This is a genomic window from Curtobacterium sp. AG1037 (genome assembly GCF_003349855.1).
In the GTDB taxonomy this organism is placed as follows: domain Bacteria; phylum Actinomycetota; class Actinomycetes; order Actinomycetales; family Microbacteriaceae; genus Curtobacterium; species Curtobacterium citreum.
In genome coordinates, this window is sequence record NZ_QQAO01000012.1 from 57,265 (window position 1) to 112,306 (window position 55,042).

56 protein-coding genes, 3 tRNA genes and 1 pseudogene (1 of these 60 cut by a window edge) are annotated in these 55,042 nt (G+C 70.4%); 35 read left to right on the top strand and 25 right to left on the bottom strand.

Annotated features, from left to right (window positions below):
- Positions 1-2 precede the first annotated feature (2 nt).
- The gene (locus DEU32_RS15085) at positions 3-1,298 is read right to left on the bottom strand and encodes an MFS transporter (RefSeq protein WP_114851269.1); all 1,296 of its coding nucleotides are present in this window, start codon (positions 1,296-1,298) and stop codon (positions 3-5) included.
- A 234-nt stretch (positions 1,299-1,532) separates the two neighbouring features.
- Between DEU32_RS15085 and DEU32_RS15090 the strand changes: the two genes are divergently transcribed.
- The 3 genes from DEU32_RS15090 to DEU32_RS15100 all read left to right on the top strand — a co-directional run bounded on the left by DEU32_RS15090 (position 1,533) and on the right by DEU32_RS15100 (position 4,090).
- Entirely contained in the window at positions 1,533-2,348 is an 816-nt protein-coding gene (locus tag DEU32_RS15090) for a sugar phosphate isomerase/epimerase (protein WP_180225892.1), read from the top strand.
- A complete protein-coding gene (locus DEU32_RS15095) occupies positions 2,345-3,460 on the top strand; it encodes a Gfo/Idh/MocA family protein (RefSeq protein ID WP_058741071.1) in 1,116 nt (371 codons plus the stop codon). Before DEU32_RS15090 ends, DEU32_RS15095 begins: the two co-directional genes overlap by 4 nt.
- A gap of 69 nt (positions 3,461-3,529) precedes the next feature.
- The gene (locus tag DEU32_RS15100) at positions 3,530-4,090 is read left to right on the top strand and encodes an MOSC domain-containing protein (protein WP_114851270.1); all 561 of its coding nucleotides are present in this window, start codon (positions 3,530-3,532) and stop codon (positions 4,088-4,090) included.
- A gap of 45 nt (positions 4,091-4,135) precedes the next feature.
- Here the strand turns inward: DEU32_RS15100 and DEU32_RS15105 are convergent, their stop codons facing one another.
- From DEU32_RS15105 to DEU32_RS15120, 4 genes are all read right to left on the bottom strand, one after another.
- A complete protein-coding gene (locus DEU32_RS15105; protein ID WP_114851271.1) occupies positions 4,136-4,939 on the bottom strand; it encodes an SDR family oxidoreductase in 804 nt (267 codons plus the stop codon).
- 104 nt (positions 4,940-5,043) lie between these two features.
- Positions 5,044-5,667 (bottom strand): TetR/AcrR family transcriptional regulator, encoded by a 624-nt coding sequence (locus DEU32_RS15110; protein ID WP_114851272.1) that lies wholly within the window; start codon positions 5,665-5,667, stop codon positions 5,044-5,046.
- Between the two features lie 41 nt (positions 5,668-5,708).
- Positions 5,709-6,242: a MarR family winged helix-turn-helix transcriptional regulator gene (locus DEU32_RS15115; RefSeq protein WP_114851273.1), complete on the bottom strand. Its 534-nt coding sequence runs from the start codon at positions 6,240-6,242 to the stop codon at positions 5,709-5,711.
- A gap of 45 nt (positions 6,243-6,287) precedes the next feature.
- Entirely contained in the window at positions 6,288-6,470 is a 183-nt protein-coding gene (locus tag DEU32_RS15120) for a hypothetical protein (protein ID WP_058741066.1), read from the bottom strand.
- Positions 6,471-6,704: 234 nt separating this feature from the next.
- Between DEU32_RS15120 and DEU32_RS15125 the strand changes: the two genes are divergently transcribed.
- From DEU32_RS15125 to mgrA, 7 genes are all read left to right on the top strand, one after another.
- Positions 6,705-7,433, top strand: a complete 729-nt coding sequence (locus DEU32_RS15125; RefSeq protein ID WP_141859665.1) for an HAD family hydrolase — start codon at positions 6,705-6,707, stop codon at positions 7,431-7,433.
- A 47-nt stretch (positions 7,434-7,480) separates the two neighbouring features.
- Complete coding sequence (gene phnD, locus DEU32_RS15130) at positions 7,481-8,506, top strand: phosphate/phosphite/phosphonate ABC transporter substrate-binding protein (RefSeq protein ID WP_114851274.1); 1,026 nt, start codon at positions 7,481-7,483, stop codon at positions 8,504-8,506.
- Positions 8,506-9,327 (top strand): phosphonate ABC transporter ATP-binding protein, encoded by an 822-nt coding sequence (gene phnC / locus DEU32_RS15135; protein WP_114851275.1) that lies wholly within the window; start codon positions 8,506-8,508, stop codon positions 9,325-9,327. The genes phnD and phnC overlap by 1 nt, the downstream gene beginning before the upstream one ends.
- Positions 9,324-10,163, top strand: a complete 840-nt coding sequence (gene phnE, locus DEU32_RS15140) for a phosphonate ABC transporter, permease protein PhnE (RefSeq protein WP_114851276.1) — start codon at positions 9,324-9,326, stop codon at positions 10,161-10,163. Before phnC ends, phnE (DEU32_RS15140) begins: the two co-directional genes overlap by 4 nt.
- Positions 10,160-11,080 carry a phosphonate ABC transporter, permease protein PhnE gene (phnE, locus tag DEU32_RS15145; protein WP_114851277.1) on the top strand — a complete coding sequence of 307 codons (921 nt, stop codon included), beginning with the start codon at positions 10,160-10,162 and terminating at the stop codon, positions 11,078-11,080. Before phnE (DEU32_RS15140) ends, phnE (DEU32_RS15145) begins: the two co-directional genes overlap by 4 nt.
- The gene (locus DEU32_RS15150) at positions 11,077-11,931 is read left to right on the top strand and encodes a MurR/RpiR family transcriptional regulator (protein ID WP_114851278.1); all 855 of its coding nucleotides are present in this window, start codon (positions 11,077-11,079) and stop codon (positions 11,929-11,931) included. Before phnE (DEU32_RS15145) ends, DEU32_RS15150 begins: the two co-directional genes overlap by 4 nt.
- 70 nt (positions 11,932-12,001) lie before the next feature.
- Positions 12,002-13,045 (top strand): L-glyceraldehyde 3-phosphate reductase, encoded by a 1,044-nt coding sequence (mgrA, locus tag DEU32_RS15155; protein WP_114851279.1) that lies wholly within the window; start codon positions 12,002-12,004, stop codon positions 13,043-13,045.
- A gap of 442 nt (positions 13,046-13,487) precedes the next feature.
- Here mgrA and DEU32_RS15160 read toward each other — a convergent pair whose 3' ends face one another.
- Both DEU32_RS15160 and DEU32_RS15165 read right to left on the bottom strand, forming a co-directional pair.
- Positions 13,488-14,279 carry an alpha/beta hydrolase gene (locus tag DEU32_RS15160; RefSeq protein WP_114851280.1) on the bottom strand — a complete coding sequence of 264 codons (792 nt, stop codon included), beginning with the start codon at positions 14,277-14,279 and terminating at the stop codon, positions 13,488-13,490.
- On the bottom strand, positions 14,279-14,806 hold the full coding sequence (locus DEU32_RS15165; protein ID WP_114851281.1) for a phenolic acid decarboxylase: 528 nt from the start codon (positions 14,804-14,806) through the stop codon (positions 14,279-14,281). Before DEU32_RS15165 ends, DEU32_RS15160 begins: the two co-directional genes overlap by 1 nt.
- A gap of 63 nt (positions 14,807-14,869) precedes the next feature.
- Between DEU32_RS15165 and DEU32_RS15170 the strand changes: the two genes are divergently transcribed.
- The 3 genes from DEU32_RS15170 to DEU32_RS17295 all read left to right on the top strand — a co-directional run bounded on the left by DEU32_RS15170 (position 14,870) and on the right by DEU32_RS17295 (position 16,253).
- Positions 14,870-15,364: a MarR family winged helix-turn-helix transcriptional regulator gene (locus tag DEU32_RS15170; RefSeq protein ID WP_058741059.1), complete on the top strand. Its 495-nt coding sequence runs from the start codon at positions 14,870-14,872 to the stop codon at positions 15,362-15,364.
- A gap of 123 nt (positions 15,365-15,487) precedes the next feature.
- Positions 15,488-15,928 (top strand): Hsp20/alpha crystallin family protein, encoded by a 441-nt coding sequence (locus DEU32_RS15175; protein ID WP_058741058.1) that lies wholly within the window; start codon positions 15,488-15,490, stop codon positions 15,926-15,928.
- A 19-nt stretch (positions 15,929-15,947) separates the two neighbouring features.
- The gene (locus DEU32_RS17295; RefSeq protein WP_141859647.1) at positions 15,948-16,253 is read left to right on the top strand and encodes a hypothetical protein; all 306 of its coding nucleotides are present in this window, start codon (positions 15,948-15,950) and stop codon (positions 16,251-16,253) included.
- A 15-nt stretch (positions 16,254-16,268) separates the two neighbouring features.
- Here the strand turns inward: DEU32_RS17295 and DEU32_RS17590 are convergent.
- Positions 16,269-16,490, bottom strand: a pseudogene (locus DEU32_RS17590) (manganese catalase family protein); the annotation flags it as partial.
- A 73-nt stretch (positions 16,491-16,563) separates the two neighbouring features.
- On the opposite strand from DEU32_RS17590, the gene DEU32_RS15185 reads away from it, so the two are divergent.
- From DEU32_RS15185 to DEU32_RS15210, 4 genes are all read left to right on the top strand, one after another.
- Positions 16,564-17,247: an SDR family NAD(P)-dependent oxidoreductase gene (locus tag DEU32_RS15185; RefSeq protein WP_114851322.1), complete on the top strand. Its 684-nt coding sequence runs from the start codon at positions 16,564-16,566 to the stop codon at positions 17,245-17,247.
- Between the two features lie 663 nt (positions 17,248-17,910).
- A complete protein-coding gene (locus DEU32_RS15200; protein ID WP_258554895.1) occupies positions 17,911-19,170 on the top strand; it encodes a sensor histidine kinase in 1,260 nt (419 codons plus the stop codon).
- Positions 19,167-19,844 carry a response regulator transcription factor gene (locus tag DEU32_RS15205; protein ID WP_114851284.1) on the top strand — a complete coding sequence of 226 codons (678 nt, stop codon included), beginning with the start codon at positions 19,167-19,169 and terminating at the stop codon, positions 19,842-19,844. The genes DEU32_RS15200 and DEU32_RS15205 overlap by 4 nt, the downstream gene beginning before the upstream one ends.
- Before the next feature lie 3 nt (positions 19,845-19,847).
- Positions 19,848-20,540 carry a YdcF family protein gene (locus DEU32_RS15210; protein ID WP_114851285.1) on the top strand — a complete coding sequence of 231 codons (693 nt, stop codon included), beginning with the start codon at positions 19,848-19,850 and terminating at the stop codon, positions 20,538-20,540.
- Between the two features lie 114 nt (positions 20,541-20,654).
- Here the strand turns inward: DEU32_RS15210 and DEU32_RS15215 are convergent, their stop codons facing one another.
- Entirely contained in the window at positions 20,655-21,566 is a 912-nt protein-coding gene (locus DEU32_RS15215) for a GNAT family N-acetyltransferase (RefSeq protein ID WP_114851286.1), read from the bottom strand.
- 84 nt (positions 21,567-21,650) lie between these two features.
- Here DEU32_RS15215 and DEU32_RS15220 point away from each other — a divergent pair, with 84 nt between their 5' ends.
- Positions 21,651-22,514 carry an aminoglycoside phosphotransferase family protein gene (locus tag DEU32_RS15220; protein WP_114851287.1) on the top strand — a complete coding sequence of 288 codons (864 nt, stop codon included), beginning with the start codon at positions 21,651-21,653 and terminating at the stop codon, positions 22,512-22,514.
- A 226-nt stretch (positions 22,515-22,740) separates the two neighbouring features.
- Here DEU32_RS15220 and DEU32_RS15225 read toward each other — a convergent pair.
- Positions 22,741-22,827, bottom strand: a tRNA-Leu gene (locus DEU32_RS15225).
- A gap of 110 nt (positions 22,828-22,937) precedes the next feature.
- Between DEU32_RS15225 and DEU32_RS15230 the strand changes: the two genes are divergently transcribed.
- The 7 genes from DEU32_RS15230 to pknB all read left to right on the top strand — a co-directional run bounded on the left by DEU32_RS15230 (position 22,938) and on the right by pknB (position 32,076).
- The gene (locus DEU32_RS15230; protein ID WP_114851288.1) at positions 22,938-23,618 is read left to right on the top strand and encodes a DUF3662 and FHA domain-containing protein; all 681 of its coding nucleotides are present in this window, start codon (positions 22,938-22,940) and stop codon (positions 23,616-23,618) included.
- The gene (locus tag DEU32_RS15235; protein WP_058741049.1) at positions 23,615-24,172 is read left to right on the top strand and encodes an FHA domain-containing protein; all 558 of its coding nucleotides are present in this window, start codon (positions 23,615-23,617) and stop codon (positions 24,170-24,172) included. The genes DEU32_RS15230 and DEU32_RS15235 overlap by 4 nt, the downstream gene beginning before the upstream one ends.
- A 7-nt stretch (positions 24,173-24,179) precedes the next feature.
- The gene (locus tag DEU32_RS15240) at positions 24,180-25,532 is read left to right on the top strand and encodes a Stp1/IreP family PP2C-type Ser/Thr phosphatase (RefSeq protein WP_058741048.1); all 1,353 of its coding nucleotides are present in this window, start codon (positions 24,180-24,182) and stop codon (positions 25,530-25,532) included.
- Positions 25,529-26,965, top strand: coding sequence for an FtsW/RodA/SpoVE family cell cycle protein (locus DEU32_RS15245; RefSeq protein ID WP_058741047.1), 1,437 nt, complete (start codon positions 25,529-25,531; stop codon positions 26,963-26,965). Before DEU32_RS15240 ends, DEU32_RS15245 begins: the two co-directional genes overlap by 4 nt.
- Positions 26,962-28,416 (top strand): penicillin-binding protein 2, encoded by a 1,455-nt coding sequence (locus DEU32_RS15250; protein ID WP_058741046.1) that lies wholly within the window; start codon positions 26,962-26,964, stop codon positions 28,414-28,416. The genes DEU32_RS15245 and DEU32_RS15250 overlap by 4 nt, the downstream gene beginning before the upstream one ends.
- Positions 28,413-30,161 (top strand): protein kinase domain-containing protein, encoded by a 1,749-nt coding sequence (locus DEU32_RS15255; protein ID WP_114851289.1) that lies wholly within the window; start codon positions 28,413-28,415, stop codon positions 30,159-30,161. Before DEU32_RS15250 ends, DEU32_RS15255 begins: the two co-directional genes overlap by 4 nt.
- Before the next feature lie 121 nt (positions 30,162-30,282).
- A complete protein-coding gene (pknB, locus tag DEU32_RS15260; RefSeq protein WP_258554896.1) occupies positions 30,283-32,076 on the top strand; it encodes a Stk1 family PASTA domain-containing Ser/Thr kinase in 1,794 nt (597 codons plus the stop codon).
- Between the two features lie 335 nt (positions 32,077-32,411).
- Here pknB and DEU32_RS15265 read toward each other — a convergent pair whose 3' ends face one another.
- Positions 32,412-33,056 carry an aminodeoxychorismate/anthranilate synthase component II gene (locus tag DEU32_RS15265; RefSeq protein ID WP_114851291.1) on the bottom strand — a complete coding sequence of 215 codons (645 nt, stop codon included), beginning with the start codon at positions 33,054-33,056 and terminating at the stop codon, positions 32,412-32,414.
- 82 nt (positions 33,057-33,138) lie between these two features.
- On the opposite strand from DEU32_RS15265, the gene DEU32_RS15270 reads away from it, so the two are divergent.
- Complete coding sequence (locus tag DEU32_RS15270) at positions 33,139-33,393, top strand: cell division protein CrgA (protein ID WP_058741043.1); 255 nt, start codon at positions 33,139-33,141, stop codon at positions 33,391-33,393.
- A 371-nt stretch (positions 33,394-33,764) separates the two neighbouring features.
- Here DEU32_RS15270 and DEU32_RS15275 read toward each other — a convergent pair whose 3' ends face one another.
- Together DEU32_RS15275 and DEU32_RS15280 are read right to left on the bottom strand one after the other, a co-directional pair.
- The gene (locus DEU32_RS15275) at positions 33,765-34,634 is read right to left on the bottom strand and encodes a rhomboid family intramembrane serine protease (RefSeq protein WP_114851292.1); all 870 of its coding nucleotides are present in this window, start codon (positions 34,632-34,634) and stop codon (positions 33,765-33,767) included.
- A 5-nt stretch (positions 34,635-34,639) separates the two neighbouring features.
- Positions 34,640-35,179: a peptidylprolyl isomerase gene (locus DEU32_RS15280; RefSeq protein ID WP_058741041.1), complete on the bottom strand. Its 540-nt coding sequence runs from the start codon at positions 35,177-35,179 to the stop codon at positions 34,640-34,642.
- Positions 35,180-35,295: 116 nt separating this feature from the next.
- On the opposite strand from DEU32_RS15280, the gene DEU32_RS15285 reads away from it, so the two are divergent.
- Complete coding sequence (locus tag DEU32_RS15285; RefSeq protein ID WP_058741040.1) at positions 35,296-35,871, top strand: hypothetical protein; 576 nt, start codon at positions 35,296-35,298, stop codon at positions 35,869-35,871.
- 306 nt (positions 35,872-36,177) lie between these two features.
- Here the strand turns inward: DEU32_RS15285 and DEU32_RS15290 are convergent.
- The 10 genes from DEU32_RS15290 to dnaA all read right to left on the bottom strand — a co-directional run bounded on the left by DEU32_RS15290 (position 36,178) and on the right by dnaA (position 47,679).
- A tRNA-Ala gene (locus DEU32_RS15290) sits at positions 36,178-36,250 on the bottom strand.
- Between the two features lie 31 nt (positions 36,251-36,281).
- A tRNA-Ile gene (locus DEU32_RS15295) sits at positions 36,282-36,358 on the bottom strand.
- Positions 36,359-36,433: 75 nt separating this feature from the next.
- Entirely contained in the window at positions 36,434-36,841 is a 408-nt protein-coding gene (locus DEU32_RS15300; RefSeq protein WP_058741039.1) for a DUF3566 domain-containing protein, read from the bottom strand.
- The gene (gene gyrA, locus DEU32_RS15305) at positions 36,834-39,464 is read right to left on the bottom strand and encodes a DNA gyrase subunit A (RefSeq protein ID WP_058741038.1); all 2,631 of its coding nucleotides are present in this window, start codon (positions 39,462-39,464) and stop codon (positions 36,834-36,836) included. Before gyrA ends, DEU32_RS15300 begins: the two co-directional genes overlap by 8 nt.
- A 116-nt stretch (positions 39,465-39,580) precedes the next feature.
- The gene (gene gyrB, locus DEU32_RS15310; RefSeq protein ID WP_114851293.1) at positions 39,581-41,590 is read right to left on the bottom strand and encodes a DNA topoisomerase (ATP-hydrolyzing) subunit B; all 2,010 of its coding nucleotides are present in this window, start codon (positions 41,588-41,590) and stop codon (positions 39,581-39,583) included.
- 133 nt (positions 41,591-41,723) lie between these two features.
- Positions 41,724-42,224, bottom strand: a complete 501-nt coding sequence (locus tag DEU32_RS15315) for a DUF721 domain-containing protein (RefSeq protein ID WP_058741037.1) — start codon at positions 42,222-42,224, stop codon at positions 41,724-41,726.
- Entirely contained in the window at positions 42,224-43,450 is a 1,227-nt protein-coding gene (recF, locus tag DEU32_RS15320) for a DNA replication/repair protein RecF (RefSeq protein ID WP_114851294.1), read from the bottom strand. The genes DEU32_RS15315 and recF overlap by 1 nt, the downstream gene beginning before the upstream one ends.
- Before the next feature lie 33 nt (positions 43,451-43,483).
- Entirely contained in the window at positions 43,484-44,371 is an 888-nt protein-coding gene (gnd, locus tag DEU32_RS15325) for a phosphogluconate dehydrogenase (NAD(+)-dependent, decarboxylating) (RefSeq protein WP_114851295.1), read from the bottom strand.
- Between the two features lie 69 nt (positions 44,372-44,440).
- On the bottom strand, positions 44,441-45,586 hold the full coding sequence (dnaN, locus tag DEU32_RS15330) for a DNA polymerase III subunit beta (RefSeq protein ID WP_058741034.1): 1,146 nt from the start codon (positions 45,584-45,586) through the stop codon (positions 44,441-44,443).
- A gap of 626 nt (positions 45,587-46,212) precedes the next feature.
- Entirely contained in the window at positions 46,213-47,679 is a 1,467-nt protein-coding gene (gene dnaA, locus DEU32_RS15335; protein ID WP_058741033.1) for a chromosomal replication initiator protein DnaA, read from the bottom strand.
- 578 nt (positions 47,680-48,257) lie between these two features.
- Here dnaA and rpmH point away from each other — a divergent pair.
- From rpmH to DEU32_RS15375, 8 genes are all read left to right on the top strand, one after another.
- Positions 48,258-48,395, top strand: coding sequence for a 50S ribosomal protein L34 (gene rpmH / locus DEU32_RS15340; protein WP_019181680.1), 138 nt, complete (start codon positions 48,258-48,260; stop codon positions 48,393-48,395).
- 55 nt (positions 48,396-48,450) lie between these two features.
- Entirely contained in the window at positions 48,451-48,795 is a 345-nt protein-coding gene (rnpA, locus tag DEU32_RS15345) for a ribonuclease P protein component (protein WP_114851296.1), read from the top strand.
- Positions 48,792-49,172, top strand: a complete 381-nt coding sequence (yidD, locus tag DEU32_RS15350) for a membrane protein insertion efficiency factor YidD (protein ID WP_180225907.1) — start codon at positions 48,792-48,794, stop codon at positions 49,170-49,172. The genes rnpA and yidD overlap by 4 nt, the downstream gene beginning before the upstream one ends.
- Before the next feature lie 8 nt (positions 49,173-49,180).
- Positions 49,181-50,143: a membrane protein insertase YidC gene (yidC, locus tag DEU32_RS15355; RefSeq protein WP_114851326.1), complete on the top strand. Its 963-nt coding sequence runs from the start codon at positions 49,181-49,183 to the stop codon at positions 50,141-50,143.
- The gene (locus DEU32_RS15360; RefSeq protein ID WP_229666924.1) at positions 50,144-50,668 is read left to right on the top strand and encodes a R3H domain-containing nucleic acid-binding protein; all 525 of its coding nucleotides are present in this window, start codon (positions 50,144-50,146) and stop codon (positions 50,666-50,668) included.
- Positions 50,665-51,312: a 16S rRNA (guanine(527)-N(7))-methyltransferase RsmG gene (gene rsmG / locus DEU32_RS15365; protein ID WP_114851297.1), complete on the top strand. Its 648-nt coding sequence runs from the start codon at positions 50,665-50,667 to the stop codon at positions 51,310-51,312. Before DEU32_RS15360 ends, rsmG begins: the two co-directional genes overlap by 4 nt.
- An 81-nt stretch (positions 51,313-51,393) precedes the next feature.
- Positions 51,394-52,287, top strand: coding sequence for a ParA family protein (locus DEU32_RS15370; RefSeq protein ID WP_114851298.1), 894 nt, complete (start codon positions 51,394-51,396; stop codon positions 52,285-52,287).
- Positions 52,287-53,267, top strand: a complete 981-nt coding sequence (locus tag DEU32_RS15375; protein ID WP_114851299.1) for a ParB/RepB/Spo0J family partition protein — start codon at positions 52,287-52,289, stop codon at positions 53,265-53,267. The genes DEU32_RS15370 and DEU32_RS15375 overlap by 1 nt, the downstream gene beginning before the upstream one ends.
- 451 nt (positions 53,268-53,718) lie before the next feature.
- Here DEU32_RS15375 and DEU32_RS15380 read toward each other — a convergent pair whose 3' ends face one another.
- Together DEU32_RS15380 and DEU32_RS15385 are read right to left on the bottom strand one after the other, a co-directional pair.
- Positions 53,719-54,333 (bottom strand): YdcF family protein, encoded by a 615-nt coding sequence (locus DEU32_RS15380; protein ID WP_114851300.1) that lies wholly within the window; start codon positions 54,331-54,333, stop codon positions 53,719-53,721.
- A gap of 30 nt (positions 54,334-54,363) precedes the next feature.
- On the bottom strand, positions 54,364-55,042 hold the 3' portion of the coding sequence (locus DEU32_RS15385; RefSeq protein WP_114851301.1) for a D-alanine--D-alanine ligase. 284 nt of this gene lie beyond the right edge of the window; only the last 679 of its 963 coding nucleotides appear in the window; its start codon lies off the right edge, out of view; its stop codon occupies positions 54,364-54,366.

Consider the following 55,042-nt stretch of genomic DNA (forward strand, 5'->3'; position numbering starts at 1 on the left):
CGCTACCGGACCCGCTTGATCGGGATGACGACCAGCGCGCCCAGCAGGGCGACCGCTCCGGCGGCCCAGCACATGAGCGTGTAGTTGTCGGCGTGCGTGCTGCCGATCGACAGGAAGAACAGCGAGATCGCCGGGGCGAGCGACTGCGGCAGCGCGTTCGCGATGTTGATCACCCCGAGGTCCTTGCCGGGACGGTCCGCGTTCGGCAGGACGTCCACGACCAGGGCCGTGTCGATGGCCGAGTAGATGCCGTACGCGAAGCCCATGACGACCTCGGCGACGTAGAAGCCGGTGACGGTCTCGGCGTGCGCGAGCACGACCAGGCCGACCGCGAACAGCGCCGTCGACCCGCCGACGAACACCTTGCGGCGACCGAGCCGGTCCGAGGCCCAGCCGGAGAGCGCCGCGCTGACGAGCAGGGCGACCGTGTAGAGCAGCACGCCGAAGGCGACGGCCTCCGTCGCGGCCTTCGCGTCCGCGATGCCCAGGTGCTCCTGCATGTAGAGCAGCCGGTAGGTCGTGAACATGAACGTCGCGAGGATGATGAGGAACCGCGACCACCACGCGAACGCGAAGTCCGGGTTCTTGATCGGGTTCGTCCAGAACGACGACACCAGGTTGAGCCAGGTGAACTTCTTGAGCGGGTACGTCGGCAGGTCGTCCCGCGCGACGAACGCGTAGACGAGGACGAGGAAGATCGCCAGGATGCCGGGCGCGATGAACAGCACCGGCAGGTTCGCGACGAAGAACACCGAGAGGTAGGTGCCGGCGAGCACGGCCGTGTTCTGGGCGAGCGCGATGATGCTCGACGACCGGCCGCGCTGCACCTGCGGGACGTTGTCCGCGAAGCTCGCGAGGAGCGTGGCGAGCGTCGCGTTCGCGGCGATCTGCGCGAGCAGCCAGCCGAGCGTCAGGTTGAGGACGTCGGGCGCGTAGGCGATCCAGACGAGGGCGACCGCGAACAGGACCACACCGCCGACCAGCCACGGTCGGCGACGGCCCCAGCGCGTGCGGGTGCGGTCGGACAGCGCGCCGGCGAGCGGGTTCATGAGGAGCGCGCCGAACGCGCCGATCGGCAGGACGGAACCGATCACGGTGGCGGCGTCCTCGCCCACCAGGGCCTGCGCCTTGAGCTGCATGCTGACGTAGACCGGGGCCATGAGCGCCACGAAGAGGCCGAACTGCCCGAGGAACAGGGCGATCTGGTAGCCGATCCCCACCCGCATCGTGCTGACCGGTTGGGTGATGCCCTCGTCCGGGTCCAACAGGGCCGGGCCGCTGGGTTCGGGTGTGCTCATGACGCCTCCTTGAGTCGATGCAAAAACCTTGTCCTACAAGGTTTTACGTCGATGAGCATACAACGACACGTGTCGGCTTGTTGCCCAGCGTCTGAGGCACCGTCCGAGGAAAACTACACAGCGGGTGGTTTTTGGGGTAGCGTCGGGATCGGTCTCGCCGGGGAGCATCGCTCCTCGACGGGCTGCGACATCCGATGCCGCGACACCCAGACAGGATCGAAGGAGCCCTCTGCCATGCCCATCACCTCTGTGCAGCTCTACTCGCTGCGCGACGCCATCGCCGAAGACCTCGACAAGGCCATCGCCCGGGTGCGCGAGATCGGTTACGAGAACGTCGAGCCGTACGCGTTCGTCGAGCGTGCCGCGGACCTCGAGAAGGCCTTCGCCGCCACGGGCCTCACGGCCCCGTCCGGCCACGTCGCCGTGATCGACGCCGAGGACACCGCCCCGATCTGGGACGCCGCCGAGCGCCTCGGCATCCAGACAGTCATCGACCCGTTCATCCCGACCGACCGCTGGCAGACCGCCGACGACGTCGCGAAGATCGCCGAGCGTGTCAACGTCCTGACCGCCGAGGCCGCGTCGCGTGGCCTCAAGTTCGGCTACCACAACCACCAGTGGGAGTTCACGAACAAGGTCGACGGCAAGAGCGTCTACGAGCACTTCGTGTCGCAGCTCGCGCCGGAGACCGTGCTCGAGGTCGACACCTTCTGGGCGACCGTCGGCGGCGCGGACGCCCCGGCCGTGCTCCGCTCGCTCGGGGACCGCGTCGTCGCGATCCACGTCAAGGACGGCAAGGTCGACGGTGACATCCTCACCGCGCTGCCGTCGTCGGAGAGCGCCCTCGTCGTGCCCGAGGCCCTGCAGCGCGCCTTCGAGAACCAGACCCCCGCCGGCCAGGGTGACGTCGACGTCGCGGGCATCCTCGCCGCCGCGCCGCAGGCGATCCGCGTCGTCGAGTTCGACGCCTACTCCGGCGACGTCTTCCAGGGCATCACCGAGTCGCTCGAGTGGCTGAAGGCGAACGACACCGCCGGGAGCGCCGCGTGAGCCGCGTCGGGATCGGCATCATCGGTGCCGGCAACATCTCGACCCAGTACCTCGAGAACCTGACGCAGTTCGCCGACGTCGAGGTCCGCTTCGTCGCCGACGTGCTGCTCGACCGCGCCGCCGCCCAGGCGGAGGCCTACGGCGTCGCCGCGTCGGGCACCGTCGAGGAGCTCCTGGCACGCGACGACGTCTCGATCGTGATCAACCTGACGATCCCGGCGGCGCACGCCGAGGTCGACCAGCAGATCATCGACGCCGGCAAGCACGTCTGGAGCGAGAAGCCGATCGCGACCGACCACGACTCGGCCGCCGCGGTCCTGGCATCGGCGAAGGCGAAGGGGCTGCGCGTCGCGACGGCGCCGGACACCGTGCTCGGCGCCGGCATCCAGACGGCGCTCCGGGCCATCGCCCGCGGCGACATCGGCGAGCCGCTCACCGCGACGACGCTGTTCCACGTGCCGGGACCCGAGGCGTGGCACCCGAACCCGGACTTCCTGTTCGCGAAGGGCGCCGGCCCGCTGTTCGACATGGGCCCGTACTACGTCACCACGCTCGTGCACGCCTTCGGCGCCGCGTCGCGCGTGCAGGCCGTCTCGTCGAAGTCGCTCGACCGCCGCACCATCGCGTCCGGTGACCGTGCCGGCGAGACGTTCCCGGTCGAGGTCCCCACGCACCACGCCGCGCTCATCGAGTTCGCCGGCGGGCAGTCCGCCCAGTCGACGTTCTCGTTCCAGCACGCGCTCCCCCGTATGGGCTTCGTCGAGATCAACGGCACGCTCGGCACCATCTCGCTCCCCGACCCGAACACGTTCGAGGGCTCCTCGCAGCTCTGGCGCTACGGGCAGGAGGAGCCGGAGACGCTCGAGGCCGTCGGCTCCACCTGGGGCCGGGGCACCGGCGTCGTCGAGCTCGCCCGCGCGATCGCCGAGGATCGCCCCGAGCGTGCCTCGGGCGAGGTCGCGCTGCACGTGCTCGACGTGCTGCTCGGCATCCGCGACGCCGCCGAGTCCGGGTCCGCCGTCACGATCGAGTCGTCCGTCGAGCGGGTCGCACCGCTGCCCGAGGACTTCGACCCCGCCGCCGCGGTCCTCACCGCCTCGGTGGACGCCTAGGCACCACCCGCACCACCACGACGGCCGGTCCCCTGTCGGGGCCGGCCGTCCGTGCGCCAAGATGGGACCGTGACCGGGGAACAGCACGAGGGACCGCACGTCGTCGCGGTGAGCAGGGACGACGAGCACCGCTTCAGCAAGCCCGTCGTCGACGAGGTCGTCCTCGTCGCCGGCTGGGGCATCGAGGGGGACGCGCACGCCGGCACCACCGTGCAGCACCGCTCCCGGGTGGCGCGGGACCCTTCGCAGCCGAACCTCCGGCAGGTGCACCTCGTGCACGCCGAGCTGTTCGACGAGCTCGAGCCGACCGGGCACCACGTGGCACCCGGGGAACTCGGCGAGAACGTGACCACCCGCGGCGTCGACCTGCTCGGGCTGCCGACCGGCACGGTCCTGCACCTCGGCGCGGACGCACGGGTGCGGGTGACCGGACTGCGCAACCCCTGCCAGCAGATCAACGACCACGACCCGGGACTGCTCCGCCGGGTGCTCGGACGGGCCGAGGACGGCACGGTCGAGCGGAAGGGCGGCGTGATGGGCGTCGTGCTCGCGGGCGGCGTCGTGCGTGCCGGTGACCCCGTCGTCGTCGAGCTGCCCGAGGGCGTCCAGGAGCCGCTGCAGCCGGTCTGACCCCGCCGTCGTCGCGGGCGGGCAGTCACGAGGTCCGGGCCGGGGTCAGTCGCCCGACATCGCGATCGCCGACATCCTCGCCATCAGGGACCGCGGCACGAACCGGTGCACGTTCGCCACCGCCGCGTTCGCCCCGCCGGACACCACCGTCGGACCGCCGGCGCGACCGAACGCCCGGAGCCCGACCGCCGCGACCTGCGCCGCCGTCTGCCGGCCACGTTCGAGGAACCGTCCCTGGGCGCCGCCGCGCGTCGCCGCGTCGAAGAACCCGGTCGACGTCGGTCCCGGGCAGAGCGCCAGGATGCGCACGCCGGACCCGCGGGACTCCTGCCAGAGCGCCTCGGTGAACGACAGCACGAACGCCTTCGTCGCGCCGTAGACCGCCATCGACGGGGTCGGCTGGAACGCGGCGGTCGACGCGACGGTCATCACCCCGCCGACCCGGCGCGCGAGCATCGGCGGCAGGAACGCGTGCACGAGCCGGACGACGGCCGTGCAGTTCAGGTCGACCTGGGTGCGGAGCCGCTCGTCGGTGGCGGCGACGAACGCGCCGTGGTCGCCGACGCCGGCGTTCGCCACGAGGACGTCGACCCGGACGTCGGCGAGCGCCGACACGACCCGGTCGACGCCGTCCGCCTGCGCCAGGTCAGCGGGCACCGTGGTCGCCTCGACGCCGTGCTCCGTGCGGATCCGGGACGCGAGCGCGTCCAGCCGGCCGGCGGACCGGGCGACGAGCACGACGTCGGCACCGGCGGCGGCCAGGCCGAGTGCGAGCTCCTCGCCGATCCCGCCGCTCGCGCCGGTGACGAGGGCACGGAGGCCGTGGAAGGGGCTGCGAGATCGGGGCATGCTCCATGGGTACACCCGGTGGGTGCGACCGGACGGGAGGCGCGGGGCGGGCCGGGCACGTGCCTCCCGTCCGCCCGTGGCCGGCACCGCGACCGTGGTGACGGCTACGGGGCGGGCTGCGCTCCGGGCGGGACGATCGACTCGAGCAGCCGCAGCACCCGCTCGCCGTCCACCGCGTCGGGGTCGAGCAACCACTGCACCTGCAGGCCGTCGGACGCCGCGATGCTCAGGCTCGCCAGGTCGATCGGGTCCAGGTCTGCCCGGATCCGCCCGGCAGCCTGGTCCGCCGCGATGAGCTCCGCCAGGTCCGCCCGGAGGCGGGTGAACCGCTCCCGCATGAAGTCCCGCGTCGTCGGGTGTCCCTCCTGCACGGCGTCGGCCGCGAGGGTCGTGTAGAGCTGCACGAGCCCCGGCACCCCGCGGTTGCGCGAGGCGCTCTCCCGCATGTCGCCGATCGCCGACTTCAGCCGGTCGGGGGCGCCCTGCTCGCGGACCTCGTGCTCCCGGTACACCGCGAGCAGCAGGTCGTCGCGGCTCGGGAAGTAGTGCCGGAGTGCGGCGTGCGTGATGCCGAGCGCATCGGCGACGGAGCGCAGGGACGATGCGTCGACGCCCTGCTCGGCGACCATCCGGATCATCTCGTCGAGGATCTGCGCACGTCGCTCGGCACCCTTGCGGTACCCACCGCGTCGGGGTGGGGTCGCGTCCTCGTCGACCTCGTGCGTCATCCCCCCAACTTACCGCTGGAAGGTTTTCGCGCCACCCCGGGTCAGGCGGGGTCGACCGTGTACTCGTCGACCGGTGTCGGCCGCCCGCCGACCAGGGCGTCGGTGATCTGGTCGAGGCACCGGGTGAGCACGGCGTTGTCCTCGCTCGACAGGTGGTCCATCACCTCGACCACGGCCTCGTGGAACCGCGCGTACGACGAGTCGATCTTCGCGGCGGCCTGCACCGTCGGCTCGAGCACCTGGGCCCGGCGGTCCGTGGGGTGCGGCGCACGGACCAGGTCGCCCTTCGCGACGAGTCCGTCGACGATCTTCGTGACCGACGCGTTCGAGACGCTGAGCATGACCGCGAGGTCCTTCGGTCCCATCGACCGTCCGTCGCGGTGCGCCTGGAGCAGGTAGCGGACGGCCAGGAACTCGTTCTTCGTCAGGCCGCTCTCGGTCCGCGCCTGCTCGAGCTGCTGCTCCTCGGCGTGCTGGAGCCGGAGGAGGGCGTCCACGGCGACCTTGGCCGCACGCGAACGGGGCTCACGGGCGTAGAGGTGCGTGTGCTCTCGGCGGACGACGGTCAGCGGCATCGGCTCGTGCGGTCTCTCTGTCGGGTGGTCGGCCGACGCGGCGGGTCAGACCGCGGTGGCCGTGAAGAAGTCAGCGTACGACGGTTCGGAGCGGCGCGACAGGAGCGACGGGTCCTGGATCCGGCGCTCGACGTAGGCGTCGATGACCGCGGGGTCGGTCAGACCGACGCGGGTGTGCGTCGCGCCGGCTCGTGTGGTGTGCGGCATCCCGGTGTACGTGCTGTGCATTGTGATCCCGCCTTCCCGTGTCGTGGTCGTCCTCGTCCGGACGCGAGAACTGTTTCACGACGCGAACTACTTGTGCAACGAACTGTTCGATTTCTGTACATTCTGCACGGGAGCAGCGACGCCACCAGCGGCGACAGCGACGACCGCAGCCGTCTGTGAACACCTCGTGAACGCATGTTTCACAGTCGTCAAAACTCGTGAACTGATCGTCCATCCGGCCCTACGCTGCCCGATGTGTCCTCCGCCACCACCCCCCGCCCCGTGCTCGTCCTCGACTTCGACGGCACGGTGTGCACGGGCGACGCCCCGGTGTGGGCGTACGCGGACGAGGTCACGGCCGCGCTCCGGGGACGCGGGTTGGAGACCGCTGCCGACACGGTCCGCGACGGCCTCCGCGCCTTCCTCGACGGTGCGCCGGACGCCCCCGCGTGGGCGGACGGGTACGAGGCCGTCGCCGAGCTCGCCGTCGCCGCCGACCCCGCCGCCGCACCGCTGCTCGAGGACGCCTACCGCCGCAGCCGGTCGGCCCTCGCGGACGGACGCCTCGCCGTCACCGCCCCCGAGGGACTCGCCGCACACCTCGCCGAGATCGGCGAGCACGCGGACCGGGTGCTCGTGACGAACGCGCCCCTCGCCGGCGTGCTCGAGACGCTCGCCGTCCTCGGACTCACCGAGGTCGTCGACGCCGTGCACGCCGAGGCCCGGAAGCCCGGGGGCTGGGACCTCCTGCTCCCCCGACTGCTCGAGGGCCGCCGCCCGGGCGACCTGCTGTCCGTCGGCGACATCTGGGCGAACGACCTCGCCGCGCCACGCGCCGCCGGGTGCCGGACCGCCCTGATCGACCGGTTCGGGCACGCCGCCGGGCCCGCCGACCTGGTCGCCCGGTCGTTCCCCGAGCTCTACGCCGACATCGCCGCGTGGTCCCGGGACCCCGCCGCGGTCCCCGTGCCCGCCGCCTCCTGACCGCACCACACCACACCCGCTCAGCCCCACACCAGAACGGAATCGTCATGCCCCTCCGCACGACCACGCTCGCGACCGCCACGGGCGTCGCCCTCCTCGCCACGCTGGCGCTCTCCGGCTGCGGTGCCTCGCAGCAGACCGCCTCCGCCGGATCCTCCGGCACCGCCGCGGCCGCGTGCACCGGCCGCTCCGACGACTCGGCCGCCGCGCCGAAGTCCCTCACGCTGGCGCTCGTGCCGTCCGGCGACGCGAAGAAGCTCGTCGAGACCGTGAAGCCCCTCGAGGAGGCCCTCACGAAGCGCCTCGGCATCCCCGTGAAGGGCGTCATCACCCAGGACTACCAGGCGTCGGTGGAGGCGATCGGCAGCGACCAGGCCCAGATCGGCATGCTCCCGAGCCTGCAGATGAGCCAGGCGTGCGACAAGTACGGCGCGGTCCCGGCCCTGCAGACCGAGCGGAACGGCAAGCACAGCTACGCCGCGCAGTTCTTCACGAACGACCCTGACAAGTACTGCTCGGACACGCCCGTCGCCGGCACGAACGGGATGCTGTACTGCAACGGCACCCAGTCGGGCACGGGTCCCGCCGGGCTCGACGCGCTGAAGAAGCTCAAGGGTGCGAAGATCTCGCTCCTGCAGGCCGCCTCGCCCGCCGGCTACATCTTCCCGGTCGCCGCGATGAAGGCCGCCGGCCTCGACGTCGACAAGGACGTCTCGGTCACCCAGGTCACCGCGAACGACGCGAGCGTCCTGTCCGTGTACAACGGCGACACCGAGGTCGGCACGAGCTACTGGGACGCCCGCAGCGTCGTCGCGACGGACACCCCCGACGTCGGGAAGAAGGTCGTCGTGTTCGCGCTGACCGACGAGATCCCGAACGACGGCGTCTCGCTGTCCTCCGGCCTGAGCAAGCAGTGGCAGCAGAAGATCACGACGGCCATGAAGGACTACGCCGGCACCGCGGAGGGCAAGCAGGCGCTCACCGCGATCTACCAGATCACCGGGCTGACCGACGCCGACCCGGAGGCGCTGACGAAGACGCAGCAGACCGCCGCGACCATCGGGCTCGGCTGATGACGACGCCCGACCGGACCCACAGCGAGCGGGGAGGTGCCGGCATCCGCTTCTCCGACGTCGGCGTCACCTACCCGAACGGCCACCACAGCCTGCGCGGCATCGACCTCGACATCACCCCCGGCGAGATGGTCGCCGTCGTGGGTCTGTCGGGCGCCGGCAAGTCGACGCTCATCCGCACGATCAACGGCCTCGTCCCGATCACCTCCGGCGGGATCACCGTCGGCGACACCCGGGTGGAAGGCCTCCGGGGCCGGGCGCTCCGGGACCTGCGCGCGGACGTCGGCATGGTCTTCCAGGGGTTCAACCTCGCCAAGCGGACCACCGTCCTGAACAACGTGCTCATGGGCCGGCTGCACCACACCTCGGCCTGGCGGTCGCTCCTCGGCGCGTGGCGCCGGGACGACGTCGAGCTCGCGATGCAGGCCCTCGAGCGGGTCGAGATCGTGCAGAAGGCGTACGTGGGCGCCGCCGAGCTGTCCGGCGGGCAGCAGCAGCGCGTCGCGATCGCCCGGACCCTCGCGCAGCGGCCGCGGGTGGTCCTGGCGGATGAGCCGGTCGCCTCGCTCGACCCGCCGACCTCGCACGTCGTGATGCGCGACCTGCAGCGGATCAACGCCGAGCTCGGCATCACGGTCGTCGTGAACCTGCACTTCCTCGACCTCGCCCGTCGGTACGGCACCCGGCTCGTCGGGCTCCGCGCCGGCGAGGTCGTCTACGACGGCCCCGGGGCCGACGCCGACGAGTCGGTGTTCGAGGCGATCTACGGCCGGTCCCTCACCGCCGAGGACGTCCTCGACGCGCCGGCGGTGCAGCTGTGACGACGGCGGACGCGACGCGGTCCGGCGGACGCACCCCGCGCCTCCAGGCCGACGGCACGGGCCGTCCCCGCCGGCCACGCACCCTCGGACGCACGCTCGCCGTCGTGGCGGTCGTCGCCGCGATCACCGTGTGGTCCGCGATCGCCGTGCAGGTCGACGTCGCAGCCCTCGTGACCAACGCGCGGAACGCGTCCGCCACCCTGGTCCAGCTGGTGCAGCCGGACTACTCGTTCATCCCGGAGACGCTCCCCGCGCTCCTGCAGACCGTGCAGATGGCCGTCGTCGCGACGGCCGTCAGCACGGCCGTCGCGATCCCCCTGTCCTTCGCGGCGTCGCGCGCGACGAACCCGAACGGACCCGTCCTGGCGGCCGTCCGTCTCGTCATGAACGTCGTCCGCAGCGTGCCGGACCTGCTGTTCGCGTCGCTGTTCGTGACGGTCGTCGGGACGGGTGCGCTGTCCGGTGTCCTCGCGCTGGTGCTGTTCAACGTCGGGATCCTCGTGAAGCTCGTGTCCGAGGCACTCGACGGTGTCGACCGCGGCGGACAGGAGGCCGCCCTGGCGGCCGGTGCCACCTGGTTCCGCGCGAACCGCGCCGCGGTGCTCCCCGAGGTCGCCCCGTCCGCCGTGTCGCAGGTCGTCTACGTCCTGGAGCTCAACATCCGCGCGTCCACCGTCATCGGCCTGGTCGGCGCCGGCGGGCTCGGCATGCTCATCGACAAGGTGCGGACGTTCTACCAGTACCACTACCTGAGCACCGTCATCCTGGAGGTCCTCGCGCTCGTCGTCCTGCTCGAGCTCCTCAGCTCCGTCACCAGGAAGCGGCTCCTCCGATGAGCGTCGCCGTCGGCCCGACCCCGACACGCCCCGGCTCCGGCACCGGCCGGGAGGCACGCCCCACCACCGCGCGCCCGACCCGTCCTCGTCGGGTCGGCCGGGCGCTCGTCGCGGTCGCCGTCGTCGCGGTCGTCGCCGCCGCCTCGTTGGGGGTCGACCTCGACTGGGGCGCCCTGCCGGCGCTGCCCGCGAAGTCCGCGCACCTGCTCGGGCTGATGTTCCTGCCCCCGGCGTGGTCGGCACTGCCGGACGCCCTGTCCGCCACCCTGCTGTCCGTCGCGATGGCGTGGTTCGGCACGGTGCTCGGTGCCGTCGTCTCGCTGCCGCTGTCCCTGCTCGCGACCGACCGGCTCGCGCCCGCGGTCGTCCGGGTCCCGCTCCGTGCGGTCTTCGCGGTGCTGCGGGCGGTGCCCGAGGTCGTCATCGCCGTCCTGATGCTGTCCGTCACCGGCCTGACCGCGTGGACCGGGGCGCTGGCGATCGCGATCGGGTCCGTCGGCACGCTCGGCAAGTGGGGCTACGAGGCGTTCGAGTCCGTCGACCGCGGGCCGGTCGAGGCGACGACGGCCGTGGGGGCCTCGCGGTGGCAGGTGATGCGGTGGGGCGTGTGGCCGAGCGCCCGGCCCGACGTGCTCGCGTTCTGGCTGTACCGCTTCGAGATCAACGTCCGGGCGTCGGCGATCCTCGGGCTCATCGGTGCCGGCGGCATCGGCAAGATGCTCGTCGACAACGTGCAGTTCCGCGTGTGGGACGTCGTCGGGATGCTCCTCCTGGTGATCGTCGTCGTGACGATGGCGATCGATCAGCTCAGCGGCGCGGTCCGCACCCGGATCATCACCGGGCGGTGGGGCTTCCCGCTCGTCGGGACGATCCGTCGGGGTCACGGGACGCGCCGGACCCGTAGGGTCGAGCCGTGAACGACCAGCCGGGCGCGGTCATCGCCACCATCCGGAGCCTCATGCCGTCCCTGCTGCCGACCGAGCAGACCGTCGCGGCCGTGCTGCTCGAGCGCTCCGCCGAGATCGTCGAGCTGAGCGCGCAGCAGGTCGCTGACGCCGCCGGGGCGTCGCGCGCGACGGTGGTCAGGACGTGCCAGAGCCTCGGGTACTCCGGGTACCAGCAGCTCCGGGTCCTGCTCGCGCGGGACGCCGCAGCCGCTCCGGTGCGTGCGACGGGAGCGACGCCGGACGGTGCCGCCGGTATCGTCACCGCGACGTTCACGCAGCTCGCCGACCGAGTGCACGACATGACGGCGCTCCTCGACGGCGGGGCGCTCGACCGTGCGGTCACCCTGCTCGCCGACGCGCGCCGGGTCGTCATCGTGGGCAACGGCCTGTCCGCGCCGCTCGCGCAGGACGCCGCCGCCCGGCTGACGAGCATCGGTCGCCCCGCCGAGGCGCAGTCCGACGTCATCGGACAGCAGATCAGCGCGCGGCTCCTCGAGCCCGGGGACCTGCTCCTCGTGGTGAGCGGGAGCGGGGCGAACGCGCTGACGCTCCGAACCGTCGCCGCCGCCACCGCGGCCGGGGCGGACGTCGTCGCCGTGACCGCGTTCGGCCGGAGCCCGATCGCGCAGGCCGCCACGGTCGCCCTCGTCGTGACGATGCCGGACCTGACGTTCCGCGACGAGCTGACCCTGGCGTCGCGGTTGCCGCAGGCGATCCTCGTCGAGGGGCTCGTCGCGGCGACGGCGGACCGGCTCGGGGACGTGGCGATGCGGGCGAAGGCACTGGCGCTCGACGCGATCAGCGCGAACCTGTCCGACTGACGCCGGGCGCACCGGGCCGCATCCGGGCACGCCGGGCCGCATCCGGGCACGCCGGGCCAGGATGGGGACCATGTCCTACATCGCCGCGGACGACCGCTACGACTCCATGCCCTACCGCCGGACGGGCCGCTCCGGCCTCGACCTGCCACTGCTCTCGCTGGGCTACTGGCACAACTTCGGCGACGACAAGCCGTTCGAGACGCAGCGGGCCATCAGCCGCCGGGCGTTCGACCTCGGCATCACCCATCACGACCTCGCGAACAACTACGGCCCGCCCTACGGCGCCGCCGAGCTGAACTTCGGCCGGCTCATGCGCGACGACTTCCGCCCCTACCGCGACGAGATGGTCATCTCGACCAAGGCGGGCTGGGACATGTGGCCCGGCCCCTACGGCCAGGGCGGCGGGTCGCGGAAGTACGTGCTCGCCTCGCTCGACCAGTCGCTGCAGCGGATGGGCCTGGACTACGTCGACGTCTTCTACTCGCACCGCCTCGACGCCTCGACCCCGCTCGAGGAGACGATGGGCGCCCTGCACACCGCGGTCCAGCAGGGCAAGGCGCTGTACGTCGGCATCTCGTCGTACGACGCCGAGCGCTCCCGCCAGGCTGCCGAGATCCTCCGTGACCTCGGGACGCCGCTCCTCATCCACCAGCCCTCGTACTCGATGCTCAACCGCTGGATCGAGGACGAGGGCCTGCTCGACGCCGCCGGCGACGTGGGCTTCGGCGTGATCGGGTTCACCGCACTCGCCCAGGGTCTGCTCACCGGGCGCTACCTGGACGGCGTCCCCGAGGACTCGCGCGCCGCGGCGGGCAAGTCCCTCGACGCAGGCTCCCTGACCCCGGAGGTCGTCGAGCACCTGCGCGCGCTGAACGGCATCGCCGAGGCCCGCGGGCAGAGCCTGGCGCAGCTCGCCCTGGCGTGGGCGCTCCGCGACGAACGGGTGACCTCGCTCGTGATCGGCGCCTCCCGCGTCGAGCAGCTCGAGCAGAACGTGGCGGCGCTCGGCAACCTGTCGTTCACCGCGGACGAGCTTGCGGCGATCGACGAGCACTCCGTCGGCGTGCTCGACGTCGACCTGTGGTCGGGCGCCCGCTCGGGCCAGGTGAGCTGACCGCTCGCCCGGGCGCAGCAGCCCGGTACGCTACACATCAGTGGGGCGGTTCGCCGGGTCGTCCTGCGGGCAAGACTGAAGCCCACCACCGCGGCAACGGTGATGGGCTCCGGGTTGCCCTCCGAGTGGAAGGCCGAGGGCGCACGACCGCCCCCGAGTTCACTTGCTCGGGACCAGCATACGCAGGTCCGCCCGCGTGTGCAGCCCTCGGCCGCTTCCGCTCCTCGTGTCCGCCGGCCCTGACACGGAAGGTGGTCTCGATGTCGAAGGACACCGAGCCCGACCGCAGGCGTCAGGTGCCGTGGCTGGGGATCGCGAGCTTGCTCGTGACCCTGGTCCGGCTCCTGCACGACCTGTGGCGGAAGGGCCAGTAGGCTCGGCGGCCCGTACCCGATCGGGTACGGGCCGCTCCGGTCTCCTGAGTCAGAGGGCCCCGGGGACGTCAGGCCAGGCCGAGGCGCTCGTCGAGCAGCGCCAGGAGCCGCTGCCGGAACGGCACCGCCGACCAGCCGTGGTCCGCGCCGTCGACGACCGTGAGCGTCGCCCCGGGCAGGAGCTCGGCGTAGCGGCGGCCGTACGACACCGGGACGATCGCGTCCTCGGTGCCGTGCACGACGTCGGCCGGGCCGGTGTACCCGGCGGCCGGGCCGTAGACGTCGAGCCCGTCCTGGACGTCCGCGATGAACGCCGTCCCGAGCACCATCCCGCCGAAGTCGAACCACCCCTGCTCGCGCGCCGGGGCGAGGGGCTGCCCCTGGATCGCGTCGTGCACGGTGATGTCGTCGACCACGACGCCGGCTGGTGACCACAGGGTCAGGGTCCGGACGGCCTCCGGCACCCGGGCTGCGGCGAGCGCCGACTCCACGGCGCCCAGGCTGTGCGCCACGACGTGCACGCCCTGCCCCCGGTCCGCGGCGCGGATCATCGCGACGACCTGTTCCACCTCGTCGCGGAGGGTGATGTCCGCGAACTCGCCGTCGCTGGCACCCTGGCCGAGCCGGTCGTGGCTCCGGACGAGGGCGCCGCGGGCGACGAGGTGTCGGGCGGTCTGCACGAACAGCTGGTGCCCGCCGAGGGCACTGTCGCTGAACCCGTGCACGAGGAGCACGACGGGGGCGTCCGGGGCGGCGCCGTCCTGCGGTTCCCACTGCCAGCCGCGGATCGTGCGACCACGGTGCTCCAGGGTCGTCGGGGTGGTGCGGGGGTCCGTCCCCTGCAGTGGCACGGTGCCCATCAGTTCGTCCGGTCCGCCCAGCCGGCCGGCAGGTCGCCGGGAGCGGTGTCGACGACGGTCTCGTCGTCCTCGCCGACGTGCTCGAACCGGGTGATGTGGGCGAACTCCGGCACGACGTAGATCGGGTACGTGGGGCCCTCGTCGCGGTAGCGCTGCATCTCGTCCAGGTGGTCGTTCTGGAACAGGACGGTCTTCGAGCCGTCGAGCTCGATCCAGCGTGGGAAGAAGATCGTGCCGTGCAGCACGCGCTGCTCGGGCAGCACGTTGACGACGACGCTCGTGCCGGTGGGCTCGTTCCACGAGACCTTGTAGACGCCCGGCGCGAGGGCGACTAGGTCGACCGTCTGGTCCTTCACCCACCGGCCGCCGACGTGCCCGGTGTGGATCCGGTAGTCGATGGTCGTGGCGTTCTTGACGTACATCTCGTACTGCCAGCCGTTGGCGTACGTGTAGATGAACCGGTGTCCGACGATGCCGGAGAGGTCCTGGGGCGGTTCCGGGTGCTCGACCGAGGTGGTGGTGTCCATGTCCTCGAGTGTGCTCCCGAAGTAGTTTTGTTGCAAACAAAACTTGCTGGTAGGTTGCCGAGCATGACGGGTACAGGCGACGAGACCGCTCGGATCGCCCGACGACTGAGCGACCGGATCGGTCCGTTCCGCCGGACCCTGCTGCGGACCTCCCGCGCCGTGGCGGACCTGCCCGACATCCCGGACGCGCAGGTCGAGGTGCTCCGCGCCCTGGCTGCCGGAGCCGCTGCGGCTCCGGGCGCGGACGCTCCGGGTGCCGCCCCTTCGGCCCTCGCGACCCGCCTCGGCCTCGCCCGATCGACGGTGAGCAACCTCGTGTCCGCGATGGAGCAGTCCGGACTCGTCGAGCGTCGACTGGTCGGGGGCGACGGTCGCCGCACCACCGTGCACCTGACCCCGCTCGCGGTCGACCGCCTCCGCACGTACGACGACGCGGCGACCTCGGTGCTCGTCGACGCCCTCGGGCACCTGTCCGCGGAGGACGTGCACGCCCTCGCCGCGGCCCTCCCCGCGCTCGAGCGCCTGCACCGCGAGATCACCCCGCCGCCGGCGCCCTGACCGGCACCGCGCGACCCTCAGCAACCTCGAAGCGATCCTTTGGCACTCCTGAGGCAAGAGTGCTAAAACGGACGCCAGTTGAGTCGAGGGGACTCAACGAGGACCACGAAGGAGTTGATCTCGATGACGATGCAGTTCGACCCGTTCCGCGAGCTCGACCGACTCGCAGGCTCCCTGCTCGGAGCCGGCGCCGGTGCACCCCGGTCGATGCCCATGGACCTCTACCGCAGCGGTGACCACTACGTCCTCGACGTCGACCTCCCGGGCATCGACCCGGGCTCGGTGGACGTGGACGTGGACGGTTCCGTCCTGACCATCCGCGCCGAGCGCACGCTCGGCGCGCCCGAGGGCTCGCAGTGGATCACGCGCGAGCGCCAGCCCGGCACCTTCGTGCGGCAGCTCACGCTCGGTGACCACCTGGACGCCGAGCGCATCAGCGCCGCCTACGACAACGGCGTCCTGAGCGTGACCATCCCGGTCAAGGAGTCCGCGAAGCCCCGCAAGATCCAGGTGTCGACCGGAGGCGGCGCCCAGCAGCTCGCCGTCGGCTCGAGGGGCGAGTGACCGGGAGGGCACGGCAGCGATGGCAGCACTCGGCAACGCGCTCCTCGCCGTCGGCGTCCTGACGGCAGCCCTCACCGCGACGGCCCTCGACCGTCGCACCGCGGCACTCCTCGGAGCCACCGGCGGCACCGTCGGGAGCTTCCTCGCGTGGCTCCTCGCCCCGCAGGCCTGGACCGGCTCCTGGCTGCTCCCGTGGATCGCCGCCGCAGCAGGGACGGTCGCGGTCGTCGCCGGGTGGGCGGCAGCTCGCGCGTACACCGGCCTCACCCGCCCGCCGCGGGAACACGAGGACGACACGACGAGCATCACCACCCTGCCGGGCTGAGTGGATGACGGACCACTCCTCGTGGAGCGTGTCCTGCACGAGCCCCGCGGTCTTCTCGACCACGTTCGGCAGCTCGGTCGTGCCGGAGAACCGCACGTCGGGGTGCGTCGGCGGCGGCATCGGTAAAGAGGACGTCGGTCCGTCGTGGTACGAGTACTCGCCCTTGCCGTCGAACCAGGGGCCGCTCGCCCAGGGCCCGTCCGCGGCCGCGGCGCCGTCGGAGAAGTTGAGGTACTGGAGGCTGGATCGCGCGGGGGCGGTGGCCGGATCGCGCGGACGGGCATCGTCAGCGCGGCCTACCGTGGCCGTCATGGACCTCGAACTCACCGGCCGTGTCGCGCTCGTCGTCGGCGGCCAGGGCTACATCGGCGCCGTCGTCGCGGAGACCCTCCGCCGCGAGGGCGCGACCGTCGTCGTCGCCTCCCGCAGCGCCGGCGGCCCGGACGCCGTCATGATCGACACCGCGTCGCAGGCCTCCGTCGACGCGGGGGTCGCCCGCGTGCTCGAGCAGCACGGCCGCATCGACGTGCTCGTCGTCACGGCAGCGCCCGCCGCCGGCACCCTCGACCCCGAGAAGGCGTCGGATCCGGAGCAGGTCGCGACCGCGATCGACGGCAAGGCGCTCGGGTTCCTCCGGGTGGCGAACGCCGTGCTCCCCCACCAGCAGCGCGCCGGCTCCGGCCGCGTCGTCGTCATCAGCGGGCAGAACGCCTACCTCGCGGGGAACATCACGACCTCGCTGCGGAACGCGGCGACGAGCATCATCGCGAAGAACCTCGCCGACCAGGTCGTGGGGTCCGGCGTCGCGGTGAACGTCGTGAACCCCGGCACGGTGACGGACGAGCCCGCAGCCGACGTGCAGCAGGGGGCCGGCGGGGAGTCGAGCCCGCAGCAGATCGCGGACCTGGTCGCGTTCCTCGCCTCACCGCGTTCCGCGGTGAGCGGCGAGTCCGTGTCGATCGCGCACCGCGTGCGCGGGCAGCTCACCATCTAGACGGACCACGGGACGGACGGGAGGCACGTGGTCGCGCGACCACGCGCCTCCCGTCCGTCACGGCCACGCGTCCAGGACAGCCTCGACCACTCGAGCGGCGACCCGCATGAAGCGGTCCCGCCAGGTCCTGGGGCGGATCGGCTCCGGCTGCGCACGTCGGAACAGCGCCGCGGGGACGACAGCACGGCACAGGGTCGCCCCGGGTTCGGCCTGCCCGTGGTCGCGGTCGAACACGCACTCGTCGCAGACCGCGCTCGTCGACGTCGGAGCACCCGGGTGCTCCTCCCACGGATGCCCGCACGTCGGGCAACTCGTCTCCCGGAGGCGGCGGCGAAGCACGCGCGAACCGACCTCGGAGGAAGCACCGGTCGTCACGTCGCGATGATGCCACGGTTCTCGTGCCGGCCGGACGTTCCGAGCAGTCGACACGGTCCTCGACCGGTGCGCGCTTCGTCCTCGCGGACGAGGCCGTTCGTCCCTCCGCACGATGCCGGAGGGGCATCCACCACGGGAACCTGGGTGCCATGGAGAGCTCGACCAAGCACGTGATCGCCACCCTCGTGACCTGCGCCGCCATCGTCGCGGTCACCGCCGCCGCCCTCGTGGCGATGTCGCCCGTCCCGTGACCGCCGCCACGCCCGGCCGTCGTGCGATGATCGACCCGTGAGGGACGGGCGCGGGTTCACCAGACCGCTGCCCCTCCGCAGTGTCGTCGCCGACGTCACCTGGGCGCTCCTGGCCGCGCTGGTGTTCCTCGCCCCGATCGACCTCGAACTCGAGCACGCGAGCCTGCCCGCCGTCGCGACCGCCACCGCCGCGATCGCCGTCCGACGGTTCTCGCCGTCCGGCGCGATGCTCGCCGCGGTCGCCCTCGGGGTCGTGCAGGTGCTCGGCGGCGAGCGCCCCTCCCTCGTGGACCTCGCCCTGTTCGTCGTGATCGGCAGCGTCGCGATCGTCGGCACGCGGCTGGAGGTCGTCCTCGCCGGTCTGCTCGCGGTGGTGGCCGGAGCGACCGCCGCGATGTACCTCTCCAGGACCGGTTACCGCTACGCGCTCCTGCTGAACAGCGGGCCCACGGACCAGGCGGTCCTCGTGCTCGCCGCTCCGACCCTCGCGCTCGTCGCGGTCTGGGCATCCGGACTCGCGACCCGGGCCGTCCGGTCGCAGAACGCCGAGTCCGTCCGTCGCGTCGACGCCGAGGCAGCCGCCTCCCGGGCGGAGGCGGTGGCGAACCGCGCCGAGGCCGTCGCCACGCGCGCGGTCGACGAGGCCGAGGCCGAGCGCATCCGCGCCGACATCGCCCGCGACGTCCACGACGTCGTCGGCCACTCCCTCGCGGTGATCATCGCCCAGGCCGACTCGGTGCCGTTCCTCGACGACGAGGCCCGCATCCGCGAGGTCAGCGCCACGATCGCGAGCACCGCCCGGAGCTCCCTCACCGAGGTGCGTCAGGTCCTCGGACACATCGACGGCTCCGACGCCACCGCCGACCCGACCTCGTTCGAGGAGATCGTCCGGGGCATCCGGGACGCCGGCGTCGACGTCGAGCACGCCGTCCGCGGGACCGCCCGACCACTCGGGGCCGTGCACGGGACCGCTGCCAGACGGGTGCTGCAGGAGATGCTGACGAACGCGCTCCGGCACGGGGTCCCCGGCGGCGCCGTCGAGGTCCGGGAGACCTGGCGCTCCGCCGACCTCGTGCTCGAGGTCGAGAACGCCGTGCCCCGAGCCGCCCTGCCCGTCGGCGACGGCCTGGGGATCGACGAGCTCGCGGCGCACCCGCGGGGCTCGGGCCGGGGGCTCACCGGCATGCAGACCCGACTCACCACGATCGGCGGCTCGTTCGACGCCGCCGTGCTCGACGACGTGTTCACCGCACGAGCACGCATCCCGTTCGACGTCCGAGGGGGGACGAACCGATGACCGACCCGATCCGCATCCTGCTCACCGACGACCAGGCACTGTTCCGCGCCGGGCTCCGGGTGGTGCTCGACGCCCAGGAGGACATGGTCGTCGTCGGCGAGGCCTCCGACGGCGCCGAGGCCCTCGCCGCGATCCCCGAGCTCCGCCCCGACGTCGTGCTGCTCGACATGCGGATGGCCGGGGTCGACGGTGTCGAGACGGTCCGGCGGCTGTTCGCGGACGACGGGCCGGTCGGTGCGCCGCTCCCCCGGGTGATCGTGCTCACCACGTTCGGCCTCGACCCCGCAGCGGCGACCGCGATCCGCCTCGGCGCGAGCGGGTTCCTGCTCAAGGACACCACCCCGCCCTTCCTGTTCGCCGCCGTCCGCGCCGTGCACGAGGGCAGCTCGGTCATCGCACCGAACGACCTGACGCAGCTGTTCGGCGCCGACGTCGAGCGCGCCCCGGCACCGCAGCCGCCGGCGTTCCAGACCCTGACGGACCGGGAGCGGATCGTGTTCGGGTGGGCGTCCCGCGGGCTGTCGAACGCCGAGATCGCCGCGAAGGAGTTCGTGACCGAGTCCACCGTGAAGACGCAGATCTCGAGCATCCTCGGCAAGCTCGCTCTGCGCGACCGTGTGCAGCTCGTCGTGTACGCGCACGACCACGGGCTCGCCGGGGCACGCGAGCCCTGACCGATGTCGCGCAGCCTCGGCAACCAGCTCTCGCTGCTCGCCGGCATCGCGGTCTTCGCCCTGCCGGTGGCCGCAGTCCTGCTCGTCGTGTGGTTCGGACTCGTCGGGCTGTCCGTCGCCGCACTCCTCGGTCTCGTGTCGGCGTCCGCCAGCGCCGCCTTCGTGTCGTTCGCGGTCTACTCGGTGGTCTACGGCCGGATGCGGCACGGCCTGTCCCCGACCGCCGTCGTCGTGCACGGCGCCGGACTGCGGCGGGACGGCACGGTCACCCCGCTGCTGCGCGGCCGGCTCGACCGTGCGCTCCGGGTGTACCGCGGTGAGCGCGACCGGGGGAACCGTCCGCTCCTCGTGCCGTCCGGCGGGCAGGGGTCCGACGAGGTCCGGTCCGAGGCGTCGGCGATGCGGGAGTACCTGCTCGAGCAGGGCGTCCCGGCGCAGGACGTCCTGGCAGAGGACCGCTCGACGACCACCCGCGAGAACATCGAGCGATCGACCGAGCTCCTCCGCGACCACGGTCGGTCGGGGCCGGTCCTGCTCGTCACGAGCGACTACCACGTGCTGCGGACGGCCTCGTTGGCCCGCAGCTCGGCGCGGACGCGCAGGTCGTCGGTTCCCGGACCGCCCGGTACTCCGTCCCGAGCGCGTTCCTGTGCGAGTTCGTCGCGTTGCTCGTCGAGCACCGTTGGGTCAGCGTGATCGCCCTCGGACCGTTCGTCGTGCTCGCAGCGGCCGTCGTCACCGGGCAGCTCGTCGGCGTCCGCTGACGGTCGGGAACGGGTCGGGGACGCGCCGACGACGGGTCGGCGCCGGTCAGGGGACCTGCACGAACCGCAGCGCGCCGCGCTCCCGCTGCCGGAAGCCGAGGTGCTCGTACAGGTCGATCGCCCCGGTGTTGCCCGCGGCCGCGTGCATGAGCGGCACCTCACCTCGGGCCCGTATGCCGTGCGCCACCGCGAGCACCAGCCGTCGACCGAACCCCTGCCCGCGGTGCTCGGGGTCCGTGCAGACGGCGCTGATCTCGGTCCACCCCGGCGGGTGCAGCCGCTCACCGGCCATCGCGACGAGCCGCCCGCCGCGACGGATGCCCAGGTAGGTCCCGAGCTCGATCGTCCGCGGCAGGAACGGTCCGGGCTTCGTCCGCTCGACCAGGGCGGTCATCTCCGGCACGTCGTCCGGCGTCAGCACGACGGCCTCGTCGTCGGGTTCTCCTGCCACCGACTCCCCCGTGAGCTGCACGCCGCCGGCGCTCTCGACGGGCAGCCACCCCGCCGGCGTGACGTCATCCAGTCCGACCCGCACCACGGCACCCGAGCCGGCGAGCACCCGGACGTCCTCCCAGTCGTCCGGTGTCGCCCGGGCGGGGATGCCGATCCACACGGACACGTCCGGCAGGTACCGGACGATCCTCCCGCGCCACTCGGCGAACCGCGCGTGGTGGGAGTCGAGCGCCGCGAGCGCCGGGTTGTCGAGGACGCGCGTCGGGGTGCCGTCCGCGGCCCGGGACAGGTCGAGGGCCCACAGGTCCACACCGCGGTCGTCGTCCCGGAACCCCAGGTCGGCCAGGAGTGTGCGCTCGGCTTCGGTCCACCCGGTCGTGTCGGCGAGCACCCCCACCGCGAAGCGGTCGCGTGCCCGGTCGACCACGGCCGCGACGTCCGACGGGCGCGCGGTCGGGAGCTCCCCCGGACGGACGGGCAGGGCGGTGTCGGCGGTGGTCGTCATCCACACATCCTCCGCCCAATGCGTCTGTCCACAGGCATCGTTGCCCCTCGTGACGCGGCCGACCCGAGCGGCTACCGTGCCGACATGGGGTGGGGACGAACCCGGCTGACGCCGGAACAGCGCGAGGCGGTCCGGCGGGTGCTGCCCGACGCCGAGGTCGTCGCCGACGAGTCGTGGGGGCTGCTCGACACGGTCGTGCTGCACGTCCGGGCCGCTGGATCGGAGTGGACGGTCAAGGCGTCGGGCCCCGACAACACGCACTTCCCACGCGAGCTCGAGGCACACCGCGGGTGGACGGCCGCCCTCGTGGCCCACGGCGACGCCGGGCGGCTCCGCGCCGCCGACGAAACCGCACGGGTCCTCGTGCTCGAGCGGGTGCCCGGGCGTCTCGCCCTCGGCACCCCCGACGAGCACGACCCGGCGGTGCACCGGCAGGCCGGGCAGCTCCTTCGGCGACTCCACGACCAGGCGTCCCGGCCCGACGCGACGTGGCTCGAGCGCGAGCGTGCGAAGACGACGGGTCTCCTCGACCACCCGCACGGCATCCCAGCCGACCGGGTCGATCGGCTCCGCACCCTGCTCGCCCACCACCCCGTCGGCCCGGTGGTCCTCGTCCCGACCCACGGCGACTGGCAGGCGCGGAACTGGATCGTCGACGACGGTCGGCTCCGGGCGATCGACTTCGGCCGGTTCGCGTTCCGCCCGGCGATGACCGACTGCACGCGCGTCGCCGTGCAGCACTGGCGGCACGAGCCGGCGCTCGAGCGCGTGTTCACCGACGGCTACGGCGGCGACCCGCGGACCGCCGACGCCTGGCGCTGGCTGCAGCTCCGCGAGGCGATCGGCACCGCGGTGTGGGCGCACGCGGTCGGGGACCGCCGGTTCGAGCAACAGGGAAACGACATGCTCGCCGATGCCCTCGCGGCCTTCACCGACGACCGGTGGTGAGCGGATGCGGACGGTGACCGGACGACGGTCGCGCGCGGCGCGACGGACGGGATCCGCGCCTCCAGTCCGGGGGACGCGCGCGCAGACGGACCGCCGGCCAGGAGGCCCGTGGTACGCCCGCCGCGTCGCTGCCGTCACCCCGTGGCCGGCTCGCGATCACCTGCGCGCCGGCCGTCACCGAGAATGCGAGAAGGCCCCCGGATTCCTCCGGGGGCCTTCTCCTGCGTGGTGCGCGAGGGGGGACTTGAACCCCCACGCCGTTTCCAGCACACGGACCTGAACCGTGCGCGTCTACCAATTCCGCCACTCGCGCCAGCCCGGCAACATTAGCACGCTGCGGAGTGCCTCCATGACCACGTTCAGACGCGCACCGGGGCCAACCACTACCATGCAGGGGTCCCTGACCGACGACACTGGAGACACATGGGCCTGCTGGACAGCTTCGAGCGAGGGTTGGAGCGCGCCGTGAACGGCGCCTTCGCGAAGACCTTCCGCTCCGGCGTGCAGCCCGTCGAGATCTCCAGTGCCCTCCGGCGCGAGCTCGACACGAAGGCCGCCGTGGTCTCGCGGGAGCGCATCCTCGTGCCGAACGAGTTCACGGTGCGCCTCGCGCCGCCGGACCACACGCGCATGCACGACATCGGGCGTCCGCTCATCGACGAGCTGTCCCAGATGGTGCAGCAGCACGCCGTCGCGCAGAACTACTCGTTCTCCGGTCCGGTGACCATCCGACTGCAGCAGGACGGCACGCTGTCGACCGGCATCCTGCAGATCGACTCGTCGACCGTGCAGCGGGACGTCGCCTGGGTCGCCGTCCTCGACATCGGGTCGCAGCGACACAAGCTGCACCGGGGCCGGACCGTCATCGGTCGCGGGACGGATGCCGACATCACGGTCGCGGACACCGGCACGAGCCGCAAGCACGTCGAGATCGTCTGGGACGGCAAGCACGCGCAGGCCAACGACCTCGGCTCCACGAACGGGTCGAAGCTGAACGGCGAGCGCTTCCAGCAGGCGATCGTCGAACCGGACTCCACGATCGAGATCGGTCGTACCCGTATGGTGTTCCGGGTGATCCCCGAGAACGACGGAGGTGCTCGATGACCACAGGGCTGACCCTGCTCGTCCTGCGCTTCGCGTTCCTCGCGGTGCTCTGGCTGTTCGTGTTCGTGATCGTCTTCGCCCTGCGGAGCGACCTGTTCGGCCAGCGCGTCCGCACCATCCCGACCGATCCCAAGGCCGGTGCCTCCGGTCCGACGACCCCCGCGATACCGACGGCGGCCCCCGCGGCCGCGTCCGCATCAGCCGGGGCGTTCACGGAACTCATCGGCCAGTCCCCGGGACCGACGCAGGCCACCGCAACCGGGGTGGCCACGCGACTCGTCATCACCGAGGGCTCCCGCGAGGGCATGGAGATGCCGCTCGGCGGCGGGCCCATCACGATCGGGCGCTCGAGCGAGTCGAACGTCGTGATCCGCGACGACTACACCTCGACCAACCACGCCCGCCTCGAGCTCCGCGCTTCCGGCTGGGTCCTCACCGACCTCGACTCCACGAACGGCACCTTCGTCGACGGGCAGAAGGTGACCGCCCCCGTCACCGTCGGGGAGCGGACGCCGATCACCATCGGGACGACGACGTTCGAGCTGCGGCGGTAACCCGGACATGACGGCTCGCACGCTGAGCGCCGCTGTGTCCCACGTCGGGCGCATCCGCGCCAACAACCAGGACTCCGGCTACGCCGGCGCCCACCTGTTCGCGGTCGCGGACGGCATGGGCGGGCACGCCGGCGGCGACGTCGCCTCGGCGATCGCGATCCGGCGCATCCGCGAGGTGGACCGCGAGTTCCCCTCGGCGCACGACGCCGAGTTCGCGCTGCAGTCGGCGCTCATCGCGGCGAACCAGCTCATCACCGAGACCGTCTTCGAGCACCAGGAGCTCACGGGCATGGGCACCACGGTGTCCGCGCTCATCCGGGTCGGCGACCAGATCGCGATCGCGCACATCGGCGACTCCCGCATCTACCGCATGCGCGACGGGGAGCTGCAGCAGATCACCTCGGACCACACGTTCGTCCAGCGACTCGTCGACAGCGGACGGATCACGCCCGAGGAAGCCGCCGTGCACCCGCGCCGCTCGGTCCTCATGCGCGTGCTCGGTGACGTCGACGCCGCGCCCGAGGTCGACACGGCCGTGATGGACATCCAGCCGGGCGACCGCTGGCTGCTCTGCTCCGACGGCCTGTCGTCGTACCTCGCCGAGGAGCGCATCCGCCACGCGCTCGCGTCGACGATGGACGCGAACCAGGTCACGCAGCGGCTCGTCAAGGAGACGCTCGACCACGGCGCCCCGGACAACGTGACGGTCGTCGTGATGGACGTCACCGACGCCGAGGTCGACGACTCCGACGACGCCGCCACGACCGTCGGGTCCGCCGCCGCGCCGCTGACGTTCGAGGCGGCGACCGGCCGCAAGCCGATCCGCCTCCCCACGATCCTGCTGCACCCGCTCAAGGTCTCCACCGCGCCGGAGGACTCGCACTTCGAGCCCGAGTCCGACCAGTACTTCGCGGAGCTCATCGCCGAGGACCGCCGTCGTCGTGTCCGTCGCCGGATCGCCTGGACGGTCGCGCTCGTCGCCGCCGTCGCGCTCCTCGTCGGCGCGGTCTTCCTGGGCTGGCGGATCATCCAGGCGCACTACTACGTGGGCAGTGACCGCGGCACCGTCGCGATCTACAAGGGCGTCCAGCAGTCGATCGGTCCGATCGCGCTGTCGGACGTCTACGAGGACAGCGACATCTCGGTCCGCTCCCTGCCCGAGTACACCCGCGAGAACGTCCGCTCGACGATCAACGCCACGTCGCTCGACGACGCCCGCGAGATCGTCGAGCGCCTGCGCAAGGCCGCCGAGACCGGGCAGGACCAGGCCGGGACCGGCGGGGACGGCGCATCGCCGTCGCCGACGTCCACGGCGTCGCCCACGCCGACGGCGTCCCCGACCCCGGGGTCCGGCGGATGAGCGCCACGACCTCCCAGTCCTTCACGCAGGCGATCACGATCAAGCTGCGTGAGCCGGCCCGCGCCCGCAACCTGGAGCTCGTGCTGCTCGTCATCGCCTGCGGCATCTGCGCCGGGGCGATGGTCCTCGTGCAGCTCGGCACGAAGGGTCGGCTCTTCGACACCGGCGTGCTCTGGGTCGGCGCGGGCATCCTCGGGCTCGCGCTCGTCATGCACGTCGTGCTGCGGGTCGTCGCGAAGAACGCCGACCCGTTCGTCCTGCCGGTCGCGCTCGTGCTCAACGGCATCGGCATCGCCGAGATCTACCGGATCGACGTCCACAACGGCCTGACCGGCTGGGACGCGATCGGCGTGAAGCAGATCGTCTGGACGATGCTCGCGATGGTGCTCGCGACGATCACCGTCGTCGTGGTCCGGAACCACCGCTTCCTGCAGCGCTACCGCTACATCTTCATGGCGCTGACGATCTTCCTGCTGCTCATGCCGATGCTGCCCGGGATCGGCGAGAACATCGGCGGCGCCCGGGTCTGGATCCGCATCGGCCCGTTCTCGTTCCAGCCGGGCGAGCTCGCGAAGATCACGATGGCGCTGTTCTTCGCCGGCTACCTCGTCACGGCCCGCGACTCGCTGTCGATCGTCGGTCGGAAGTTCCTCGGCATGACCTTCCCGCGTGCCCGGGACCTCGGTCCGATCCTGGTGATGTGGGGCGCCGCGATGGCGGTCCTCGTCTTCCAGCGCGACCTCGGCACCGCACTGCTCTACTTCGGGCTGTTCCTGGTGATGATCTACGTCGCCACCGGCCGGCTCAGCTGGGTCGCCATCGGTCTGACGCTCTTCGTCGGCGGCGCGATCGTGGCGCAGGCGGCGCTCGTGTACGTGCGCGGCCGCTTCGAGCAGTGGCTCGACCCGTTCGACCAGACCATCTACGACCGCGCGACGCAGGGCAGCTACCAGCTCGTGCAGGGCCTGTTCGGCTTCGCGAACGGCGGCATCACGGGCACCGGGCTCGGTCAGGGCCGCCCGTACATCACCCCGGTCGCGAACGCCGACTACATCGTCGCGTCCCTCGGCGAGGAACTCGGCCTGATCGGCGTCTTCGCGATCCTGGCGCTGTTCATCGTCCTGGCGTCCCGAGGCCTCCGGGTCGCGTTCATGGCGCAGGACGACTTCGGCAAGCTGCTCGGTGTGGGCTTCGGCTTCACGATCGCGCTGCAGGTGTTCGTCGTCGTCGGCGGCATCACCCGGATCATCCCCGTCACCGGCCTGACGACACCGTTCATGGCCGCTGGTGGCTCCTCCCTCATCGCCAACTGGATCATCGCCGCGATGCTGCTGCGACTGACCGACGCCATCCCCGCCGAACAGCGCGTCCAGCAGGGTGCGATCCCCGCACCGCGGGGGAAGGCCGCGCGCAGGAAGGAGGCCAGCCGGTGAACCGACAGCTCCGCGGCGTCTCGACCGTGATCGTGCTCATGTTCGTCGCGCTCTTCGTGTCGACGACGTCCATCCAGTTCTTCGCGTCCGACTCCCTGCGCGCCGACGCACGCAACTCCCGCACCATCCTCGACAGCTACTCGACGAAGCGCGGCGCCATCCTCGTGAACGGCAGCCCGATCGCCGAGTCGACGCCGTCGGACGACCAGTACCAGTACCAGCGCAAGTACACGAACGGCGCGCTCTACTCGGCCGTCACCGGGTACTTCACGATCGGCCAGGGCAACGCCGGCATCGAGAGCGCCGAGAACGCCGTCCTGTCCGGCAACTCCGACGCGTCGTTCTTCCAGAACCTCAACGCGATCCTGACCGGCCAGGACGTCCAGGGCGACAACGTCAACCTGACGATCGACCCCGACGTGCAGCAGGCCGCGTACGACGCCCTCGGGCAGAACACCGGCGCGGTCGTGGCCATCCAGCCGAAGACCGGCAAGATCCTCGCGATGGTGTCCAAGCCCGACTACGACCCGAACGCGCTGACCTCGCACGACACCGCGGCCGTCAAGCAGCAGTACGACGCGCTGCTGGCACAGAGCCCGACGCCGCTGCAGAACCGCGCCATCGGCGGCGACCTGTACACGCCGGGATCGGTGTTCAAGCTCATCGTCGCCTCGGCCGCGCTCAAGGACGGCAAGTACGACCTCGACTCCGAGTTCCCGAACCCGTCGCGGCTGCAGCTGCCGGGCACGAGCACGTACATCAACAACGCCGAGGGCGGTTCCTGCGGTGGCGGCGACACCGTCAAGCTGCGGACCGCCATCCAGTACTCCTGCAACATCCCGTTCGCCGAGCTCGGGCAGAAGCTCGGGTACGACGAGATCAAGTCGATGGCCGACGAGTACGGCTTCGGCGACCAGATCGAGGTCCCGATGAAGGCGACCGCGAGCCAGTACCCGGACGTCGACTCGACCGCCCAGCTCATGCTGAGCGCCTTCGGCCAGGCCAGCGTGCGCGTCTCGCCGCTGCAGATGGCGATGGTGTCCGCCGGGATCGCGAACGGCGGCAAGGTCATGCAGCCGTCCCTCGTCGACTCGATCACGACGAGCGACCTCAAGACCGTCGAGTCCTTCTCGCCGAAGCAGTACAGCGACCCGCTGTCCGCCTCGGAGTCGGCCGACCTGACCGAGGCGATGCAGAGCGTCGTGAACGCCGGGACCGGCACCAATGCCAAGATCGACGGTGTCGACGTCGCAGGGAAGACCGGCACGGCAGAGGGCGGTACGGGCAGCCCGTACACGCTCTGGTTCACGGGGTTCGCCCCCGCGAAGGACCCGGAGGTGGCCGTCGCGGTCGTCGTCGGCAACGGCGGCGGGCTCGGGCAGTCCGGCGTCGGCAACACGGTCGCGGCCCCGGTCGCGAAGAAAGTCATGGAGGCGGTGCTGAACAAATGAGACCCACCAGCGGACTCACCTTCGGTGGGCGGTACCAGCTCTCCTCCCGCGTCGCGATCGGCGGCATGGGCGAGGTCTGGCAGGCCACCGACCTGGTCATCGGGCGGACCGTCGCACTCAAGATCCTCAAGGACGAGTACCTCGGTGACCCGGGCTTCCTCGAGCGCTTCCGCGCCGAGGCCCGGCACGCTGCGCTCGTCAACCACGAGGGCATCGCGAACGTCTTCGACTACGGCGAAGAGGACGGCAGCGCCTACCTCGTGATGGAGCTCGTCCCCGGCGAAGCCCTGTCCACGATGATCGAGCGCGAGCACACGCTCCCCGTCGACAAGGTGCTCGACATCGTCGCGCAGACGGCGAACGCGCTCCAGGCCGCGCACGCGGTCGGGCTCGTGCACCGCGACATCAAGCCCGGCAACCTGCTCATCACGCCGGACGGTCGCGTCAAGATCACCGACTTCGGCATCGCCCGCATCGCCGACCAGGTCCCGCTCACCGCGACCGGCCAGGTGATGGGCACGGTCCAGTACCTGTCGCCCGAGCAGGCGAGCGGTCACCCCGCGTCGCCCTCGACGGACGTCTACTCGCTCGGCATCGTGGCGTACGAGGCCCTCGCCGGTCGCCGTCCGTTCACGGGCGAGTCGCAGGTCGCCATCGCGATGGCGCACATCAACGAGCAGCCGCCTGCGCTGCCGTCGGACGTGCCGGAGCCCGTCGCCGCCCTCGTGCTGTCCTGCATCGCGAAGAAGCCGGCCGACCGTCCCGCGACCGCCGCGAACCTGGCACGTGCGGCACAGGCGCTGCGCCGCGGGGACGTCGCCGCGGCCACGGTCGCGGTGCCCGCGATCGGCGGTGCCGGTACGGTGGCGTTCAACCCGCCGCAGGGCCAGGGCGACGACCAGGCGACGGCGCTCATCGGCACCCAGGCCGGTTCACTGAGCGGTCCGCCGCGGACGCCCGGCTCGCCCGTGACGCCCGAGGACGAGGAACCGAAGAAGAAGCGCGCCTGGATCTGGTGGCTCGTCGGTGCCCTCGCGGTCCTGGTGATCGCGGGCGTCATCGCAGCCCTCGCGCTGAACAACGGCGGCTCCGCGGACCCGACGCCGTCGGCGACCGCCACCCAGTCGACCCCGAAGCCGAGCAACACCCCGACGCCCAGCCCGACCCAGGTGCGCCAGTTCCTCGACAAGTCGCAGTACGTCGGGCAGCCGACGGACCAGGTGCGCTCGGCGCTCGAGGGGCTGGGCTTCGTCGTCGACGTCCAGGACGGCAGCCCGGCACCGACCGCCGACCAGGCGAACACCGTCGCCGACCTGACGCCGACCGGCAGCGTCGTCGAGGGCACGACCATCACGGTCACGCAGTACACGACCCCGCCGACGGCGAACAAGCCGAACACCCCCACGGCGGGCCCGGTCTCGAGCAGCGGCTCGGTCACGTTCAGCTGGTCCGCCGCGACCTGCCCGGACGGCTACTCGGTGTCGAAGTACTCGTGGAAGGTCACCGGCGGGAAGGACGCCTCCGGCGCGACCTCCGGCGACACGAGCTCGACGGCGGTCACGATCCAGGCGGACGCCGCCGGCGACGACGTCACCTTCACGTACAACGTGACGTGCGGGAGCCTCGCCGCCTCCGAGGACTCGGACCCCGCCACCGCGACGTGGACGGTCACGCCCTCCCCGACGCCCACCGGCAACGGGAACGGCACCGGCAACGGCAACGGGAACGGCTCGTCGAACGGCTGATCGCCACCCGGACGGGGGCTTCCGACACCGTTGCGTAACGGTTGTCCGGAGGTCCCCGTCACCAGCCTCCCGCCAGGAAGTGCTGCCGTACACTGTCCCGGACGGACATTCGGAGGAGTACGTGCCAGAAGGTGTGACCGCGGGGATCACGCTCCTCGCCAACCGCTACGAGATCGGTGACGTCATCGGTCGCGGCGGCATGGCGACGGTGCACGTCGGCAACGACACCCGTCTCGGCCGCAAGGTCGCGGTGAAGCTCCTCAAGCCGAGCCTCGCGAACGACCCGTCCTTCCGCATCCGCTTCCGACAGGAAGCCCAGGCGGCCGCACGCATGGCGCACCCGACGATCGTCCGTGTCTACGACGCCGGCGAAGAGACCGTCGCCGAGCACTCCGGCGCCGAGGTGCAGGTCCCCTACATCGTCATGGAGTACGTCGAGGGCCGTGCGCTCTCCGACATCGTCGCCGACGGGCCCATCGCTCCGGACGAGGCGATCCGCATCACCGAGGGCATCCTGACCGCCCTCGAGTACTCGCACCGCGCGGGCGTCGTGCACCGGGACATCAAGCCCGCGAACGTCATGGTCACGAACACCGGCCAGGTCAAGGTCATGGACTTCGGGATCGCCCGCGCGATCACGGACACGTCGGCCACGGTGGCGCAGACCACGTCGATCCTCGGGACCGCCTCGTACTTCTCCCCGGAGCAGGCGCGCGGCGAGACCGTCGACGCCCGCACCGACATCTACTCCACCGGTGTCGTGCTCTTCGAGCTCCTCACCGGCCGCCCGCCCTTCGTCGGGGACTCCCCGGTCGCCGTCGCCTACCAGCACGTCAGCGAGCAGCCCGTCGCGCCGTCGACGATCTCGGCCGACGTCTCACCGGCGCTCGACGCGGTGACCCTGCACGCCCTGGTGAAGGACCGGACGCGACGCTTCCAGAACGCGGCCGAGTTCCGAACCGACCTGCAGCAGGCAGCGCAGGGCAAGGTCCCGACATCGACCCGGAAGCTGGCGCAGAACGCCGCCAACGACGCATCGACGATGCTCTTCGGCGTCAACCCGCGGACGACCTCCAACCCGGCGGTCGCCTTCCGCGAGCTCGACGACGACACGGCGGAGCACCGCCCGCAGCGCACACAGAACCGTCCCCCGGTCGCGTGGATCTGGCTCGGCATCATCCTGACGGTCGCCGTGATCGTCGGCGTCGGCTTCTTCGTCGCGAACCTGCAGCCCGGCAAGGCGCCGGTCTCGTCGTCGGTCTCCGTCCCGAACGTGGTCGGCGCGACGTGGGACTCCGCGAAGTCGGACCTCGACAAGCGCGACCTCAGCCCGGTCGAGGTCGGCGAGAACTCCGACAGTGTCCCGAAGGACACCGTCATCCGCACCGAGCCGGGCTCGGGCACGAACGTTGCGCGCAACCAGAGCATCCGGGTCGTGGTGTCGCTCGGGCCGGAGCAGGTTGCGGTACCGGACACCGCCGGGCAGACCCAGGACGCCGCACAACAGGCACTCGAGGCTGCCGGCCTCCAGGTCGGCGCGATCAACACCGACTACTCGCCCGACGTGCCCGAGGGCACCGTGATGAGCTCTGACCCCGGGTCCGCCACGCAGCTCGCCAAGGGTTCGGTCGTCAACCTCACCGTCTCGAACGGCAAGGTCCAGCTGCCGAACGTCACGCAGCAGCCGTTCCAGACGGCGAACGCGACCCTGGCACAGCTCGGTCTGACGGTGCAGCCCGCCCCGGCGTACTCGTGCACCGGCGGCACGGTGCTGCAGCAGAGCGCGCCCGCCGGCGACGTCGCGCAGGGCAGCACGATCGTGCTCACGTACTGCGCGGCCTCTGCACAGAAGCCCACCCAGCAGCCGTCCGCGCCCGCCACGGGCGCACCGGCCTCGGGTTCCAGCGGCCTCTAGACCGCAGCGCCTCGCTGGGCTCGCGTCCGGCGCGGTGTCGGCTCGCCGGTCTGGAGGATCGTGGGCGCGTCGGCGCGCTGGCCCACGCTGGTGTTCCTGCTCACGTCTGCGGGCAGGCTCACGTCAGCGGACCGGTCGATACCGGTACTCCTGCTGGCGTCAGCGCCCCGGCATGCGTCAGCGCCCCGGCATGCGTCAGCGCCCCGGCATGCGTCAGCGCCCCGGCATGCGTCAGCGCCCCGGCATGCGTCAGGGCCCTGGCGTCTGCACTCCTCGCGGGCTGGGCTGCTCCGCCGGTCCCGCTCGGTCAGGCCGGCTCCGCTGGCGCGGCCGGCTCAGGCACGCGGCGTCGCGATGAGAGGGGTCAGGTCGGCAGCCCGCTCGGCAGCCCCGTGCAGGCCGGTGGTCTCGAGCCAGTTGCCCACCATCCGGTAGCCGCCTTCGGTGAGCACGGACTCGGGATGGAACTGCACGCCGTACACGGGGGCCTCGCGGTGCTGCACGCCCATGATGACGCCGCCACCGGTTCGCGCCGTGACGGTGAGTTCGTCGGGCACGGTGCCGTCGACGATCGCGAGCGAGTGGTACCGGGTGGCCGTGAACGGGTGCGGGACGCCGGCGAAGAGCATGCTGTCGTCGTGGTCGACCTGCGAGGTCTTGCCGTGCATGAGTTCTTCGGCGTGGGTCACCGTCGCACCGAGGGCCTCCGCGATGGCCTGATGTCCGAGGCACACACCGAGCAACGGCTTGTCGGCAGCGATCGCCGCCCGGACGGTCGGGATCGAGACGCCTGCGTCCGCGGGGGTGCCGGGACCCGGGGAGAGCAGAACGCCGTCGTAGTCCGCGATGCGCTCGGCGATCTCGGACTCCGGGAAGGCGTCGTTGCGGACGACGTCGGTCTCCGCTCCGAGCTGCTGCACGTAGCCGTTCAGCGTGTAGACGAAGCTGTCGTAGTTGTCGACGACGAGGATCTTGGTCATGGTCGGATCACCGTACTCGTGGAGGATGTGCGCGGGCTCCTGAGGGTCTTCCCACACACGCGGTCACGGTAGGATACCGGCCATGGCCAAGGACAAGGACCGCACCAAGCCCGCCCGGAGGACCCGAGCCGACTCGGTCGACACGGCGGGGGACCAGCCCAACCCCGTGTGGTTCAAGCCCGTCATGTTCGGGTTCATGCTCGTCGGGCTCGCCTGGGTCATCGTCTTCTACATCTCGAACACGACCCTGCCGGTGCCGTCCCTTGGTTCGTGGAACATCCTCATCGGGTTCGGAATCATGTTCGTCGGCTTCCTGATGACCACCCGCTGGCGCTAGTCACCCCACCCGTACACGACGCCCGTCGGACCCTGCACGGTCCGGCGGGCGTCGTCGTTCGTCCAGCCCTCGGCTTGCCACGTCCTGTCCACAGGCGGAGCGGGCCCGAGGACGCGCTCTCCACATCGAGCAGCCCCTTCTCCACAGTTCTCCACACTTTCCACACGGACATCCACACCACGATCCCCGAGTTATCCACACCTGATTCCACAGTGGGGATAATCACACGCGTGTAACTCACCGACTTGTCCACAGCTGTGGAGAAATCGCGCCGGTCGTGTGGAAAAGCCGCTCCGCGACGGTCAGTACGGCGAACGCCCCGCCGCACCAGGGGGTGCGACGGGGCGTCAGGCGGTTCGGACGGGTGCGACTCAGCGGAGCAGGCCGTACCCGCCGATGGCGACGTAGGCCGCCGCGATGGCGCCGAGCAGGACGACCGCCTCGGCGACGAGCAGGCCGATCTGCAGCCCGCGCTGCTTGACGTTCCGCGTCCGCGCGAACACGAGCCCGGTCAGGAAGCCGATCACGATTCCACCGACGTGTGCCTGCCACGAGATGTTCGTCCCGGGCAGGAAGCCGACGAGCAGGTTCAACCCCATCACGACGAGCAGCTGGACGGCGTTGTAGCCGAGGCTGCGCTGGATGATGAAGAACGCCGCGAACAGACCGAAGATCGCGCCGGACGCCCCGACCACCGGCGTCCCGGGAGTCAGGAACGACACTGCGACGTCGCCGCCGAGGCCCGCGAGGAAGTACAGCGCGAGGAAGCGCCACGTCCCGAGCAGGTTCTCGAGGATCCGGCCGAAGATGTACACCGCGAACATGTTGAAGGCGATGTGCAGGATCGAGGAGTGGACGAACAGCCCTGTGACGATCCGCCACGGCTGCGTGCCGACGAGGGGCGTGTAGTACGCGAACCACGTCGTGAAGAACCGACCGGTGATCTGGTCGAGCAGCCAGATGACCACCGACACCGCGATGATGACGACGGTGGCCTTCTGGTCGAGCATGGCGAAGCGGCGGCGGGCGACCGTCAGGCCGCTCGCCGCCCCCGACGCACGTCGGTTCGCCGTGTAGGCCGCGCGCTGCTCACGCACGCACTCCGGGCAGTGCACGCCGACCGCTGCCGGCGTCTGGCACTCGGTGCAGACCGTCCGCCCGCACCGCTGGCACAGGATGAAGCTCTGCCGGTCCGGGTGCCGGTAGCAGTAGTCGGCGCGGTTCGCGGCCTGGTCCGTCACCGAGCTCAGACGTCCTCGACGTCGATGCTCTGGATGACGACGTCCTCGACGGGCTTGTCGCGACCGTCGGTGGCGACGCCCTCGATCGCGTCGACGACGGCGCGGGACTCGTCGTCCGCGACCTCACCGAAGATGGTGTGCTTGCCCTGCAGCCACGGGGTGGCAACGGTCGTGATGAAGAACTGCGAGCCGTTCGTGCCGCGGCCACCCTGGATGCCGGCGTTCGCCATCGCGAGGATGTACGGCTCCTGGAAGGTCAGCTCGGGGTGGATCTCGTCGTCGAACCGGTAGCCGGGGCCGCCGATGCCCTGACCGAGCGGGTCGCCGCCCTGGATCATGAAGTCCTTGATGATGCGGTGGAAGACGACACCGTCGTAGAGCTTGTCGGTGGAGACCTTGCCGGTGCCGGGGTGCGTCCACTCCTGCTTGCCCGTCGCGAGGTCGACGAAGTTCTTGACGGTCTTCGGGGCGTGGTTGCCGAACAGGTTGACGCGGATGTCGCCCTTGTTCGTGTGGATCGTTGCGACAGCGGTGTGCAGAGACATGTTCCGATTCTCGCATGTACGGCTGACGGTGACACGGATCACACAGCAGAGGCTCCGTGACCTGTCAGGCGTCGCGGTGGCAGGATGGGGACACGCCGATCCGATGGAGGTACCAGATGACGACGATCGAGATCCCGCGCAAGCGTCGGAAGCAGATCAAGAAGCTCAAGGGCAAGACCGCCTCGCTCCTCGGCGAGCAGCGCAAGGTCCTCGAGCATGCGAACGCGATCCTCGCCGAGGCCCGCTCGCACGCTGCCGACGCAGCCCGCAAGGACATCGCGCCCCGCGTGCAGAACGCGATCGACAACGGGATCCGTCCCGCGGTCGCCACGAGCGTGCACGCTGCGACCTCTGCCGCGCAGAACGCCTCGCACCGCTTCCAGACCGAGGTCGTCCCCGGCCTGGTCGCGACGGCCGGCTCGGTCCTCAGCGTGAAGGACCTCGCGAAGGACCCGCGCGTCAAGAAGATCGTGAAGGACGCCCAGAAGAAGGGCAAGAAGGCCAAGAAGGCCGCCGCGAAGTACACGCCCGGACACCAGAAGAAGGGCCTCGGCTTCGGTGGGGTTGCCCTCATCGTGGTCGGTGTCGTCGCGGTCGCCGGTGCGGCCTACGCTGCGTACCAGACGCTCCGCGCGGACGACGACCTCTGGGTCGCCGACGACGCGGACACGGCGGAGAAGCCCGCCGCCTGACCTCCTCGGTTCGTACGAAGGGCCCTGGCACACGCCGGGGCCCTTCGTCGTCCCCGCCGACGGGTCCGCAACACCCCCGAGCGCGCCACGTCGAAGTGCCGCAACACTCCGCACGAAGCGCACCGGGGTGCCAATCAGAGCCCGCGGCGACCCCGAGATGCCGCAATTTCGGAACCTCGACGAGGACACCCGAGCGTGCCGCGCGCGCGGGACGCTCCCATCGCGGAGCGGCGCGCCGGAGGCGCTGACAAGCACAGAACGAAGCCCCTGGGAAGCCACGAAGTGGCGACCAGGGGCTTCTGCGAGTGGAGCCTAGGAGAATCGAACTCCTGACATCCTGCTTGCAAAGCAGGCGCTCTACCAACTGAGCTAAGGCCCCGGAGCGTCCAGCGTACTGGACGGGGAGTGGATGGTGGGGCTACAAGGACTTGAACCTTGGACCTCTTCGTTATCAGCGAAGCGCTCTAACCGCCTGAGCTATAGCCCCTCAGACCGGATGAAAGCCTACCGTACCGATCCCGAAGTGCGAAATCGAGCGGCGGATGCCATCCGGCCGGGTGTGTCAGTTGTTCGTGAAGCCGACGAGCAGGCCGCCGGTGATCCGCACGCTGAGGTTGTAGAGGACGCTCACGATCGCGCCGAGCACGGTGCCGACGACCACGTTGAGGATGCCCACCACGACGGAGAACCCGAGCACCTGGCCCAGCGAGAACTGGTCCATGATCGAGTAGTTGTTCTGCCCGGTGACGTCCTTCAGCAGGGAGTCCACCTGGGTGAACACGCCCGTCTGGTTCAGGATGACCCACACCAGCGCCGTGGCGACGACGATCACGATGGACCCGGCCAGGGCGATGAGGAAGGACAGCTTCACCATCGACCAGAAGTCGAGGTACACGAGCCGCAGCCGCACCTGACGGGTGCCGACGGGCCGCTTCGCCTTCTTCTGGAGCTTCTCGGCGACACTACTCATTGGTTGACTGGTCCTCTCCGGCCACGGTCTCGGTCGGTTCGGGGGCCGCTTCGTCAGGGCTGACCGTCTCCACCGGGCCCGCGGGCTCGATCTCGGCGTCGTCCTGGTCGTCCAGGTTCCGCTCACTGTTCCGGGCCACCGCGATGATCCGGTCGTTCTCCGCGAACCTCGCGAAGACCACACCCATCGTGTCGCGACCCTTGGCGGGCACCTCGGACACGGCAGACCTTACCACCTTGCCCGATTGCAGCACGACGAGCACCTCGTCGTCCTCACCGACGATGAGAGCGCCCACGAGGTCGCCCCGGTCGGCCGCCAACTTGGCGACCTTGATGCCGAGACCGCCGCGGCCCTGGACCCGGTACTGGTCGACACCGGTGCGCTTGGCGTAGCCGCCCTCGGTCATCACCCAGACGTAGCCGTCGTCCGAGACGACCCGAGCCGCGAGCAGCGCGTCGTCGTCGCGGAAGGACATCCCCTTCACACCGGAGGTCGACCGCCCCATCGGGCGGAGGGTGTCGTTCGTCGCGGTGAAGCGCAGCGACATGCCGTGCTTCGACACGAGGAGCAGGTCGTCGGTCTCGTCGACGAGCAGCGCCTGGACGAGCTTGTCGCCCTCACGCAGGTTGATCGCGATGATGCCGCCGGTGCGGTTCGTGTCGTACTCGGTCAGCGCGGTCTTCTTCACGAGGCCCTGCGACGTGGCGAGCACGAGGTACTGCGCGGCCTCGTAGTCGCGGATGTCGAGCACCTGCTGGATCTGCTCGTCGGGCTGCATCGCGAGCAGGTTGGCGACGTGCTGGCCCTTGGCGTCGCGGCCGCCCTCTTGCAGTTCGTACGCCTTCGCCCGGTAGACGCGACCCTGGTCGGTCAGGAACAGCAACCAGTGGTGCGTCGTCGTGACGAAGAAGTGCTCGACGATGTCGTCCGCGCGGAGCTGGGCGCCCTTGACGCCGCGGCCGCCGCGGTGCTGCGAGCGGTAGTTGTCGCTCCGCGTGCGCTTGACGTACCCGCCGCGGGTGATGGTGACGACCATCTCCTCCTCGGGGATGAGGTCCTCGATGGACATGTCGCCGTCGTAGCCGAGCAGGATCTCGCTGCGGCGGTCGTCGCCGAACCGGTCGACGATCTCGGCCAGTTCCTCGCCGATGATCGTGCGCTGCCGGGTCTCCGACGCCAGGATGTCCTGGAAGTCGGCGATCCTCCGCTCGAGCTCGTCGGCCTCGTCGTGGATCTTCTGGCGCTCGAGGGCGGCCAGGCGACGGAGCTGCAGCTCGAGGATCGCGCGCGCCTGGATCTCGTCGACGCTGAGCAGGTCCATCAGCCCGGTGCGGGCTTCCTCGACGTCGGGCGAGCGGCGGATGAGTGCGATGACCTCGTCGAGGGCGTCGAGCGCGGCGAGGTAGCCCCGCAGGATGTGCGCACGCTTCTCGGCCTCGCGCAGGCGGTACTGCGTCCGACGCACGATGACGTCGATCTGGTGGTCGACCCACGCCGAGATGAACCCGTCGAGCGCCAGGGTGCGGGGCACCCCGTCGACGATCGCGAGCATGTTCGCGCCGAAGTTCTCCTGCAGCTGCGTGTGCTTGTAGAGGTTGTTCAGCACGACCTTCGCCACGGCGTCGCGCTTCAGCACGATCACCAGGCGCTGGCCGGTGCGGCCGGAGGTCTCGTCGCGGATGTCCGCGATGCCGGCGAGCTTGCCGTCCTTCACGCCCTCGGCGATCTTGATCGCGAGGTTGTCCGGGTTCACCTGGTACGGCAGCTCGGTGACGACCAGGCACGTGCGGCCCTGGATCTCCTCGACGTTGACGACCGCGCGCATCGTGATCGAGCCACGACCGGTCCGGTAGGCGTCCTGGATGCCCTTGGTGCCGAGGATCTGGGCGCCGGTCGGGAAGTCCGGACCCTTGATCCGCTGCATGAGCGCCCCGAGGAGTTCCTCGCGGGTGGCGTCCGGGTGCTCGAGTGCCCACTGGGCGCCGGCGGCCACCTCGCGCAGGTTGTGCGGCGGGATGTTCGTCGCCATACCGACCGCGATGCCGACCGACCCGTTGACGAGCAGGTTCGGGAAGCGCGCCGGCAGGATCGACGGCTCCTGGGTGCGGCCGTCGTAGTTGTCCTGGAAGTCGACGGTGTCCTCGTCGATGTCCCGGACCATCTCCATGGCGAGCGGCGCCATCTTGGTCTCGGTGTACCGCGGTGCGGCGGCGCCGTCGTTGCCCGGCGAGCCGAAGTTGCCCTGGCCGAGCGCGAGCGGGTACCGGAGCGACCACGGCTGCACCAGGCGCACGAGGGCGTCGTAGATGGCGCTGTCACCGTGCGGGTGGAACTGCCCCATCACGTCGCCGACGACGCGCGAGCACTTCGAGAACGCGCGGTCGGGGCGGTAGCCGCCGTCGAACATCGCGTAGATCACGCGGCGGTGCACCGGCTTCAGGCCGTCGCGGACCTCGGGCAGGGCGCGTCCGACGATGACGGACATCGCGTAGTCGAGGTACGACCGCTGCATCTCGAGCTGCAGGTCGACCTGCGAGATGCGGTCGCCGGAGACGACGATGTCGCCGGAGTCGCCGTGCACGATCTCGGGCTGCTCGTCGTTCGTCTCGTTGTCGTCAGCCATGTGGCCTGGTCACCTTTCTGCACTGCCTGGAGGCAGGGGTTCCGTCGGTCGCGCCGGGCGCGACCACAGGTGGTCGGGACTGGTCGACGCGGCTGGCACCGCGCCTCCAGGCCGGTCTAGATGTCGAGGAAGCGAACGTCCTTGGCGTTCTGCTGGATGAACTGGCGACGCGACTCGACGTCCTCGCCCATGAGCGTCGCGAAGACGCTGTCCACCGCTGCCGCGTCCTCGAGCGTGACCTGCAGGAGCGTCCGGGTGTCCGGGTTCATCGTGGTGTCCCACAGCTCCTTGTAGTCCATCTCGCCCAGACCCTTGTAACGCTGGATCCCGTTGTCCTTGGGGATGCGCTTGCCGGCGGCGAGGCCGGCGGTCATCAGCGCGTCGCGCTCCCGGTCGCTGAACACGTACTCGTGCGCCGAGTTCGACCACTTCAGGCGGTACAGCGGCGGCTGCGCGAGGTACACGTAGCCGCGCTCGATGAGCGGACGCATGTAGCGGAACAGCAGCGTGAGCAGCAGCGTCGTGATGTGCTGGCCGTCGACGTCGGCATCGGCCATCAGCACGATCTTGTGGTACCGGGCCTTGTCCGGGTCGAAGTCCTCACCGATGCCGGCGCCGAACGCCGTGATCATCGACTGGATCTCCTGGTTCGCGAGCGCGCGGTCGAGCCGGGCCTTCTCGACGTTCAGGATCTTCCCGCGCAGCGGGAGGATCGCCTGGGTCATGGGGTTGCGCCCCTGGACCGCCGAGCCACCGGCCGAGTCGCCCTCGACCATGAAGATCTCGGAGACCGTCGGGTCCTTCGACTGGCAGTCCTTGAGCTTGCCGGGCATGCCGCCCGACTCGAGCAGCCCCTTGCGGCGGGTGGTCTCACGCGCCTTGCGGGCGGCGATGCGCGCCTGCGAGGCCTGGATCGCCTTGCGGATGACGTCGCGCGCCTGCGTGGGGTTGCGGTCGAACCAATCGGCGAGCTCGGTGCCGACGACCCGCTGGACGAAGGACTTCGCCTCGGTGTTGCCGAGCTTCGTCTTCGTCTGGCCCTCGAACTGCGGCTCGCCGAGCTTCACGGAGATGACGGCCGTCAGGCCTTCGCGGATGTCGTCACCCGTGAGGTTGTCGTCCTTCTCCTTGATGATCTTGGCCTCGCGCGCGTAGCGGTTCACCAGCGAGGTCAGCGCGGCGCGGAAGCCCTCTTCGTGGGTACCACCCTCGTGCGTGTTGATCGTGTTCGCGAAGGTGTGGACGCTCTCCTGGTACGAGGTGTTCCACTGCATCGCGAGCTCGAGCGCGATCTTGCGGTCGGTGTCCTCGGCCTCGATGGCGATGACGTCCGGGTGGACCAGGTCGGCCTTCTTCTGCGAGTTCAGGTACTCGACGTAGTCCGGCAGGCCGCGCTCGTACCGGAAGGAGTCCTTGCGCGACTCCTCGCCTTCGTCCGGGGTGCGCTCGTCGCGCAGGCTGATCCGCAGGCCCTTGTTGAGGAAGGCCATCTGCTGGAAGCGCGTGCGGAGCGTCTCGTAGTCGAACTCGACGGTCTCGAAGATGTCGGCGTTCGGCCAGAAGGTGATCGTGGTGCCGGTCTCGTCCGTGGCTTCGTCCTGCGACACCGGGGCCACGGGCACGCCGTCGGTGTAGCTCTGGCGCCACACGTGACCCTGTCGCCGGACCTCGACGTCGAGCTCGGAGCTGAGCGCGTTCACGACCGAGGAGCCGACGCCGTGCAGACCACCGGAGACCGCGTACCCGCCGCCGCCGAACTTGCCGCCGGCGTGCAGGACGGTCAGCACGACCTGGAGCGTCGAGACGCCCTCGGCCGCGTGCACGTCGACCGGGATGCCGCGGCCGTTGTCGACGACGCGGACGCCACCGTCCTCGCGGATGGTGACGTCGATCGTGTCGCAGTAGCCCGCGAGGGCCTCGTCGACGGAGTTGTCGACGATCTCCTGCACGAGGTGGTGCAGACCGCGCGGGCCCGTCGAACCGATGTACATGCCGGGGCGCTTGCGGACGGCTTCGAGCCCCTCGAGCACCTGGATCTGATCTGCGCCGTACGATGGTTCCGACTGCGGAGCCTGTTCGGTCTCGCCCTGCGGGATCGTCCGGTCGTCGTCAGATTCTGCTGCCATGTCGTAGGTGCTCCTGCCTGCGCGCGGAACACCCGCACACTGCACTCCCCAGTCTACCGCAGGGACCCCCTCCTCGAGGGCGTATCCGGCCTCCAGACGGGCTTTTTTCGTCCCTGAGGACGATTTCGTCTGGCTAGCCGTAGGTGTCGCGGGGGCCGCGCCCCTGAACGGTCCTGGGACCGCGTTTCCACGTGGGGACGTCCGGCCCGGAAACCCGGATGGACTGCACGCCCGCCTCCGGGTGCCGCTCGGCGATGGTCGTCGTGATGGTCGACCGCATCAGCCGGAGCTGCGTCGCCCACGCCGTCGAGTCGCAGCGGATGACGAGTGCGCCGTCGTCGATGGTCATGGGCCGGGAGTGCTTCGCGAGCTCGTCGCCGACCACGGCGGGCCAGTCCACGAAGAGCTCGGAGCGGGCGAGGGGTTCGGTCCAGCCGAGCTCGGCGGCCAGCGAGCCGACGACGTCGCCCAGGCCGCGGGGCTCGCGCCCCTTGCCGTACGGGACGGTGTCGGCGTCGAGTTCGCGTGCCCGCCGGCGGCGGGCGTCGACGGTGCGGAGCGACGGGTCGCCGTAGACCGCGCGCAGGTGGCGGTAGACCCGGGCGGGCTCGGTCGGCTTGACGGGCTTCGGCATCAGACGCCGTCGACCGTCGTGCTCGGGGCGGTCGGACTGGAGGCACGGCTCGCGTCCGCCCCGTCGGTCACGATGGTGCCCGCCGCGATCCGGACGGTGTGTGCCGCGAGCTGCTCCGGCACGTCGCCGAACACGGCCGCGGTGATGAGTACCTGCTCGTAGTCGGCGACCGCGCCGGCCAGGCGCTCCCTGCGGGACTCGTCGAGTTCGGCGAACACGTCGTCGAGGATGATGATCGGGTCCCCCAGCGAGGACTCCGCCCGGAGCACGGCGGCACTGGCGAGCTGGACGGCCAGTGCGAAGGACCACGATTCCCCGTGTGAGGCGTAACCACGCGCAGGTAACCCGTTCAGCTGGAACAGGACGTCGTCGCGGTGCGGCCCGACGAGGGTGAGTCCGCGGTCGAGTTCGTCCCGTCGACGCCGCTCGAGGGCGGCCCGGAAGGCATCGGCCGCCGCGGTGACCGAGACCGGCTCGTCCGGGGTGCCGAGCACGGGATCGGTCGCCGCCGCGTCCTCGGGGTCGCCGCCGCGCACGCTCAGGACGCCGGCGATGCTCGCCTCGTGGCGTTCACCGGCGACGGTCGCGTAGGCCTCGGTGACGAAGGGGGCGAGTCGCCGGGTCAGGTGGTCGCGTGCGGCGATGATCTCGGCGCCGAACGCGACGAGGCGTTCGTCCCAGACGTCGAGCGTCGCGAGCGACCCGGACCGTGACCCGGTGGCCCGCGCGGACTTCAGCAGGGTGTTGCGCTGGCGGAGCGTCCGGTCGTAGTCGGCGAGCACGCCCTGCATGCGCGGGGCGATCTGGCCGAGGAGCTCGTCGAGCATGCGTCGCCGGCCAGAGGGTTCGCCGCGGACGAGGGCGAGGTCCTCGGGGGCGAACAGCACGCTCGTGCAGTAGCGCGGGAGCTCGCGGGGCTTGATCGCGGCGCGGTTCACCTGCGCCCGGTTCGAGCCGGTGCGGTTGATCTGCACCTCGGCGAGGATGCTGCGGTCCTCGTGGGCGAGGCGCGCGCGGACGATCGCGGCATCGCAGCCCTGCCGGACGAGGGCGGCGTCGGTCGGGACCCGGTGCGACCCGAGGGTGGACAGGTACCCGATCGCCTCGACCAGGTTCGTCTTGCCCTGGCCGTTCCGTCCGACGAACAGGTTCGGCCCGCGTACGAGGTCGACCTCCGCCTCCCGGTAGTTCCGGAAGTCGGTGAGTTGCAGGTGGTCGACGTGCACGCGGGCCGAGACGAGCTCAGGTGGTTACCTGAACTACGCCTTCTTGACGGCGTGGCCGCCGAACTGGTTGCGGAGCGCCGCGACGGCCTTCATCGTCGGGGACTGGCTGCCCTGACGCGAGACGAAGCGGGCGAACATGGCCGCCGAGAGCGCGGGCATCGGCACCGCGAGCTCGATCGCCTCTTCGAGGGTCCAACGGCCCTCGCCGGAGTCGTCGACGTAGCCCTCGAGCTCGTCGAGCTTCGGGTCCTCGTTGATGGCGAGCACGAGCAGGTCGAGCAGCCAGGAACGGACGACCGTACCGCGCTGCCACCCGGCGAAGACCGCGGGGACGTCGTGGACGATGTCCTTGGCCTCGAGGAGCTCGTAGCCCTCGCCGTAGGCCTGCATGATCGCGTACTCGATGCCGTTGTGGACCATCTTTGCGTAGTGCCCGGCGCCGACACCGCCGGCGTGCGAGAAGCCCTCTTCGCGCGGGCCCTCGGGGCGGAGCGCGTCGAAGACCGGCATGGCGAACTCGACGTCCTCGGCCGCACCGCCCACCATGAGGCCGTAGCCGTTGTCCTTGCCCCAGACGCCACCGGAGACACCGGCGTCCATGTAGCGGATGCCCTTGGCGTCGAGCTGCTTCGCGTGCACCTCGTCGTCGAGCCACTTCGAGTTGCCGCCGTCGATGACCAGGTCACCGGGGCTGAGGACCTCGGCAAGGTCCGTGATGACGTCGTCGGTGATCTTGCCGTGCGGGACCATGACCCACACGAGCTTCTTGCCCTCGGGCAGTGCGGCGGCGAGGGCGCCGAGGTCGGCGACGTCGGAGACGGCGGGGTTCGCGTCGTACCCGGTGACCTCGATGCCTGCGTTGCGGAGACGGGCACGCATGTTGTTGCCCATGCGACCGAGGCCGACAAGACCGATGTGCATGATTTCCTCTTCTGTTCGTCGTCGCGCTGGTGCGTCGAGCACGTCAGCGCAGTGGTACGGCTGTTGCGCTCACCGCAGCAGGAGATTGGGCTGCAGCAGGTACCGGTATCCGTCCGTCGCCGGGGCCTCTTGCGAGGTCTGCCCGGTGATGAGCACCGGACCCGGCTTGTTGGGGTTCTCCGTCTTGGTGAAGGAGATGCGGACGAACTCGGAGTGCACCGCGTTCAACCCGTCCAGGAGGAAGGCGGGCTTCAGCGAGACCACCGTTTCCTCACCGGTCAGCAACGCACTGATCGACTCTGACGCCTGCGCTTGTTCGGAACCGATCGCCTCGAGCGTGAGCCCGTCGACCGAGAAGGAGAACCGGAGCGCCGCTTCGCGCTCCAGGACGAGGGAGACCCGTCGGACGGCCTCGACCAGTTCCGCGGTGTTGATCACCGCGTGGTCCTGGACCGTGTCGGGGAACAGCCGGCGGACCGGCGGGTAGTTGCCCTTGATGAGCAGGGAGGTGACGGTCTTGTCGTCGGCGTGGAACGCGATGAGCTCGCGGTCCGAGCTGCCCGAGATCGAGACCGAGACGGTGGATGCCGACCCGAACGTGCGGCCGACTTCCTGCAGGGTGCGGGCCGGGACGAGGGCGTGCAGCGGCTCGGAGCCGACGCGGCCGGAGTCCCACGCGATCGTGCGGATCGCGACGCGGTAGCGGTCGGTCGCCGTGAGCGAGAGGTCGTTGTCCCCGACCTCGAGCTGCACGCCGGTGATGACCGGGGTGACGTCGTCACGGCTCGCGGCGACGGCGACCTGGGAGACGGCCTCGGAGAACGCGTCGCCGGGGATCACGCCGGTCTGCTCGCCGATCTCCGGGAGCGTCGGGTACTCCTCGACCGGCATGGACAGCAGCGTGAAGTGCGCCGAACCGCAGGTGACCGAGATCTTGGTGTCCTCGGTCGTGAAGGTCACCGGGGCGTTCGGCAGTCGGCTCGCGATGTCGTTGAGCAGGCGGCCGGAGACCAGGACCGTGCCCGGGTCGTCGATCTGCGCCGTGATGGACGTCTGCGCCGAGACCTCGTAGTCGAAGGACGACAGCGTGAGACGGTCGCCTTCGGCGTGGATGAGGACACCGGACAGGATCGGGAGGGTCGTGCGCTGTGGGAGGAGCTTCACCGCGAAGGAGACGGCTTCGGAGAAGACGTCCCGGTTGACCTCGAACTTCACAGCTGGGACCCCTGTCGATCGGTTGGACTGTCCGGCCGCCCCATTGTGGCACAGCGGGAGGAGCGCCGGATTTCTTGTCATCCCGCCGTCCACAAGGTTGGCCCCTCCAACCAGATCGTTAACCAGGATCAATGGTGTTAACGCCTGTGCACAGTGTGGATAACTCTGTGCATCCCGCTTCTCCACAGGGAACTACACACGTGTGAGTTGTGAGTCGCGTGTTGGCGGCGTCTGGATGAACAAATCTCATCTATCCACTTCCATCCCCAGTCTCCACAGGCGGGGTCAGATCTGTGAACAACGCGACCGCGTGTCCTCCACAGTTATCCACAGGCTTTCCACACTGTGTGAATCTCGGCGCATGGAACCGTCTCAGATGGTGGATCATCGCTCGGGCGGGCTGATCCGGGATGGTGATCCGTGCCTCCAGGCCGCCCTTCCTGCGATCACGGAGGCTGGCGCGACGACGGACGCGAGCCCGGAGGCTCGCGTCGACGGCATGGATGCCGGTGCGGATCAGCGGTAGCGGCGGTCCTGCTTGATGCGGCTGGTCAGTTCGGTGACCTGGTTGGAGATCGACCGACGCTCCTTCGCAGGCGTCGGTGGTGCTGTCTCGGTGATCTGCGTCAGCGGTAGCGGCGGTCCTGCTTGATGCGGCTGGTCAGTTCGGTGACCTGGTTGTAGATCGACCGACGCTCCTTCATGAGCTCGGTGATCTTCTTGTTCGCGTACATCACGGTCGTGTGGTCGCGGTTGCCGAACAGCTGGCCGATCTTCGGCAGCGACAGGCTCGTCATCTCGCGGCAGAGGTACATCGCGATCTGCCGAGCCGTCGCGATCGCCTGCGAGCGGGAGGACCCGTAGAGGTCGTCCACGGAGAGCTTGAAGTACTCCGCGGTGTGGTTGATGATGTCCGTCGGCGCGATCACGTTGTCGTCGTCGAGCGTGATGAGGTCCTTCAGGACCGTCTGCACCAGGGCCATGTCGACGGCCGTCCGGTTGAGGCTCGCGAAGGCCGTGACGCGGATGAGCGTCCCCTCGAGCTCCCGGATGTTGCTCGACACCTTCGAGGCCATGAACTCGAGGATGTCGTCCGGCACCTGCAGGTGGTCGGACTGCGCCTTCTTCCGGAGGATCGCGATGCGCGTCTCCAGGTCCGGGGCCTGCACGTCGGTGATGAGGCCCCACTCGAAGCGCGAGCGCATCCGGTCCTCGAACCCGGTCAGGTGCTTCGGCGCGACGTCCGACGTGATGACGACCTGCTTGTTGTGGTCGTGCAGCGTGTTGAACGTGTGGAAGAAGGCCTCCTGCGTGGAGTCCTTGCCCTGCAGGAACTGGATGTCGTCGATCAGCAGGATGTCGATGTCGCGGTACCGCTGCTGGAACTGGTTCGAGCGGTTGTTCGCGATCGAGTTGATGAAGTCGTTCGTGAACTCCTCGCTCGACACGTACCGCACCCGGATCCCGGGGTAGAGGCTCTCGGCGTAGTGGCCGATCGCGTGCAGCAGGTGCGTCTTGCCGAGGCCGGAGTCGCCGTAGATGAAGAGCGGGTTGTACGCCTTCGCGGGGGCCTCGGCGACCGCGACCGCTGCGGCGTGCGCGAAGCGGTTCGAGGAGCCGATGACGAAGTTGTCGAAGTTGTACTTCGGGTTGAGCCGCGACTCCGGGCGACCGCTGGTTCCCGGGGCGTCGATCTGGCTCGGGACGAACGGCGCCTCGATGTACTGGCGGGGCGCGGCGCTCTGCTCGACCGGTTGCTGCACGGGCTCGGCGTACTCCGGGACGTGGCTCGGCACGACGGTGTCCACCCGGGGCTCCGACGCCATGTCCGGGTTGACCGTGATGGCGAAGTTCGCAACCGAGTCGTCACCGACGCGCGAGACGGCCTCGGTGATCGGGATCCGGATGCGCTGTTCGAGCATCCCGCGGGTCAGGTCGTTCGGGACCTCGAGGTAGAGGGTGCCGGCGAGGACGCCCTTCGGTTCGACCAGGTTGAGGAAGCCGTGCAGCTGCGGCGTGATGCGGTCGTCCTCCGACAGGAGGCCCAGGACGGAGGACCAGAGGTCCTCGACGGGATCGGCCGGCATCGTCATGTCGCGCTCGTCTCCTGCTTCGCTGTCGTGGTGTGGTCGGGTCTTCGGTGGTCAGGTGGTCAGGTGGTCAGGTGGTCGCTGTGCCGCGGCCGCCGCGGCTGGCTGCGCCCGGTCGTCTGGCCTCGCTCGGTCGTCTGACGCTGCTGGCCCCGTCGCCTGCCGGCGTGCTCGGGCGGTCGTGTCCGAGCGGCACCATCGGGCCCGGACCACTGTCGCCCCGCGGCGGTGATCCACAGGGTTGTCCACAGTCCTGTCCACGTCGGTCCGGTGGCGGGCGGAGAGGTGACTCCCCCGTCGCTCCGCGGAACGGGCCGATCGATCACACCACTGTAAAGGGTCCGAGTGAATGGCACCGAACGCACGTTTTCCCCAATGTGGATGATGATCGTGCGCGCGCCCCGTCCGACGGGCTCCCCGGGACCGTTTGACCTGCTCGCCGCTGTCACGTACCGTTAACCAGTTGACTGCGGCCATTCGGTCGCGCCCATCGTGCTGTTCGATCCTGTCGAGCGGCTGTCCAGACATACGTGTCGGCTCGCGCTGAGCCAGTCCTCGAGCGCAGCCGTGTGGAGATCATCATGAGCAAGCGCACCTTCCAGCCGAACAACCGCCGCCGCGCCAAGAAGCACGGCTTCCGCGCCCGCATGCGCACCCGTGCCGGCCGCGCCATCCTCGCCGCGCGCCGTTCCAAGGGCCGCACCGAGCTCAGCGCCTGATCAGGCTCCGCCTGGTCGAGCTGGTCCGGTCCCGGTCGGGAACCCGGTAGCGATCGTGTTGGCACGCGCCAACCGCATCGTGCGGGGTGACGACTACCGGACCGTCGTGCGTCGTGGTCGCAGGAGCGCCACGGCGCACGTCGTCGTATCCGTTGTCCGACGGTCCGACGGAGCCCCGACCCGCTTCGGCTTCATCGTGGCGAAGACCGTGGGCAACGCGGTCACGCGCAACACGGTGCGCCGACGGCTCAAGGCGATCGCGCACGACCTGCTCGCCGGGACCCCGACGGACTGCGACGTGGTGATCAGGGCCTTGCCAGCCGCAGCGCAGGCGGCATGGCCTACCCTGCTCGGAGACGTTTCGCGCTCGTTCGCGCGCGGACTCGAGAAGGCAGCATGAACCGCACCCTGTGGACCCGCTTGGCCTGGGCCGTCGCGTTGCTCCCGCGCAACGCGTGCGTCGTCGTGCTCCGTGTCTACCGCGCGGTGATCTCCCCGCTGTACGGGAACGTCTGCCGCTACCACCCGTCGTGCTCGCGCTACGCGCTCGAGGCCATCCAGCAGTACGGCGTCGTCCGCGGTTCTGCGATGGGCGCCTGGCGGATCGCCCGCTGCAACCCCTGGGCTGCCGGCGGCATCGACGACGTGCGCGAGCGCCGTCGTCCTTACCTCGTCAACCGGTTCGGGTTCGTGCTCGCGCCGACCCCGCAGCAGTCGCAGTCCCCCCGAGCCGGCGTGCTCCCGGACCTGCTCCCCCAGCGCACTCGAAAGGCGTGACCGTCCTCATGGACTTCATCGGAACGATCCTCTGGCCCCTCAAGTGGGTGGTGTCGGCGATCCTCGTGGCCTTCCACTGGATCTTCGAGAACCTCGGGATGGACCCGTCCGCGGGCCTCACGTGGGTGCTGTCGATCATCTTCCTGACCTTCGTGGTCCGTGCCGCGCTGATCCCGATCTTCGTGCGGCAGATCAAGTCGCAGCGCCGCATGCTCGAGGTCGCGCCGCAGCTCAAGAAGATCCAGGACAAGTACAAGGGCAAGAAGGACCAGTTCTCGCGCGAGGCCATGAGCCGCGAGACCATGGCGCTCTACAAGGAGACCGGGACGAACCCGCTGAGCTCCTGCCTGCCGCTGCTCATCCAGATGCCGATCTTCTTCTCGCTGTACTCGGTGCTGCACGAGGCGCAGATCAACAAGACGGGCATCGGCCTGCTCACGAACACCCTGGCGCAGGACTTCGGCAACGCCGCCCTGTTCGGCGCTCCTCTGCACGAGACCTTCACGAACGCCTCCGGGTGGGAGGTCCGGGTCATCGCGGGCTTCATGATCGTCGTGATGACGGTCTCGCAGTTCATCACGCAGCTGCAGCTCGTCGCCAAGAACATGTCGCCGGAGACCAAGGCGTCGCCGATGTATCGCCAGCAGAAGATGATGCTGTACATCCTCCCGCTCATCTTCGTGATCTCTGGTCTGAGCTTCCCCCTCGGCGTCATGTTCTACTGGCTCGCGTCGAACATCTGGACGATGGCGCAGCAGTACTTCGTCATCCGCAGCATGCCCACGCCGGGCTCCGAGGCCGCGCTCGCGCGTGAGGCCCGCCTGGCGAAGAAGGCCCAGCGCCGTGGCACCCCGGTCCTCGCCGAGGCTGGTGCGGGTGCGTCGGCCATCGAGGTCGAGCCGGTCCGTGTGACCACCCAGCGTCAGCAGCCGGTCGGCAAGAACCGCTCCAAGAAGAACGGGAAGAAGTAAGTGACCGAGCAGGACATCGCCCCCGTCGAGCAGGACACCGCCGACGCTCCCTCCGTCGAGCAGGACGGCGTCGACGACGACGCGCGTGACGAGGCGGACATCGCTGCGGACTACATCGAGGAACTCCTCGACATCTGTGACCTCGACGGCGACATCGAGATCGAGGAGCGCGCCGGGCGCGTGTACCTGTCAGTGAGCGACGAGGGCGGGGCGCTGCGCGTGCTCTCGAAGCCGGACACGGTGTCGGCGCTGCAGGAGCTCACGCGCATCGCCGTGCAGGCCGAGACGGGCGAGTTCAGCCGCCTGATCCTCGACGTCGGTGGCTCGCGCGATGCACGGGCGACCGAGCTCCAGCGCCTGGTCGACACCGCCGTCGAGCGGATCGAGGCCGGCGCCCCGACGGCGGCGCTCCCCCCGATGTCGTCGTACGAGCGCAAGCTGGTGCACGACCTGGTCGCCGAGAAGGGCTTCCACTCGGAGTCCGAGGGTGAGGGTCGGGACCGCCACACGGTCGTCACCCGATGACGGACGCCACCGAGGCGCCGGAGCTCGAGCAGGAGCCCGCCGCTGCGGCAACGCTGTTCGGCGAGCGGCTCGAGCTGGCCCGGTCGTTCACGGGAGAGCTCGCTCGTCGAGGCGAGGAGCTCGGGCTGATCGGTCCGCTCGAGCTGCCGCGGCTCTGGACGCGACACATCCTCAACTCTGCGCTGCTGGCACCCCTCCTGGAGGATCGTGGCCGGGTCGCCGACGTCGGTTCGGGTGCCGGGCTCCCCGGCCTGGTCCTCGCGATCGCGCGTCCCGACGTGACGCTCACGCTCATCGAGCCCATGGAGCGCCGGTGTGAGTGGTTGACGAGTGAGGCCGCGCGACTCGGACTCGACAACGTCACGGTGGTCCGCGGACGAGCAGAGGACGTCGCGGACGACATCGTCGTCGATCAGGTCACCGCCCGTGCCGTGAGCGCACTGTCGAAGCTCATCCCGCTCACTGTCCCGCTCGTCCGCTCCGGCGGTCAGCTCATCCTGATGAAGGGGGCGCGGGTCGGCGAGGAGATCGAGAAGGCGCGGAAGGTGATCCTCCGAAAGCGTCTGGAGAACGTCGAGGTCCTCGAGCTCGGAGTCGGTGTGGTCGAGGAGACCACGCGCGTCTTCCGGGCTACAGTTGACTGACGCTGTCGCTCGGACCGGTGCTACCGGATCTCGCGGGCTCGACGTTCCACGTGAAACACTGCACCGGGGAAGAGGTCTTCGTTGAGTTCATCGACCGACTACGACGCGTCGACTCCCCTTGCGCGGGAAATCGCTGATCTCAACCGGCGCCGTCGTGCGATCGCGACGCAGCAGTTCCCGCTGCCGGCAAAGACCCGGATCTTCACGGTGTCGAACCAGAAGGGCGGCGTCGGCAAGACGACGACGACGGTCAACCTGGCGGCGGCTCTGGCGCACGGTGGAGCTCGCGTCCTGGTGATCGACCTGGACCCGCAGGGCAATGCCTCGACCGCGCTCGGCGTGGATCACCAGGCCGAGGTCGCGAGCATCTACGACGTCATCGTCGACGAGGCGCCGATCGCGGACACCGTGCAGCGCTCCCCCGAGTCGGAGACGCTGTGGTGTGTACCGGCGACGATCCACCTCGCCGGCGCCGAGATCGAGCTCGTCTCCCTCGTCGCGCGTGAGCAGCGGCTCCGCACCGCGCTGGACCAGTACTTGTCGTCGCTGGACGAGCCGTACCACTACGTCTTCATCGACTGCCCGCCGTCGCTGGGGCTCCTGACGATCAACGCCTTCGTGGCAGCGCAGGAAGTGCTCATCCCGATCCAGACCGAGTACTACGCCCTCGAGGGGTTGAGCCAGCTCCTGCGGAACATCGAGCTGATCGAGCGGCACCTCAACCCGAACCTGCGCGTCTCGACGATCCTGCTCACGATGTACGACGGCCGGACGAACCTGTCCAACCAGGTGGCCGCCGATGTTCGCGAGCACTTCGGGGACCAGGTCCTGCAGGCGATGATCCCCCGTTCTGTGCGGGTGAGCGAGGCGCCGAGCTACGGGCAGAGCGTCGTCTCGTACGACGTCAACTCATCCGGGTCGCTCTCCTACCTGGAGGCAGCCGCCGAGATCGCAGCACGAGGAGCGCAGGACTGATGGCACCCAAGCGAACCGGCCTCGGCCGCGGGATCGGCGCCCTGATCCCCACGGCCAATGAGCAGCAGGACCGTCCCGTCGACGTGTTCTTCCCGACCGGCGGATCGCCGGCGTCGGCTCCGTCGCCGTCCGGGCAGACCGCCGAGGATCTGGTGGCCGTGCCCGGCGCGCGGCTGGCGAACCTCAACCCGCTCGATGTCGTGCCGAACGCGCAGCAGCCGCGCAAGGAGTTCCGCGAAGAGGAGCTCCAGGAGCTCGTGCACTCGATCCGGGAGATCGGCGTCCTGCAGCCCATCGTGGTGCGTCCCATCCCCGGTGCAACGGGCACGGACCCGCAGTACGAGCTCATCATGGGCGAGCGCCGACTGCGTGCCACGAAGGAGCTCGGGCTCTCGACGATCCCCGCGATCGTCAAGGACACCCCCGATGACGCGATGCTCCGCGACGCGTTGCTGGAGAACCTGCACCGCGCCCAGCTCAACCCGCTCGAGGAGGCCTCGGCGTACCAGCAGCTGCTCGCAGACTTCGGGATCACGCAGGAGCAGCTCGCGCAGCGCATCGGGCGGTCGCGTCCGCAGATCACGAACACGATCCGGTTGCTGCGTCTGCCCTCTCCGGTGCAGCGCCGCGTTGCCGCAGGAGTGCTCTCGGCGGGACACGCGCGGGCGATCCTCGCAGCGCCGGACGCCGAGGCGATGGAGTACCTCGCCGAGAAGATCGTGAACGAGGACCTGTCCGTGCGTGCTGCCGAGGCGATCGCCCAGCAGCTTGCGACGAAGGCGCCGGCGAAGGTCAAGCCGGAGCCCTCGAAGCGGCAGGCGCACTTCAACGATCTCGCGGAGCGGCTCGGCGATCGCTTGAACACGCGGGTCAAGATCGCCGTCGGTGCGCGGAAGAGCTCGGTGACCATCGACTTCGCCAACGGAGACGACCTGAACCGGATCCTGGGCGAGCTCGGGGTCCAGGACATCGCAGGCTGACCTTCTGGCTGTCCCCCGAGCCTCTGACGGGCCGCTGGCGACCGTTCTGGCCGTGCGGGTATCTCCAGAGCAGCGCGACGCTCGATGGCGCGCAGGAGGCCGGCAGGCTTGTATCCGCCATGGGTCGCGCTCGGCGGCGACGCGTGTTCCACGTGGAACATGGTCTTCGAGTGGAATCGCTGCTGCTGCACGTGCATCGGGGGTGCGAACCGGGAGCGACCCGGCTGCAGCGAGCGAAAGTTGGTACCGGTCGAGGCCCCGGTGCTGTAGGTCGACTGCCTCGCGGTGGGAGAACCTCGACCGTTGGCGAACGCAGGCGTCGGAGCCACGGTCCCCGGCCCGCCTTCGCCGGGGAGAGGCGCGCAGCCTCATGTGAGTGAGCCAACAGCCGCTGGCTCCGTGTTGGACGTTCCACGTGGAACATCGCGAGTCCTGATCGCCGAGGATCTCATCAGTGACGGTGCGGCCGCAGCGCGCGAAGCTTGTGCAGGCCGACCGCGGCGAACAGCGGCTTGGCCAGCACCATCTCCCCCACGCGGTAGTTCGCGGATCCGATCAGACGCCCGACGACATCGGGGTCCTGGCGCGCGAAGTACAGACGCGCCTTCACGACGTGCAGATCATTCGAACAGAGGGCGATGAGTTCATCCCGGCGGAGGAGCGGCCGGACATTGGCGATGTTCTCCCACGTCGAGCGGCTGTGTCCCTCGAGGACGGTCTGGCCGTGCCACCCAGCGTGCCGGAGCGCGGCGGCGAGGTGCTCCGCCTCCGGCACGGGACCCATCACGGGGCCACCGCAGCAGATGATCCGAACCGACCGCGCACCGCGGCGGACGAGAAAGCGTGCGGTCCGGACGGCGATCCGGGCACGCCACCGGTTCACAAGGTTCGGCTGCGAGGCCCGGTTGCTGAACCCCATGACCACTACGGCGACGTCGCGCCCCCTGCATGAAAGACCTGCGCGGTGCCGTCGGCTTGCGGCACTCGCACCGAAGTGGACCGCCTCACCCCAAGCCAGACATGCGACCAGCACCACGACCGCGGAGCCGAGGACAGGCATGGCCATCGATGTTCCACGTGGAACACGCACGAGGACTCAGGCGCGGTGGTCGCGAATGGCCTGCTCGGCCAGCTCGGCGTAGGTCCAACCGAGGTCGAACCCGGACGCGCTCAGCGCCTGCGGGACGAGGGAGGTCTCGGTGAGGCCGGGAAGGACGTTCGCCTCGAGGAACCAGGGCGTCCCGGCGGCGTCGATGATGAGGTCGACGCGAGAGAGGTGCCGCAGGCCGAGTGCGACGTGTGCTGCGATGGCCGCCTCCGCGGCGGCCGCGGCAAAGGCGTCAGAGAGTCTGGCGGGGGTGTAAAACGTCGTCTCACCGGCGTTGTAACGGGCCTCGAAGCCGTACGGCCCGTTGCGCGGGACGATCTCGACCGCCGACAGCGCGACGGGACCGTCCCCGGTGTCGATGATCCCGACGGCGACCTCGGTCCCCCGGATCAGCTGCTCGACCACGACGTCGTCGCAGTACGTGTAGGCCGTGACCATTGCGCGCGGCAGGTTGGCGACGTCCTCGACGAGGGTGACGCCCTGCGCGCTGCCGCCGCGTGCCGGCTTCACGGCGAGCGGGACGGGGTGCTCCCCTGCGATGGCTTCAAGGACCCCGACGGCGCCGAGCTCGCGGAAGACGTCGTGGGACAGGGTCACCGACCGCGGTGTGTGCACGCCAGCTCGGGCGACCAGCGCGGACGAGGTGGGCTTGTCCCACGCCAGGCGG

Excerpts from the sequence above, each read along its gene's own strand:
- DEU32_RS15085 (WP_114851269.1), bottom strand. The coding sequence starts at position 1,298 with ATGAGCACACCCGAACCCAGCGGCCCGGCCCTGTTGGACCCGGACGAG.
- DEU32_RS15090 (WP_180225892.1), top strand. The coding sequence starts at position 1,533 with ATGCCCATCACCTCTGTGCAGCTCTACTCGCTGCGCGACGCCATCGCC.
- DEU32_RS15105 (WP_114851271.1), bottom strand. The coding sequence starts at position 4,939 with ATGCCCCGATCTCGCAGCCCCTTCCACGGCCTCCGTGCCCTCGTCACC.
- DEU32_RS15110 (WP_114851272.1), bottom strand. The coding sequence starts at position 5,667 with ATGACGCACGAGGTCGACGAGGACGCGACCCCACCCCGACGCGGTGGG.
- DEU32_RS15115 (WP_114851273.1), bottom strand. The coding sequence starts at position 6,242 with ATGCCGCTGACCGTCGTCCGCCGAGAGCACACGCACCTCTACGCCCGT.
- DEU32_RS15120 (WP_058741066.1), bottom strand. The coding sequence starts at position 6,470 with ATGCACAGCACGTACACCGGGATGCCGCACACCACACGAGCCGGCGCG.
- phnD (WP_114851274.1), top strand. The coding sequence starts at position 7,481 with ATGCCCCTCCGCACGACCACGCTCGCGACCGCCACGGGCGTCGCCCTC.
- phnC (WP_114851275.1), top strand. The coding sequence starts at position 8,506 with ATGACGACGCCCGACCGGACCCACAGCGAGCGGGGAGGTGCCGGCATC.
- phnE (WP_114851277.1), top strand. The coding sequence starts at position 10,160 with ATGAGCGTCGCCGTCGGCCCGACCCCGACACGCCCCGGCTCCGGCACC.
- mgrA (WP_114851279.1), top strand. The coding sequence starts at position 12,002 with ATGTCCTACATCGCCGCGGACGACCGCTACGACTCCATGCCCTACCGC.
- DEU32_RS15160 (WP_114851280.1), bottom strand. The coding sequence starts at position 14,279 with ATGGGCACCGTGCCACTGCAGGGGACGGACCCCCGCACCACCCCGACG.
- DEU32_RS15165 (WP_114851281.1), bottom strand. The coding sequence starts at position 14,806 with ATGGACACCACCACCTCGGTCGAGCACCCGGAACCGCCCCAGGACCTC.
- DEU32_RS15170 (WP_058741059.1), top strand. The coding sequence starts at position 14,870 with ATGACGGGTACAGGCGACGAGACCGCTCGGATCGCCCGACGACTGAGC.
- DEU32_RS15175 (WP_058741058.1), top strand. The coding sequence starts at position 15,488 with ATGACGATGCAGTTCGACCCGTTCCGCGAGCTCGACCGACTCGCAGGC.
- DEU32_RS17295 (WP_141859647.1), top strand. The coding sequence starts at position 15,948 with ATGGCAGCACTCGGCAACGCGCTCCTCGCCGTCGGCGTCCTGACGGCA.
- DEU32_RS15185 (WP_114851322.1), top strand. The coding sequence starts at position 16,564 with ATGGACCTCGAACTCACCGGCCGTGTCGCGCTCGTCGTCGGCGGCCAG.
- DEU32_RS15205 (WP_114851284.1), top strand. The coding sequence starts at position 19,167 with ATGACCGACCCGATCCGCATCCTGCTCACCGACGACCAGGCACTGTTC.
- DEU32_RS15210 (WP_114851285.1), top strand. The coding sequence starts at position 19,848 with ATGTCGCGCAGCCTCGGCAACCAGCTCTCGCTGCTCGCCGGCATCGCG.
- DEU32_RS15215 (WP_114851286.1), bottom strand. The coding sequence starts at position 21,566 with ATGACGACCACCGCCGACACCGCCCTGCCCGTCCGTCCGGGGGAGCTC.
- DEU32_RS15220 (WP_114851287.1), top strand. The coding sequence starts at position 21,651 with ATGGGGTGGGGACGAACCCGGCTGACGCCGGAACAGCGCGAGGCGGTC.
- DEU32_RS15230 (WP_114851288.1), top strand. The coding sequence starts at position 22,938 with ATGGGCCTGCTGGACAGCTTCGAGCGAGGGTTGGAGCGCGCCGTGAAC.
- DEU32_RS15235 (WP_058741049.1), top strand. The coding sequence starts at position 23,615 with ATGACCACAGGGCTGACCCTGCTCGTCCTGCGCTTCGCGTTCCTCGCG.
- DEU32_RS15240 (WP_058741048.1), top strand. The coding sequence starts at position 24,180 with ATGACGGCTCGCACGCTGAGCGCCGCTGTGTCCCACGTCGGGCGCATC.
- DEU32_RS15245 (WP_058741047.1), top strand. The coding sequence starts at position 25,529 with ATGAGCGCCACGACCTCCCAGTCCTTCACGCAGGCGATCACGATCAAG.
- DEU32_RS15255 (WP_114851289.1), top strand. The coding sequence starts at position 28,413 with ATGAGACCCACCAGCGGACTCACCTTCGGTGGGCGGTACCAGCTCTCC.
- DEU32_RS15265 (WP_114851291.1), bottom strand. The coding sequence starts at position 33,056 with ATGACCAAGATCCTCGTCGTCGACAACTACGACAGCTTCGTCTACACG.
- DEU32_RS15270 (WP_058741043.1), top strand. The coding sequence starts at position 33,139 with ATGGCCAAGGACAAGGACCGCACCAAGCCCGCCCGGAGGACCCGAGCC.
- DEU32_RS15280 (WP_058741041.1), bottom strand. The coding sequence starts at position 35,179 with ATGTCTCTGCACACCGCTGTCGCAACGATCCACACGAACAAGGGCGAC.
- DEU32_RS15285 (WP_058741040.1), top strand. The coding sequence starts at position 35,296 with ATGACGACGATCGAGATCCCGCGCAAGCGTCGGAAGCAGATCAAGAAG.
- DEU32_RS15300 (WP_058741039.1), bottom strand. The coding sequence starts at position 36,841 with ATGAGTAGTGTCGCCGAGAAGCTCCAGAAGAAGGCGAAGCGGCCCGTC.
- gyrA (WP_058741038.1), bottom strand. The coding sequence starts at position 39,464 with ATGGCTGACGACAACGAGACGAACGACGAGCAGCCCGAGATCGTGCAC.
- gyrB (WP_114851293.1), bottom strand. The coding sequence starts at position 41,590 with ATGGCAGCAGAATCTGACGACGACCGGACGATCCCGCAGGGCGAGACC.
- DEU32_RS15315 (WP_058741037.1), bottom strand. The coding sequence starts at position 42,224 with ATGCCGAAGCCCGTCAAGCCGACCGAGCCCGCCCGGGTCTACCGCCAC.
- gnd (WP_114851295.1), bottom strand. The coding sequence starts at position 44,371 with ATGCACATCGGTCTTGTCGGCCTCGGTCGCATGGGCAACAACATGCGT.
- dnaA (WP_058741033.1), bottom strand. The coding sequence starts at position 47,679 with ATGACGATGCCGGCCGATCCCGTCGAGGACCTCTGGTCCTCCGTCCTG.
- rpmH (WP_019181680.1), top strand. The coding sequence starts at position 48,258 with ATGAGCAAGCGCACCTTCCAGCCGAACAACCGCCGCCGCGCCAAGAAG.
- yidD (WP_180225907.1), top strand. The coding sequence starts at position 48,792 with ATGAACCGCACCCTGTGGACCCGCTTGGCCTGGGCCGTCGCGTTGCTC.
- yidC (WP_114851326.1), top strand. The coding sequence starts at position 49,181 with ATGGACTTCATCGGAACGATCCTCTGGCCCCTCAAGTGGGTGGTGTCG.
- rsmG (WP_114851297.1), top strand. The coding sequence starts at position 50,665 with ATGACGGACGCCACCGAGGCGCCGGAGCTCGAGCAGGAGCCCGCCGCT.
- DEU32_RS15375 (WP_114851299.1), top strand. The coding sequence starts at position 52,287 with ATGGCACCCAAGCGAACCGGCCTCGGCCGCGGGATCGGCGCCCTGATC.
- DEU32_RS15380 (WP_114851300.1), bottom strand. The coding sequence starts at position 54,333 with ATGGCCATGCCTGTCCTCGGCTCCGCGGTCGTGGTGCTGGTCGCATGT.